The 57,671-nt window shown below is 72.9% G+C and carries 45 protein-coding genes and 1 riboswitch (2 of these 46 only partly in view); of the genes, 35 read left to right on the top strand and 10 right to left on the bottom strand.

Annotated features, from left to right (window positions below; all coding sequences use genetic code 11):
- The 13 genes from IE145_RS14990 to IE145_RS14930 form a co-directional block, all read left to right on the top strand.
- Positions 1–304, top strand: partial view of an ABC transporter ATP-binding protein gene (locus IE145_RS14990; protein WP_189525554.1) — the end only. It extends 485 nt beyond the left edge of the window; only the last 304 of its 789 coding nucleotides appear in the window; its start codon lies beyond the left edge, outside the window; the stop codon is at positions 302–304.
- Positions 301–2,886, top strand: a complete 2,586-nt coding sequence (locus IE145_RS14985; protein ID WP_189525553.1) for an ABC transporter permease — start codon at positions 301–303, stop codon at positions 2,884–2,886. Before IE145_RS14990 ends, IE145_RS14985 begins: the two co-directional genes overlap by 4 nt.
- 270 nt (positions 2,887–3,156) lie before the next feature.
- Positions 3,157–3,405 (top strand): hypothetical protein, encoded by a 249-nt coding sequence (locus tag IE145_RS14980; RefSeq protein WP_189525552.1) that lies wholly within the window; start codon positions 3,157–3,159, stop codon positions 3,403–3,405.
- A 90-nt stretch (positions 3,406–3,495) separates the two neighbouring features.
- Complete coding sequence (locus tag IE145_RS14975) at positions 3,496–5,799, top strand: BTAD domain-containing putative transcriptional regulator (RefSeq protein ID WP_189525551.1); 2,304 nt, start codon at positions 3,496–3,498, stop codon at positions 5,797–5,799.
- 5 nt (positions 5,800–5,804) lie between these two features.
- Positions 5,805–8,063 (top strand): TOMM precursor leader peptide-binding protein, encoded by a 2,259-nt coding sequence (locus IE145_RS14970; protein ID WP_189525550.1) that lies wholly within the window; start codon positions 5,805–5,807, stop codon positions 8,061–8,063.
- Entirely contained in the window at positions 8,053–10,119 is a 2,067-nt protein-coding gene (locus IE145_RS14965; protein WP_229825565.1) for a TOMM precursor leader peptide-binding protein, read from the top strand. Before IE145_RS14970 ends, IE145_RS14965 begins: the two co-directional genes overlap by 11 nt.
- A gap of 74 nt (positions 10,120–10,193) precedes the next feature.
- The gene (locus IE145_RS14960; protein ID WP_189525549.1) at positions 10,194–11,780 is read left to right on the top strand and encodes a SagB family peptide dehydrogenase; all 1,587 of its coding nucleotides are present in this window, start codon (positions 10,194–10,196) and stop codon (positions 11,778–11,780) included.
- A 13-nt stretch (positions 11,781–11,793) separates the two neighbouring features.
- Positions 11,794–14,580: a lantibiotic dehydratase gene (locus IE145_RS14955; protein ID WP_189525548.1), complete on the top strand. Its 2,787-nt coding sequence runs from the start codon at positions 11,794–11,796 to the stop codon at positions 14,578–14,580.
- A complete protein-coding gene (locus IE145_RS14950; RefSeq protein ID WP_189525547.1) occupies positions 14,577–15,629 on the top strand; it encodes a lantibiotic dehydratase C-terminal domain-containing protein in 1,053 nt (350 codons plus the stop codon). The genes IE145_RS14955 and IE145_RS14950 overlap by 4 nt, the downstream gene beginning before the upstream one ends.
- Positions 15,626–16,738 carry a M50 family metallopeptidase gene (locus IE145_RS14945; RefSeq protein ID WP_189525546.1) on the top strand — a complete coding sequence of 371 codons (1,113 nt, stop codon included), beginning with the start codon at positions 15,626–15,628 and terminating at the stop codon, positions 16,736–16,738. The genes IE145_RS14950 and IE145_RS14945 overlap by 4 nt, the downstream gene beginning before the upstream one ends.
- Before the next feature lie 43 nt (positions 16,739–16,781).
- Positions 16,782–17,738 (top strand): ABC transporter ATP-binding protein, encoded by a 957-nt coding sequence (locus tag IE145_RS14940; protein ID WP_189525545.1) that lies wholly within the window; start codon positions 16,782–16,784, stop codon positions 17,736–17,738.
- A 75-nt stretch (positions 17,739–17,813) separates the two neighbouring features.
- Positions 17,814–18,569: an ABC transporter permease gene (locus tag IE145_RS14935; RefSeq protein ID WP_189525544.1), complete on the top strand. Its 756-nt coding sequence runs from the start codon at positions 17,814–17,816 to the stop codon at positions 18,567–18,569.
- Positions 18,566–20,611, top strand: a complete 2,046-nt coding sequence (locus tag IE145_RS14930) for a TOMM precursor leader peptide-binding protein (RefSeq protein WP_189525543.1) — start codon at positions 18,566–18,568, stop codon at positions 20,609–20,611. The genes IE145_RS14935 and IE145_RS14930 overlap by 4 nt, the downstream gene beginning before the upstream one ends.
- A gap of 77 nt (positions 20,612–20,688) precedes the next feature.
- Here the strand turns inward: IE145_RS14930 and IE145_RS14925 are convergent, their stop codons facing one another.
- Complete coding sequence (locus IE145_RS14925; protein WP_150198276.1) at positions 20,689–20,865, bottom strand: thiazolylpeptide-type bacteriocin; 177 nt, start codon at positions 20,863–20,865, stop codon at positions 20,689–20,691.
- Positions 20,866–21,049: 184 nt separating this feature from the next.
- Between IE145_RS14925 and IE145_RS14920 the strand changes: the two genes are divergently transcribed.
- Together IE145_RS14920 and IE145_RS14915 are read left to right on the top strand one after the other, a co-directional pair.
- A complete protein-coding gene (locus IE145_RS14920) occupies positions 21,050–22,426 on the top strand; it encodes an amidohydrolase (RefSeq protein WP_189525542.1) in 1,377 nt (458 codons plus the stop codon).
- Entirely contained in the window at positions 22,423–22,716 is a 294-nt protein-coding gene (locus tag IE145_RS14915) for a hypothetical protein (protein WP_189525541.1), read from the top strand. The genes IE145_RS14920 and IE145_RS14915 overlap by 4 nt, the downstream gene beginning before the upstream one ends.
- Positions 22,717–22,866: 150 nt before the next feature.
- Here IE145_RS14915 and IE145_RS14910 read toward each other — a convergent pair whose 3' ends face one another.
- Entirely contained in the window at positions 22,867–23,874 is a 1,008-nt protein-coding gene (locus IE145_RS14910) for a helix-turn-helix transcriptional regulator (protein WP_189525540.1), read from the bottom strand.
- Positions 23,875–24,358: 484 nt separating this feature from the next.
- Here IE145_RS14910 and mfd point away from each other — a divergent pair, with 484 nt between their 5' ends.
- A complete protein-coding gene (gene mfd, locus IE145_RS14905) occupies positions 24,359–27,892 on the top strand; it encodes a transcription-repair coupling factor (protein ID WP_189525539.1) in 3,534 nt (1,177 codons plus the stop codon).
- Positions 27,893–28,114: 222 nt separating this feature from the next.
- Here mfd and IE145_RS14900 read toward each other — a convergent pair whose 3' ends face one another.
- Positions 28,115–28,879, bottom strand: coding sequence for a hypothetical protein (locus tag IE145_RS14900; RefSeq protein ID WP_189525538.1), 765 nt, complete (start codon positions 28,877–28,879; stop codon positions 28,115–28,117).
- Positions 28,880–29,051: 172 nt separating this feature from the next.
- Positions 29,052–29,633 carry a TetR/AcrR family transcriptional regulator gene (locus IE145_RS14895; protein ID WP_189525537.1) on the bottom strand — a complete coding sequence of 194 codons (582 nt, stop codon included), beginning with the start codon at positions 29,631–29,633 and terminating at the stop codon, positions 29,052–29,054.
- Between the two features lie 125 nt (positions 29,634–29,758).
- Here IE145_RS14895 and IE145_RS14890 point away from each other — a divergent pair, with 125 nt between their 5' ends.
- Both IE145_RS14890 and IE145_RS14885 read left to right on the top strand, forming a co-directional pair.
- Positions 29,759–30,628, top strand: coding sequence for an SCO6745 family protein (locus IE145_RS14890; protein WP_189525536.1), 870 nt, complete (start codon positions 29,759–29,761; stop codon positions 30,626–30,628).
- A gap of 121 nt (positions 30,629–30,749) precedes the next feature.
- Positions 30,750–31,553, top strand: a complete 804-nt coding sequence (locus IE145_RS14885) for an HNH endonuclease family protein (protein ID WP_189525535.1) — start codon at positions 30,750–30,752, stop codon at positions 31,551–31,553.
- A 14-nt stretch (positions 31,554–31,567) separates the two neighbouring features.
- Here IE145_RS14885 and IE145_RS14880 read toward each other — a convergent pair whose 3' ends face one another.
- Positions 31,568–32,581 carry a winged helix-turn-helix domain-containing protein gene (locus tag IE145_RS14880; protein ID WP_189525534.1) on the bottom strand — a complete coding sequence of 338 codons (1,014 nt, stop codon included), beginning with the start codon at positions 32,579–32,581 and terminating at the stop codon, positions 31,568–31,570.
- A 123-nt stretch (positions 32,582–32,704) separates the two neighbouring features.
- Between IE145_RS14880 and IE145_RS14875 the strand changes: the two genes are divergently transcribed.
- Positions 32,705–32,869: a hypothetical protein gene (locus IE145_RS14875; RefSeq protein WP_189525533.1), complete on the top strand. Its 165-nt coding sequence runs from the start codon at positions 32,705–32,707 to the stop codon at positions 32,867–32,869.
- Positions 32,870–33,000: 131 nt separating this feature from the next.
- Here IE145_RS14875 and IE145_RS14870 read toward each other — a convergent pair whose 3' ends face one another.
- Positions 33,001–33,663: a hypothetical protein gene (locus IE145_RS14870; RefSeq protein ID WP_189525532.1), complete on the bottom strand. Its 663-nt coding sequence runs from the start codon at positions 33,661–33,663 to the stop codon at positions 33,001–33,003.
- 104 nt (positions 33,664–33,767) lie between these two features.
- Positions 33,768–34,331 carry a GNAT family N-acetyltransferase gene (locus IE145_RS14865; RefSeq protein WP_189525531.1) on the bottom strand — a complete coding sequence of 188 codons (564 nt, stop codon included), beginning with the start codon at positions 34,329–34,331 and terminating at the stop codon, positions 33,768–33,770.
- Between the two features lie 101 nt (positions 34,332–34,432).
- Here IE145_RS14865 and IE145_RS14860 point away from each other — a divergent pair, with 101 nt between their 5' ends.
- Entirely contained in the window at positions 34,433–35,179 is a 747-nt protein-coding gene (locus tag IE145_RS14860) for a GNAT family N-acetyltransferase (protein ID WP_189525530.1), read from the top strand.
- Between the two features lie 53 nt (positions 35,180–35,232).
- Complete coding sequence (locus tag IE145_RS14855) at positions 35,233–35,784, top strand: cysteine hydrolase family protein (RefSeq protein WP_229825573.1); 552 nt, start codon at positions 35,233–35,235, stop codon at positions 35,782–35,784.
- Positions 35,785–35,787: 3 nt separating this feature from the next.
- On the opposite strand, the gene IE145_RS14850 is transcribed toward IE145_RS14855, so the two are convergent.
- Entirely contained in the window at positions 35,788–36,522 is a 735-nt protein-coding gene (locus IE145_RS14850; protein WP_189525528.1) for a hypothetical protein, read from the bottom strand.
- A gap of 247 nt (positions 36,523–36,769) precedes the next feature.
- Between IE145_RS14850 and IE145_RS14845 the strand changes: the two genes are divergently transcribed.
- The 14 genes from IE145_RS14845 (at position 36,770) to IE145_RS14780 (ending at position 54,447) form a co-directional block, all read left to right on the top strand.
- Positions 36,770–39,055, top strand: a complete 2,286-nt coding sequence (locus tag IE145_RS14845) for an N-6 DNA methylase (protein ID WP_189525527.1) — start codon at positions 36,770–36,772, stop codon at positions 39,053–39,055.
- A gap of 156 nt (positions 39,056–39,211) precedes the next feature.
- On the top strand, positions 39,212–39,817 hold the full coding sequence (locus IE145_RS14840; RefSeq protein WP_189525526.1) for a hypothetical protein: 606 nt from the start codon (positions 39,212–39,214) through the stop codon (positions 39,815–39,817).
- Entirely contained in the window at positions 39,814–41,466 is a 1,653-nt protein-coding gene (locus tag IE145_RS14835) for a serine/threonine-protein kinase (protein ID WP_189525525.1), read from the top strand. The genes IE145_RS14840 and IE145_RS14835 overlap by 4 nt, the downstream gene beginning before the upstream one ends.
- Positions 41,467–41,617: 151 nt before the next feature.
- A complete protein-coding gene (locus IE145_RS14830) occupies positions 41,618–42,271 on the top strand; it encodes a SurA N-terminal domain-containing protein (RefSeq protein ID WP_189525524.1) in 654 nt (217 codons plus the stop codon).
- A 45-nt stretch (positions 42,272–42,316) separates the two neighbouring features.
- Positions 42,317–43,324: a nucleoside triphosphate pyrophosphohydrolase gene (locus tag IE145_RS14825; RefSeq protein WP_189525523.1), complete on the top strand. Its 1,008-nt coding sequence runs from the start codon at positions 42,317–42,319 to the stop codon at positions 43,322–43,324.
- A gap of 157 nt (positions 43,325–43,481) precedes the next feature.
- Entirely contained in the window at positions 43,482–44,786 is a 1,305-nt protein-coding gene (locus IE145_RS14820) for a cytochrome P450 family protein (RefSeq protein WP_189525522.1), read from the top strand.
- A 176-nt stretch (positions 44,787–44,962) separates the two neighbouring features.
- On the top strand, positions 44,963–46,009 hold the full coding sequence (locus IE145_RS14815) for a transglycosylase family protein (protein ID WP_189525521.1): 1,047 nt from the start codon (positions 44,963–44,965) through the stop codon (positions 46,007–46,009).
- A 287-nt stretch (positions 46,010–46,296) separates the two neighbouring features.
- Positions 46,297–46,474: riboswitch (cyclic di-AMP (ydaO/yuaA leader) on the top strand.
- 5 nt (positions 46,475–46,479) lie between these two features.
- Complete coding sequence (locus tag IE145_RS14810) at positions 46,480–47,187, top strand: transglycosylase family protein (protein WP_189525520.1); 708 nt, start codon at positions 46,480–46,482, stop codon at positions 47,185–47,187.
- 323 nt (positions 47,188–47,510) lie between these two features.
- On the top strand, positions 47,511–48,791 hold the full coding sequence (gene eno, locus IE145_RS14805) for a phosphopyruvate hydratase (protein ID WP_006125111.1): 1,281 nt from the start codon (positions 47,511–47,513) through the stop codon (positions 48,789–48,791).
- Between the two features lie 94 nt (positions 48,792–48,885).
- Positions 48,886–49,365 carry an FtsB family cell division protein gene (locus tag IE145_RS14800; protein WP_189525519.1) on the top strand — a complete coding sequence of 160 codons (480 nt, stop codon included), beginning with the start codon at positions 48,886–48,888 and terminating at the stop codon, positions 49,363–49,365.
- 48 nt (positions 49,366–49,413) lie between these two features.
- Positions 49,414–50,028, top strand: a complete 615-nt coding sequence (locus tag IE145_RS14795) for a DUF501 domain-containing protein (protein ID WP_189525518.1) — start codon at positions 49,414–49,416, stop codon at positions 50,026–50,028.
- A complete protein-coding gene (locus IE145_RS14790; RefSeq protein ID WP_189525517.1) occupies positions 50,025–50,969 on the top strand; it encodes a Ppx/GppA phosphatase family protein in 945 nt (314 codons plus the stop codon). Before IE145_RS14795 ends, IE145_RS14790 begins: the two co-directional genes overlap by 4 nt.
- A gap of 428 nt (positions 50,970–51,397) precedes the next feature.
- Entirely contained in the window at positions 51,398–52,783 is a 1,386-nt protein-coding gene (locus IE145_RS14785) for an NAD(P)/FAD-dependent oxidoreductase (protein WP_189525516.1), read from the top strand.
- Between the two features lie 344 nt (positions 52,784–53,127).
- A complete protein-coding gene (locus tag IE145_RS14780; protein ID WP_189525515.1) occupies positions 53,128–54,447 on the top strand; it encodes a class I SAM-dependent methyltransferase in 1,320 nt (439 codons plus the stop codon).
- 99 nt (positions 54,448–54,546) lie between these two features.
- Here the strand turns inward: IE145_RS14780 and IE145_RS14775 are convergent, their stop codons facing one another.
- Both IE145_RS14775 and IE145_RS14770 read right to left on the bottom strand, forming a co-directional pair.
- Positions 54,547–57,078, bottom strand: a complete 2,532-nt coding sequence (locus tag IE145_RS14775; protein ID WP_189525514.1) for an ABC transporter permease — start codon at positions 57,076–57,078, stop codon at positions 54,547–54,549.
- A gap of 119 nt (positions 57,079–57,197) precedes the next feature.
- Positions 57,198–57,671, bottom strand: partial view of an ABC transporter ATP-binding protein gene (locus tag IE145_RS14770; RefSeq protein ID WP_189525513.1) — the 3' portion only. It continues 297 nt past the right edge of the window; only the last 474 of its 771 coding nucleotides appear in the window; its start codon lies off the right edge, out of view — the gene reads right to left on this strand; the stop codon is at positions 57,198–57,200.

The raw sequence follows: 57,671 nt of genomic DNA, 5'->3' as shown, positions 1-57,671 counted from the left end.
TCAGCAGCAGCGCGTCGCCGTCGCCCGGGCGCTCGCCGCCCGGCCGGACATCATCTTCGGTGACGAGCCCACCGGAAACCTGGACTCCCGCGCCGGGGCCGAGGTCCTCTCCTTCCTCCGCAGGTCGGTCGACGAGCTGGGCCAGACCATCGTCATGGTCACCCACGACCCCGTGGCCGCCTCCTACGCGGACCGGGTGCTGTATCTCGCCGACGGCTCCATCGTCGACGAGATGCTGAACCCGACCGCCGAGCAGGTCCTCGACCGGATGAAGCACTTCGACGCGCGCGGGCGGACGTCATGACTGTCTGGAAGACCTCGGTGCGCAACTTCTTCGCGCACAAGGGCCGGATGGCCCTCTCCGCCGTGGCGGTGCTGCTGTCCGTGGCGTTCGTCTGCGGCACGCTCGTCTTCACCGACACGATGAACACCACGTTCGACAAGCTCTTCACCATCTCCTCGCCCGATGTCACCGTCAGCCCGAAGAGCGCGGAGGACGACGGCGAGCAGCCCGACAGCGGCAAGCCCGCCTCGCTGCCCGCCTCCGTGGTCCAGCAGGTCGAGAAGGCCGACGGGGTGGAGAGGGCCGAGGGCTCCGCCTTCTCCATGGCGGTCACCGTCGTCAACAGCGACAACAAGAACATGGGCTCCGACACCGGCGCCCCCACCATCGCGAGCAACTGGACCAAGAACGACCTGCGTTCGATGGAGATCACCTCCGGGCACGCACCCCGCGGTCCCACCGAGGTGATGGTCGACGCCGACACCGCGAAGAAGCACAAGCTCACGATCGGCGACGAGCTGCGCATCATCGCCGCCACGGGCGACCTCACGGCGAAGATCAGCGGCATCGCGTCCTTCACCGCCACCAACCCGGGCGCGACCGTCGTCTATCTCGACACCGCCACCGCGCAGAAGCAACTGCTGGGCGCCCCGGGTGTCTTCACCCAGATCCTGGTGAAGGCCGAGAGCGGTGTCAGCGACACCCAGCTCAAGAAGAACGTGGCCGCCGCCCTCGACGGCGACACCGTCTACAAGCTCCAGACCCAGCAGGAGGCCGCCGACGCCAACAAGGACGACATGGGCGCCTTCCTGGACGTCATGAAGTACGCGATGCTCGGCTTCGCCGGAATCGCCTTCCTCGTCGGCATCTTCCTGATCGTCAACACCTTCTCGATGCTGGTCGCCCAGCGCACCCGCGAGATCGGCCTGATGCGGGCCATCGGCTCCAGCCGCAAGCAGGTCAACCGGTCCGTGCTCCTGGAGGCCGTCCTCCTCGGCATCGTCGGCTCCGTGCTCGGCGTCGCGGCCGGCGTCGGCCTCGCCGTCGGGCTGATGAAGATGATGAGCGCCGTCGGGATGACGCTGTCCACCGAGGACCTCACCGTCGCCTGGACGACCCCGACGATCGGCCTCGTGCTCGGTGTCGTCGTCACCGTCCTCGCCGCGTACATCCCGGCCCGCCGGGCCGGCAAGGTCTCCCCGATGGCCGCCCTGCGCGACGCCGGGACCCCCGCCGACGGCCGCTCCGGCTGGGTCAGGGCCGGTATCGGTCTCTTCCTGACGGCGGCGGGCGGCGCGGCCCTGTGGGCGACCACCCAGGCGGACAAGGCCACCGAGGGCTCGATGTTCCTCGCCCTCGGCGTGCTGCTGACCCTCATCGGCTTCATCGTGATCGGCCCGCTCCTGGCCGGCGTCGTGGTGCGCGGACTGAGCGTCGTCGTCCTGCGGCTCTTCGGCCCGGTCGGCCGGCTGGCCGAGCGCAACGCCCTGCGCAACCCCCGGCGTACGGGAGCGACCGGCGCGGCCCTGATGATCGGGCTCGCCCTGGTGGCCTGCCTCTCCGTCGTCGGGTCCTCGATGGTGGCCTCGGCCACCGAGGAGCTCGACAAGTCGGTCGGCGCGGACTTCATCGTCCAGGACGGCAGCACCGGCCGCCCGATCGTGCCCCAGGCCGCCGACGCCGTGCGCGCCGTCCCCGGCCTGGAGCACATGACCGACTACACCTTCGTCAAGGCGAAGATCACCGCCCCGAACGGCAAGACGGAGGACGAGGGGCTCGTCGCCGCCGACCCGACGTACCAGCAGGACGTCCGCCGCACGGTCATCTCCGGTGACCTCGCGAAGGCGTACGGGAAGAACGCCATGTCCGTCGGCGACGGGTACGCCGAGCGGCACGGGATCAAGGTCGGCGACACGATGACCGTCGCCTTCAAGGCGGGTGAGACCGCCAAGCTCAAGGTCGCGGCCATCACCTCCGACGACACCAACATCGACCGCGGTGCGATGTACACCAACCTCACGACGGCGGCGTCCTACGTCCCGGCCGACCGGATGCCGCAGAACGTGGTCATGTTCGCCAAGGCCGAGGAGGGCAAGGAGAAGGAGGCGTACGCGGCTCTCAAGAGCGCCATCGCCGAGTACCCGGTCTACAAGGTCCAGAACCAGGCCGACTTCAAGGAGCAGCTGAAGGACCAGATCGGCCAGCTGCTGAACATCGTGTACGGCCTGCTCGCCCTGGCGATCATCGTCGCGGTGCTCGGTGTGGTGAACACCCTCGCCCTCTCCGTCGTCGAACGGACCCGTGAGATCGGCCTGATGCGCGCCATCGGGCTCTCCCGCCGCCAGCTGCGCCGCATGATCCGGCTGGAGTCCGTGGTCATCGCCCTCTTCGGGGCGCTGCTCGGACTCGGACTCGGGATGGGCTGGGGCACCGCGGCCCAGAAGCTGCTGGCGCTGGAGGGCCTTGAGGTCCTGGACATTCCGTGGCCGACGATCCTCACGGTCTTCGCCTGCTCCGCCCTGGTCGGACTGTTCGCCGCCCTCGTCCCGGCCTTCCGGGCGGGCCGGATGAACGTCCTGAACGCCATCGCGACGGACGGGTGAGCACGCACCCGCCCGGCGGGGGTGAGCCCGAGGGCGTCACCGTAGGATGACCGGCAGGCCCCGGGACGTTCCTCCAAACGTCCCGGGGCCGAGCCCGTTCCCCGTCCGGGGCTGCCGTCACGGTGGGGCGTGTCAACTTGCTGCACAGGGTTGCGGGCCCCGGTGCAGCAAGCTGACATCGCCGCCTCTCTTGTGGCGCGTTCCGCGCTGGCATCGTCTCTCGTGCCGGGACGACCCCCCGGCTCCGACGCCACTGTCGAAGGGGAACACGTGTCCAGGTCTCCGCTTGCGCAGAAGCAGCGCCGCCCGGCCAGAGCCGCCGCCCTCGTCACCGGTATCGCCCTCGCCGCCCTCACCTTCTCCACCGGCCCCGCGTCGGCCACCGTTCCGGCCGGTCCTCCGCCCGTCGCCGACCACGTCGCCCGGGTCATCTGTACGGAGTTGGCCGGAGTAATCGGCCAACTTCCCCCACAATCGCCACCCGTTCAGATGTGCAAGCTGGTCAACGGCTGGGACTAGGGCATGTCGAGCCCAGCAGCCGCCGCGGGACCGGCACGTCCGGCCGACGAGCCGGGTGCGGCAGAAGACCTCCCGGGGGAGCCTCCCGGGATGCGGTTCCGGCTCCTGGGATCGCTCGCCCTCGCCGACGGTCCCGACACCGTCGTCCTTCAGCCCTCCAAGCCGGCGAACCTGCTGGCCGCGCTGCTCCTGCACGCCAACTCCCCGGTCTCCGCCGAGTACTTGCAGCGCGCGGTATGGGGCGAGGAGCAGCCCGCGACCGCCAGGGCGGCCCTCCAGACGTGCGTGCTGCGGCTCCGCCGGCTGTTCTCCAAGCACGGCGTCACCACCTCCATCGACGCGGTGCCCGGCGGCTACCGGATCACCGCCGCGTCGTCCACCCTGGACCTCCTCGGCTTCCGCGAACGGGTGCGCCGGGCCGCCGGCCTGGACCGGGACCCCGAGGCGGAGCTCTGCGCGCTGCGGGACGCCCTGTCGCTCTGGCAGGGTTCGCTGCTCGCCAACGTGCGGTCCGTCGTCCTGCACCGCGACGAGGTGCCCCGGCTCGCGGAGGAACGGCTGCGCGCGGTCGAGCGGGTCTGCGACCTGCTGCTGGGCCTCGGGCGCTGCGGCGAGGCGCTGGTCGACCTGTGGACAGCTACGCGCGCCCACCCGGGGCATGAACGGTTCCACGAACAGCTCATCGAGGCCCTGTACCGCAGTGGACGCCAGTCGCAGGCCCTGGCCGAGTACCGCAGGGTGAAGGGGTTCCTGCTGGAGGAGCTGGGCGTGGACCCCTCGCCCTCCCTGCGCCGGCTCGAACTGTCGATCCTGCGCGGCGAGGACCTGGGCCCGGCCACCCCGTCGGCCCCGCGCGTCGTCCGGGGCGAGGCCGTCGCCCTCCCGCCCGGCCGGCCGGGCGTGGCCGGGGGCGCCCTGCCCGCCCCGGCACCGGATGCCGTGCCTGCCCCGGGCCAGGGCGCCGCGTTTATCCCTGTCCCGGGGGCCGTGCCCGTGCCTGACCCGGGTGCCGTGCCCGTCCCGGCCGAGGGTGCCGCGTACGTCGCGGCCCAGGGCGCCGAGCCCGCCTCCGCCCAGGGCACCGAGCCCATCTCCGCCCAGGGCGCATCGCTCGCCATGGCCCCGAACGGCACGCCGGTCACGGCCCAGGGCATCACGACCGTCCCCGGCCAGGGCGGCACACCGGCCCCGGCCTCGGCCCCGACCCCGGGCACCGTGAGCGTCCCCGGCCAGGGCGACGCGTCTGTCCCGGGCGAGGGCGCGGCGCCCGCCGTGGTCCAAGGCGCCGCGTCCGTCCCGGCTGCGGGCACCGCGCCCCTCCCCAGCCCGGGCACCACACCGACCACGACCCCCAGCGGCACACCAGCCCCGGCCCGAGGCGCCACACCGGTCCCGGCACCCGCCACGGTCGCCGACTCCTGCATCGAGCCCGTCCCCGCCGTCCCGCACTTCACCGGGCGCGCTGCCGAGGCCGCCGCTCTGACCGCCCGGCTCACCGCGGCCCCGCCCTCCGGGCCCGAGGACCACCGGCCCCTTGCCGTTCTCGTCTCCGGGGCTCCCGGGATCGGCAAGTCGGCGCTTGCTCAGCACGCCGCCCGGCTGGTCCGGGACGCCTTTCCCGGTGGGCAGTTGCTCGTCCGGATGACGCGCGCGGACGGCGAGCCCCGGTCGGCCGATGAGGTGGCCGCCGGTGTGGCCGTCGCGCTCGGGGCGGCGGGCGAAGGGCGTGCGCTGCTGATCCTCGACGACGTGGTCGACGCCGACCAGGTGCGGCCCCTGCTCTCGCCGGGAGGGGAAGCCGGAGCGGGCCTCGCCGTCGTGGTCACCAGCCGGATGGGCCTCGGCGGACTGATCGCGACCCACGGCGGCTGGGTGCAGCGCCTGACGACCTTCACCGAGGCCGAGTCGTACGCCCTGCTGCTGACCGCCCTGGGTGCCGAGCGGGTGGAGGCCGAACCCCGTGCCGCCCACCGGCTCGCCGCCGTGTGCGGGCACTTCCCGGCCGCCCTGCGCATCCTCACCGCCCGGCTGCTCACCCGGCCGGGGCTGCGGCTCGCCGACGCCGCCGACTGGCTGGGCGACGACCCGCTCGCCCGGCTCACCCTGACCGACTCCCCGGACCACTCGGTCACCGGCCTCTTCGACCGGGCGCTGGGCCGGCTCGACCCCCGGCTGTCCGAGGCGTTCACCCGCCTCGCGCAGGGCCCCCCGGCGCTGCTCGACGACCGGGGCCCCGAGGACGAAGGACCCGTTCCCGAAGCCGTACGGGAACAACTCGCCGACGCCGGACTGCTGGAGGACGGCCCGCCGGGCCCGTACCGCATCCACGATCTGCTCCGCGCCCACGTACGAAGAACCGCCCGGATCCGCGACCGCCGCACAGAGAAGGTGTGATCCCCATGGCCGAGAGCGCCGCCCCCGTCACCACCGCCGCACCCGCCACGCCCGCGTCGACGACCGCGCCCGCCGCGACACCGGCCTTCGACGCGATCGCCGGCACCCGGCCGCGTATCCGCCGTGACGTGCTGTTCACCGAGACCCCCGGCGGGGTGCTGTTCCACAACGCCGACGGCGGCTTCCACCTCACCGGCCGCACCGCCTACCGGTTCGCCTCCCTCGTCGTCCCGCACCTCACCGGACAGCACCGCATGGCCGAACTCTGCGCCGGATTCGGGCCCGCGCAGCGGGCGATGGCCGCCGAACTGGTCAAGACGCTGTACGCGCGCGGCTTCGCCCGGGACATCCCCGAGGCCGACACCGCCGGGAACACGGTCGACGGGGAGACCGCCGAACGGTTCGCCGCGCAGATCGCCTACGTCGACCACTACACCGACGACGCCCCCGCCCGCTTCGCCCGCTACCGCGCCACCCGCGTCGCCGTCCTCGGCGACGACGAGACGGCCCGCTGGTGCGCGCTGAGCCTCGTGCGCAACGGCTGCGCGAGCATCGGCACCGTCGCGGCCGGTGACGACGTGACCGCCGAGGCCGCCGCCAACGGGGCGCGCGTCGACACGGTCACCGCCGGGACGGACGCGGGCTGGGCCGACCTGGAGGGCTACGACATCGTCGTCGTCAGCGGAGCCGGAGCCGGGGCGCGCACGCACCGGCTGCTGGCCGCCGGGGTGCCCGAGGGCGTGACGCTCATCCCCGCCTGGCTGTTCGGCCGCCGGCTGGTCGTCGGCCCGCTCACCACCGCCGGCTCCACCGGCTGCTGGTCCTGCGCCCTGCTGCGCCTGGGCGGCAACACCGACCCCGGCACGGCGGCCGCTCTGTGGAGCGAGGCGGCGGGGGCCGTACCGCACGACGGGGCCGCCCTGTCCGGGCCGGTCGCCGCGATGGCCGGCAACCTCGTCGGCTACGAGGTCTTCCGCCTCACCACCGGAGCGCTGCCCGCCGAGACGGCCGGCCAGGTCCTCGTCCAGGACCTGGAATCGCTGGACGTGATGGCCGAACCGCTCCAGCCCCACCCCCGCTGCGCCCGCTGCTCCGGGCTCTTCGCCGACGAACCCGCCCCGCTTCCAGGTGCGTTGGCCCTCCCCGCCACCGCGACCGTGGAGACCGCCCGGGACGCGGAGGAGCTGGTCGAGGAGCTGAACAGGGTCAGCAACGCGCTGGTCCGCCCGTACACCGGGACGTTCCGCCGGTACGACGACGAGGAGCTGACCCAGACCCCGCTGAAGCTCAGCCGGGTCGAGGTGGCGCTCACGGCCGGGGTGCGCCGCCGGATCGCCGCGTTCGACGTGCACCACCTCGCCGGGGCACGGACCCGGGCGCTGCACGCGGCGGCCGAGACCTACGTGGAGCACATGGTTCCGCCGGCGGGTGTCGAGGGAGCCGAGGCCGGAGCCACGGTGGACAGCGGTGCGCGGGAGCTGCGGACGCTGGGGCCCGCCGCCCTGACGACCGGCGGCGGCACCGGGGCCACGCCCGCCGCCTGGGCGGTGGCGACCTCGCTGATCGGCAAGGACCCGGTACGCGTACCGGCCGCCGCCCTGCGCCCGTTCGGACCGTACAACCGTGACCGGGTGCACCTGGCGACCACCGCCGGATCCGGGGCGGGCGGCAGCGCTGCGGAGGCGGCGGGCCGGGGGCTGCTGTCCGCGCTCACCCACGACGCCCTGCTCCGCGCGGTCCGGGGCACCACCCGGGTGCGCCCGCTGGCGGTCGGCGGCGACGACCCGGAGCTGGTGTTCCTGCTGAAGTCCGCCGCCAACCTGGACATCGCCGTGGACCTCCTCGACCTGGGCGAGGCGGACCGCAGCACGGCCCATGCGGTGCTGGCCCGGGAGGCCGACGGGCCCGCCGCAGGGGCGCGTTGGGCGGTCGGGTCCGGGCTGTCCCGGCGTGCGGCCGCCGCCGCCGCGCTGCGGGATCTGCTCGGGCAGGTGCAGCTCGCCGCCGAGGACCCGGACGCGGCGGTCGACCCCGGCGACCCGCTGATGGCCGACCTGGCCCCCGGGGCGATCGCGGTGAGCGGCGAGTCCGTCGTGGCGGACGCGGCGGAGACCTCGTTCGACGCGGTGCTGGAGGCGCTGCGGGCCGCCGGGCGCGACGCCCTGTACGCGCCGACGACCCCGGCGGACCTGTGCTCCGGCTCCATCGCCACGGCCCGGGTGCTCCTCACGGTGGACGGCGAGGGCGGCACCGATGGCCGTTGAGACCCTGCGCGGCGCGCCTGACGTGCCGCCCGCACCGGACGCGCCCGACGCACAGCACGCGCCCGACGCACCGGACGCACCGCCCGCACCGGGCGCGCCCGGCACACCGGACGCGCCCGTGCTGGGGGAGTCCACCCGGCTGCTCGGCGAGCTGCTGCGGGAACGGCTGGCCCGGCACGGAGGGGCAGCGGTCACCACGCCGCCGGACGTCCAACCCCTGGGCGTACGCGACGCGTTCACGGCCGACGCAACGCCGCCCGAGGCCGGCGCCGTGCCCGTGCGCTACTACGGGCGGCACGCCGTCGTCGGCCCCCTGCCGGTGCCGGACGGGACCGGTCGACGCCCCTGCGCCCGCTGCCTGGAGCGCCGGTGGCAGGCCGTGCGGTCCGTCGCCCTGCGCGAGGCGCTGGAGATCGGTTCCGGGACCCGGGCGGCGGGCCCGTCCCCGTACGTCACCCCGTTCGCGGCCGAGGCCGTCGCCGGGGTGATCGCCGCCCGGCTGGCCGGCGGCGGGCCGGACACCGGGGCCTTCCCCGCCGTCCACCTCGTCGACCTCCAGACCCTGGCCGTCCGCCACTACCCGCTCGTCCCCGACCCGGAGTGCCCCGGCTGCGGGCAGCCCGAACCCGACAGCGACGAGGCCGCCGCCATCATCCTGAAGCCCGCGCCCAAACTGCGGCCCGACGGCTTCCGGGTCCGGGACCTCCGGGACTACGAACTGCCCGTCGAGCCGTACGCCAACCCCATCTGCGGGTCGCTCGGCCCCTCCGTCGTCCACGACGTCTCCTCCACGTCCACGTCCGCCACCATCGGCTGCTTCTCGCTGCGCTCGGGCCCGTATCTGCGCGAGACGTTCTGGGGCGGGCACGCCGACACCTTCGCCGACAGCGTGCGCATCGGCGTGCTGGAGGGCCTGGAGCGGTACGCGGGCATGCGGCCCCGGGCCAGATACGCCCAGGTGCACGCCGCCCTGGACACCCTGCGCGCCGAGGGCCGGGCCGCTCTGGACCCGCGCGTCTGCGGCCTCTACTCCGACGCCTTCCACCGGGCCAACCCCCGGGTGCGGCCCTTCACCCCGGACCGGGAGATCTCCTGGGTGCGCGGCTGGTCGCTGCGCGACGGACACACCGTCCTGGTCCCCGAAGTGCTCACGTACTACCACTCGCCGGGCCTGGAGAACCGGTTCGTGCAGGAGAGCTCCAACGGCTGCGCCTCCGGCGGCGCGTTGGAGGAGGCCGTCTACTTCGGGCTGATGGAGGTCGTCGAACGGGACGCGTTCCTGCTCTCCTGGTACGGGCGGGCCGCGCTGCCCGAGATCGACCCGCGCACCAGCCGCCGCCCCGCCACCCGGCAGATGGTGGACCGGCTGGAGATGTACGGCTACGAGGCGCGGTTCTTCGACACCCGGATCACCTTCCCGGTCCCCGTCGTCACCGGTGTCGCCGTCCGCCCCGACGGCGGGCCCGGCCGGATGTGCTTCGGCGCGGGTGCCGGGCTCGACCCGGAGGCGGCCCTCGCCGGGGCGCTCTGCGAGATCGCCACCGACGCCGTCAACCTCCGGGGCCGCACCGAGCGGGACGAGAAGCGGCTGCGCGCCATGGCCACCGACTTCGCCAAGGTCGAGGCGCTGCACGACCACCCGCTGGCGTACGGCATCCCGGAGATGGGCGACCACGCCGACTTCCTGCTCGGCGCGCCGGGCAGCGTGCGCCCGCCGGGCCGCTCCTTCGACGAGCTGTACGGGGACGGGCCCGGCGGCCGGCCGGTCCTGCCGGTCTCCGACGATCTGCGCGAGGACCTTCTCCGGTGCGTGGACGCGGTCGCCGCCGCCGGTTTCGACGTGGTCGTCGTCGACCAGACCATGCCGGAACAGCGGGATCTCGGGCTGACCACGGTGAGCGTGATCGTGCCCGGACTGCTGCCGATCGACTTCGGCTGGACCCGCCAGCGTGCCCTGGGCATGCCCCGGCTCCGTACCGCCCTGCGCGAGGCGGGCCTGCGGTCGGCGGACCTCACCGACGCCGATCTCAACTGGGCCCCGCACCCGTTCCCATGACCGCTCCCGTGACCGTTGCGCCCCTTCCCCCTGCTGCCGTGATTCCCCCTCCTGCCGTGACCAAGGAGCCCGCCATGGGATACGCCCATGAATACGCCGCCGCGATCATGCATCGCGGCCGGGTCCCGATGGACCCCCCCGACTACGTACCGAACTGGCAGGACGGCCCGCGCAAGGCGAAGTACCACCCGGGCGCGGACGGATTCCCGCTGCCCGACGCCGGCTACCCGGCCGGGGCGACCGTCGACCGGGGGCTGTTCGCCGAAGGCGCCCCCGCCCAGGGCGCGTTCGACCTCCGCTCGCTCTCCGGCATGCTCCGTGACTCGTACGGTCTGACCGGCCGCCGCCTCGGCGTCCAGGCCAACACGGACCTGAACGCCCTGCCCTTCTACCCGCTCGCCAACTGGTCGCGCGGCTCCGCGTCCGGCGGCGGGCTCTACCCGGTCAGCATCCACTGGGTGTCCGGGCCGAGTGCCCCCGTACCGCCGGGGGTGCACTACTACTCCACCCGGCACCACACCATGCAGCGGCTGCTCACGGGCGATGTCTCCGGGCAGGTGCGCGAGGCGCTGGGCGACGGCGCGCCGGGGCCGGAGACCGACCAGTACCTGGTGCTCGGCATCAAGTACTGGCAGAACTCCTTCAAGTACAACAACTTCTCCTTCCACGCCGTCTCCATGGACCTCGGGGCCTGCGTCCAGACCTGGCGGATGTGGGCGGCCGCCCGGGGCCTGGCCGTCGAACCGGCTCTCTGGTTCGACGAGGAACGCCTCGCCGCCCTGCTCGGCGTGGACCCGGCGCAGGAGGGGATCTTCGCCGTCGTGCCCCTCAAATGGGACGGTACACAGGGGTGTTCGGACCGCGTCGGCGCCACCGTGCCCGTCGCCGTCGGGCACGCGGACGTCGAGCGCTCCCGTACCGTCCTCACCTTCGACGCGCTGCTTCGCATGCAGGCGGCCACCTCCGCCGACGCCACGGCCCGCCCCGCCCCGGACGCCCTCGGGCCCGCCGCCGCCCACCCCGTCGACCCGGGGCTCGCGGAGGTCGAGCTGCCGCCCGCCCGCCCGCTGGACGCCGACGTACGCACCGCGCTGCGCGCCCGCCGCAGCAGCTTCGGGCGGTTCGACGCCCAGAAGCCCGTCACCGCCGACCAGTTGGCCGCCTGCCTGGCCGCCGCTTCGGCCGGATCGCGGCTCGGCGGCGACACCGGTGACGCCCGGCTGGCGCGGGTGTACGCGTTCGTGAACCACGTCGAGGGCGTCGAGCCCGGTTCGTACGTCCACGACCCCGAGCGGCGGAGCCTGCGACGGGTGAAGGAGGGGCGGCCGGGGGAGTTCCTCCAGCGGAACTACTTCCTCTCCAACTACAACCTGGAGCAGGCCGGCGCCGTGCTCGTGCCGACCGTCCGCACCACCGCCGTCCTCGACGCCGTCGGCGACCGGGGATACCGGCTGGTCAACGCCACCATCGGGGCCGTCGCCCAGTCCGTCTACACCGCCGCCGCGGCCGTGGAGCTCGGCTGCGGGGTCGCCCTCGGCTTCGACAACATCTCGTACATCGAGGAGCTGGGTCTCGAAGGGACGGGCGAAGCGCCCCTGCTGATCATGATGATCGGCAACGAACGCCCCGCCCCCGCCGACTTCCGCTACGAGATCGCCTGAGCGGGGACACGACATGACCGACACCACGAACTCCCCTTCCGCGCCGCCCGCGTTCATGCTGCGCGTCGCCGGCCTCCCGGTCGACGAGGTCCGGGCCCTGCGCTGCCCCGACAGCCGGCGCTGGGCCGACGACGTCCTCGACACCACCGAACAGCTGGCCCTGCTCGCCGGAAAGGCCGCCGACCAGCTGCACGGACTGATCGGCGGCAGCGACGACGAACCGCTGCGCCGCGCCCTGCTGAAGCTGCGCCGCGACGTCTTCAACAACCGGCTGCCGGACCCGGCCGCCGCCGAGGACGCCCTGAACCGGGTCCGCGCCCTCGACCCGGCCGCCGCCGGGGCCCTCGCCGACTGGCTGACCGGCCGGCGCGCCCTCGCCGGCAAGCGGGACGCGGGGGCCGCCCTGCTGCGGGACGAGACCGGCCGCACCCGCACCGAGCTGGCCCGGATCGCGGGCCACGAGCGGCTGCGCAAGGGCCTGTTGCTCGCCTCGCCGACCCTGGACGCCCAGCTCGACGCCTACCGGGAGAAGGCGTCCCGCCCCGGGGCGCGGCCGGACCGCAAGCAGCGCAAGATCGAGCGCTCGCTGCTCTCCTACGTGTACCGGACCGCGTGCAAGACGAGCCCCTTCTCCACCTTCACCGGCGTCGCCCCCGGCGTCTTCGGCGGCTCGGACGGGCTGCGTACGCGGGTCGGGGAGGAGTGGCGGACGCAGGTCCGGCTCAACGTCGTGGCGCTCGGCCGGATCGCCGACGCGGTGATCGCCGACCCGGTCCGCCGGGCCGATCTGCCGCTCGCCCTCGCCTCCGGCTGGGGGCGCGACGACGACCGGGTCCGCTACGTCCGGCGCTGGGTCACCAGCGGTGACGAGGACGCGGCCGTCACCTTCGACGCGGTGAAGGACCGGCTGTTCTTCCTGCGCCGCAGCGGCACCCTGGAACGGCTGCTCGGCCTGTTCGAGGAGCGCGGCACGATCCGTTACGGCGAGCTGGCGGCCTGGCTGGAGCGGGACCGGGGGGCGGCGCGCGAGGAGTGCGAGCAGTACCTCGGGGCGCTTTTGGACGTCGGCATGGTCCAGGTGCCGTGTCTGCGGACCGAGGTCCACGACACCGACCCGCTCCGGGCCTTCCAGGACGCGCTGCGCGGCCTGGACCGCCCGTGGGCCGCCCGGCTCGCGGACCGCCTGGAGGAGCCCGCCGCGCACGCCGCCCGGTTCGCCGACGCGGCCCCGGACGAGCGGCGCGCCCTGCTGGCAGCGGTACGGGCCGGGCTGCGGGCGGTGCAGGAGGAGGAGCTGGGGGTCGAGCGCGCGAAGGTCCCGCAGACGCTGCTGTACGAGGACGCGGCGGCGGGCACGGGGCGCGCGCCGGACCAGGGCGACCGGGCTCCGGGCGGCGGGGCTCCGGCGGCACCGGGCCACAGCTCCCCGGGCGGCCCGGCCCCGGCCGTCGCGCTGGATCCCGATGCCTGGCGCGAGCTGGCCGCCGGGCCGCTGGCGGCCGTGGAGCGGGTGCTGCCCGCCTTCGACCTCACCCTCCCGCAGCGGATCACCTTCCAGGGCTTCTTCCTGGCGCGCTACGGACACGGGGGCCGCTGCGACGACCTGCTGAAGCTGGTCCACGACTTCCACGAGGACTTCTTCGACCAGTACATGTCGTTCACCGCCTCCCACACCCCGTACGACGCCGACGGCACCTACGTTCCGGAGGTCAACTGGCTCGGCCTGCCCCGGCTGCGCGCCCTGGACGACGCGCGCCGCACCTTCACCGCCCGGATGGCCGCGCTCCGGGAGGCGGCGGATCCGGACGCGGGCGAGGTGTGGCTCGACGACGCGTTCCTGGACGCGGTCGCCGGTGAACTGGACGTCCTGCGGGCCGGTTTCGCCCCGATGAGCCACCACGTCCAGATCGCCGACCGGCCGGGCGACCCGCTCGTCGTCCTCAACCGGTCCTACGGCGGGGTGTCGTTCTCGTTCACCCGGTTCACCCAGCTCTTCGACGGCCTCGACGAACAGCTCCTCGCGGACGCCGACGCCCTCGTGCCCGAAGGCGCGGTCCTCGCCGAGGTCACCGGCGGCCCGGTCACCAGCAACCTCAACCTGCACGGCAGGCTCACCCCGTACGAGATCGTCTGCCCCGGCGAACGCGGCACGCTGGACGAGGAGTTCAGGATCGACCTGGACGACCTCTACCTCGTGCACGACCCCGAGGCCGACCGGCTCGCCCTGCGCTCGGTCCGCCTGGGCCGCGAGGTCGTCCCCGTCTACCTCGGCTACCTCGTTCCCCTCGCCCTGCCCGAACTGCCCCGCACCCTGCTCCTCCTCTCCCCGACCTCGATGGCCCCGCTCAACGTGTGGGCGGGCGTCCCCGAGGGCGAGCCGCGCGGCGGGGTCACCGGGCGGCCCCGGGTGCGGCACGGGTCGCTCGTCCTGAGCCGGCGCAGCTGGAGCGCCCCGGCCGCCGTCCTGCCGCTGCACCGGCCGGGCACACCGGAGGATGGCTGGTTCCTGGACTGGCACGCCTTCCGGCGTACCCACGGGCTGCCCGACCGGGTCTTCGCGACCGTGTCGGACACCGGGGCCCGGGGCGCGACCGGCGCCAAACCGCAGTACCTCGACTTCGACAGCCCGCTGTCCCTGTCCGCCTTCGAGGCCCTGATCAAGTCCCCCGGCGCCCGCGTGGTCTTCCGGGAGATGCTGCCGGACGAGGACGCGCTGCCCACCGTCTCGGGCCCCGGCCGCCATGTCGCCGAACTGGCCGTGGAGACGGCCGTACCCGTCCGCAGGAGGACCACCTCATGACACCCCCGCCCCCCGCCGTGCCGACCGCGACCACCACCGGCGCCTGGCAGGCCACCCACGTCTTCTACGCCGCCAACCCCCGCCCCTTCCTCCTGAACTGCGTCCGCCCGCTGGTGGCGGAGCTGGAGGCGGACGGCCTGCTCGCCGGGTACTTCTTCATCAACTACTGGCTGGAGGGCCCCCACGTACGGCTGCGCCTGAAGCCGTCCTCGCCCGCCGCCGAGCCGGAGGTGGCCCGCCGCACCGAGCGGGCCGTGGACGCGTTCCTGGCCGAGCGCCCCGCGCTGTACGAGGTCGACTCCGGGTTCCTCAACGACTTCTACAACACCCTCTTCGAGATCGAGTTCCCCGGCAGCGAGCGCGGCCACTACGCGGACGAGCAGGGCCGGATGAACCTCCGCCCCAACAACTCCCGCCACCGGGAGCCGTACGAGCCGGAGTTCGGGAAGTACGGCGGGCCCGCCGGGATCGAGCTGGCCGAGTGGCACTTCCGGCACTCCAGCGACCTGGTGATCGACGCCCTCGCCACCAAGAACCTCCATCTGCGCACCGTACTGCTCGGTACGGCCGCCCAGTTGATGATGGTGATGTCCTCGACGTTCCTGCCGGACCGGGCCGATCTGACCGCATATCTGGACGACTACTACGAGTTCTGGCACCGGGCGTTCCCCGGCACCGGCTTCATCGGCACCGAGGAGTACGACACCAACTACGCCCGGACGGCGGACGGGCTGCGGGACCGGTTCGCCCGGGTCCGGGCCGCCACGGCGCCGCCCGGAAGCGCCCGCTCGCTGCCCGGATCCCTGGCGGGCTGGGCCGAGCACTGCGCCGAACTGCGGGACCGCGCCCGGAAACTGGCCGTCGACGGGGGCCTGGTGTTCCGGTCCTGGGACGGCGAGCGGGACGAACGGGTCACCGACCCGGCGGCGGCGCTGCCGCTCCTGCTCTCCCCGTACATGCACATGACCAACAACCGGCTGCACGTCACCATCCGCGACGAGGCCTATCTCAGCCATGTCCTGGGCCGGGTCCTCAAGGAGTCCGCGTGAGCGCGGCCCCCGGGGCGCTCGCCGCCTACCGCCCCGCGCTGCGGCCCCGCGTGCTGCTCAGCGATCCGCTGCTGGACGGGGCCGCGACGGTCCACCTGATCAAGGACGCCGGGACCGGGAACTCCTTCAAGGTCGGGGCCAAGGAGCACTTCCTCATCGCCCGCATGGACGGGGAGCGGAGCCTCGCGGAGATCGGCGAGGCGTACGAAGGGGAGTACGGGCGGCGCCTGGCCGACGCGCACTGGCAACAACTCCTGGCCCTGCTGGGCACGAAGGGGCTGCTGGCCGGCGCCCCCGAGCCGAAGCCCGCCCCCGCCCCCGTCTCCGTACCCGAGAAGCGCACCCTCCTGCGCGGCTCCCTCCCGCTGGTGGCCGACGCCGACGCCACCACCGCCCGCCTGCACCGGGTCTTCGGCTTCCTGCTCGCCCCCGCGGCCCTGGTGCCGCTGTTCGCGCTGGTCCTCGCCATGGAGGCGGTGGTCGTCGCCCGCTCCGGTGAACTTCTGCTCGCGGTACGGGGGTTGATGTCCAACCCGGTGCTGCTGACCGCCATGGCGATCCTGCTCTGGGTGAGCACCGCCCTCCACGAACTGGCGCACGGCGTGGTGGCCCGGCACCACGGCGGGCGGGTCGCCGAGATCGGGCTGCGGTGGCGGCTGCCCGCCGTCATCATGTACTGCACGGTCGACGACTACCTCTACCTCGGCACCCGGAGGCACCGCATCGCCACGGCCGCCGCCGGTGCGGTGATGAACCTGGTCTTCCTGCTCCCGTTCTGCGCGCTGTGGCTGTTCGCCCCGCTCGACGACGCGACGCACGAGGCGTTCGCCGCCCTCCTGCTCCTCGGCAGCGTCCAGGCGTTCATGATGCTCGTGCCGCTGCCGCCGCTGGACGGCTACAAGATCGCGTGCCAGCTCGCCGGGGCCGTCGGCCTCGCCGCCTCCGCCGGCGGCTATCTGCGGCTCGCCCTGCGCCGCTCCCCGGAGGCGGCGGCCTACCCGCGCCGGGCCCGTATCGCCTACCCCGTCTACGCGGCGGCCACGGTCCTCGTCCTGGCCGCCGTCGTCGCGGCGCTCGTGGCGGGCGTCCACCACCTGCTGACCACCTGAAGTGCCCGCCCCGGGCCCGCTGTTCCCCATCGAGGAGAGTCCCATGACGTCCACCGCCCCCCGCCCCTCGCAGGACCCCCCGACGGAACCGTCCGCCGGGCCCGCCGTCGCCCTGACCGGGGTCCACAAGACGTACGGCGCCACCCGGGCCGTCGACGGGGTCTCGCTGACCGTCGAACGCGGGGAGTTCTTCGGGCTGCTCGGGCCCAACGGGGCGGGCAAGACGACGCTCGTCGAGATCATGGAGGGCCAGCGGCGGGCCGACTCCGGCACGGTGGCGGTCCTGGGCCTCAGCCCCTGGCCGCGCAACACCGCCCTGCTGCCCCTCCTCGGCGTGCAGACCCAGGCCTCCGCGTTCTTCGTCCGGCTGACCGCCCGCGAGCACCTGGCCACCGTGGCCGCCCTCTACCGGTGCGACGCGGCGGCCGCCGAGCGCACGCTCGCCTCCGTCGGCCTCACCGAGCAGGGCGACACCCGGGTCGACGACCTCTCCGGCGGCCAGCGGCAGCGGCTCGCCATCGCCTCCGCCCTGGTCCACGACCCCGAACTGATCTTCCTGGACGAGCCGACCGCCGCCCTCGACCCGCAGGCCCGCCGCTCGCTCTGGCAGGTCCTGCGCGACCTCAAGGGCCAGGGCCGCACCATCGTCTACACCACCCACCACCTGGACGAGGCCGAGGCGCTCTGCGACCGGGTCGCCATCATGGTCGCGGGCAGGGTCGCCGCGCTCGACAGCCCCGGCCGGCTGATCGCCGCCGCCGCCCCGACCACCCGGCTGCTCGTCCCGGCCGGCCGCCTCACGCCCGAACGGGCCCGCGCCATCGAGGGCGTGGACCGGGCGACCGAGGAGGGCGGCTCGCTCGTGCTGGAGACCCTCACCGCGGGCCGGGTCCTGGCCGCCGTCGACGCGATCACGGGGCTCCAGGGCGTACAGACCAGGACGGCGAGCCTGGAGGACGTGTACCTGGAGCTGACCGGCACCGGCGCCCCGCAGCCGTGACCCCGGCCGATCCGCCCCCTCGACGCACGTACAGCGATGCAGCGATCCAGTGATCCAGCGATACGGAGACACTCCATGAGCGCCTACACCGCGCTGAGCCAGGCCGGGTACCGGGCCTACACCCGCGACCGCACCACCCTCTTCTTCACCTTCGCCTTCCCGCTGATCTTCCTGGTCGTCTTCGGGCTGATCTTCCACGGCCAGACCGTCGAGGAGAGCGGCAAGCCCTACATCAACTACATCGCGCCCGGTGTGCTGTCCTGGGGCGTCGCCAACGCCGCGGTCTTCGGCGTCGGGTTCGTCCTCATGCAGTGGCGGCGCGACGACATCCTCCGGCTGATCCGGATGACGCCCACACCGGTCTCCGCCGTCCTCGCCTCCCGCTACGTGCTGGCGCTCGCCATCGGAGCCGTACAGGCGGTTCTGTTCGTCGCGGTGGCCCTGCTCCCGTCCTTCGGGCTGCAACTGGACGGCCGGTGGCCGCTCGCCCTGCCGGTGCTGGTCCTCGGCGTCACCGCGTTCCTCGCGTTCGGCGTCATCGTCGGCAGCTACGCGAAGACCCCTGAAGCGGTCGCCGCCGTCGCCAACTGCCTGATGATTCCGATGGCGTTCCTGTCCGGGTCGTTCTTCCCGCTGGACGCCATGCCCGGCTGGATGCAGGCCCTCTCCCGGATCCTGCCGCTGCGCTACTTCAACGACGGGGTCTCCGGCGCGGTGACGGGTGACGGCTCCCTGGCCGACATCGGCGTCGCGTGTGCCGTCCTCGCCGGATTCGCCCTCGTCCTCGGCGCGGTGGCGCTGAAGACCTTCCGCTGGAGCGACAAGTCATGACGACGGCCCCCGCCCCGACCCCGCTGGACGCGGCGCGCGCCCGGCTCCAGTCCGCGCTGTCGGCCCGCCACACGGACGCGCCCGGCGCGGATGGCCTGCCCGCGCCGTACGTGGTCCCGCTCGGGGCCGCCGACGTCCTCGGCTTCGGCCACCCGGACCCGTACGCCGGCGCCCGGCCCGCCGCCACCGTGCAGCTGACCTCCCGGGCCGTCCTGATCGGCCCCTGGGGCGGCGGACCCGATGCCCCTGTCTGCGGCCAGTGCCTGGCGATGCGCTGGCAGCGGCTGCGCAGCCGGTCGGAGCGGGAGGCCCTGGAGCTGGGGTGCCGGCCGCGGGGAGCCGTGGACTGGCCGGTGCTCACCAACTACGCGGTCGACGCCGTGTGGGCGACGTACAGCGCGGTCTTCACGGGCCTTCGCGGCACCCCGGGAGAGCCCGGCCCCGGGGGGTCCGCCGCCACACGGGCCGAGCCCGGCCGCTCAGGCTCCGCCGCCGCCCCCGGAGGGCCGGACCCCGAGGACTCCACCGCGACCCCCGCCGACCGGGCGCTTCCCCAGGTCACCCGGGTCGACCTGGTCACGCTCGCCACGGCCACCTTCCCGCTGCTGCCCGAACCCCTCTGCCCCGCCTGCGTCCACGAGGTCCCGGACACGGCCGAGGCCGCCCGGATGGTCCTGGCCCCCGCCCCGAAACCGGACCCCGCCACCTACCGTCTGCGCACCCTGGACTCCTATCCGCTGCCGACCGCCGCCCTCGCCAACCCGGTGTGCGGCGCGCTCGGTTCCGACATCTGGATCAACCCCACCTCCACCACCACCGCCCCGGTCGCCGGAACCCACTTCGTCCGCGGTTACGCCGGTCTCAACGACGTCACCTGGAGCGGCCAGGCCAACCGGTACGCCACCAGCCGCACCCTCGCCCACCTGGAGGGCCTGGAGCGGTACGCGGGCACCCACCGGCGGCGCGGCACGGCCCCGGTCGTCGACAGCTACCGCAACCTCTGTGGCCAGGCACTGAACCCCGCCGACTGCGGCTTCTACACCCCGCGGACGTACGCCACCGACCCCCTGGTCAGCCCCTTCGACCCGGACCGGCCGATCCCCTGGGTCTGGGGCCACTCCCTGCGCGACGACGCCCCGGTCCTCGTCCCGTCCCGGCTCGCCCACTACAGCGCGGGCGTCGACGCCGATAACTTCGTCTTCGAATGCTCCAACGGCTGTGCCACCGGCGGCAGTCTGGAGGAGGCGATCCTCTTCGGCCTCCTCGAACTCGTCGAGCGGGACGCCTTCCTCCTCGCCTGGTACGGACGGACCCGGCTCACCGAGATCGACCTCACCGGCGCGGCCGCGCCCGCCGTCCGTTCGATGCTCGACCGGGCGGCCCTGCACGGCTACGACGTGCACGCCTTCGACACGCGGATGGATCTGGCGGTCCCCGTCGTCACCGCCCTCGCGGTGCGCCGGGACGGCGGCCCCGGCACCCTGTCGTTCAGCGCGGCGGCCGGCTTCGACCCGGCGGACACGGTGGAGTCCGCCCTGTCCGAAGTGCTCACCTACATCCCGCACCTGCCCTACCAGGTGGCCGAACGCCGGGCCGAACTGGAGGCGATGGAACAGGACTTCACCAAAGTCCGGCACCTCAAGGACCACGCCCAGCTCTACGGACTGCCGTCGATGGCCCGGCACGCCGCCGAATACCTGGAGCCGGCCGCCGTGCTCCCGCCGGCGGAGGCGTTCGCCGACTGGCAGCCGCGGCGCCCCCGCACCGGCGACCTGCTGGACGATCTGTGGTTCCTGCGGGACCGGCTGACCGAGGCGGGCCACGACGTCATCGCCGTCGACCAGACGACGCCGGAGCAGCACCGGATGGGCCTGCACACCGTCTCCACCATCGTCCCCGGGCTGCTGCCGCTGGACTTCGGCTGGACCAGACAGCGGGCCCTGCACATGGACCGGCTGCGGACCGCGCCGCGAGCGGCGGGCCGCCGGACCGACGACCTGCCGGAGGCGGAGATCAAGGCCGTCCCGCACCCCTTCCCGTGACCGGTCGGCGCACCACGTACGACAGCCCCCTCCGACCGACGGAGGGGGCAGGCGCACGAGCGGGCCGAGCTGCGGTGTCAGGCGCAGCAGGAGGTGGTGCTGGTGGTGCTGGAGCAGGTCGACGTCGAGGAGCACGACGTGGAACCGGCGAGGACGACCTCGGAGGCGTCGGAGTAGTCCGAGATCTCGAAGGTCTCCGACTCCAGCTCCAGGATCTCGTCGGCGAGGGTGGCGAGTTCGGTCTTCGGGGCCATGGTGATCTCCCTGGTCTCGTGGGGGTCCGGCCGGCTGTTCCGGCGCGGTGCCCGGGTGCTGGACCCATTGCAGGGGTGGCCGCTGTCAGATCGGCCGCGGTTTCGCTGTCACATCGCTGACACCCGGTGGCAGGGCGACGGCGCGGCACGTGACAGCCGTACGGAGCAGGCTCGTTGAGCAGAGATGAGGTGCGCGGTGGTCACAGCGGAGAGAGCCACGAGGAACGCGGACGACGACGGGCACGCGAGAGGAGCGGAGGCGGCGAGAAGGGCGGTGCGGGGGGACGAGGGGGCCCCGGGGGGCCGGCCGCCGGGAGGCGTGCCCCTGCCGCGCCCCCTGCTCCGCTCCGCCGTCGAGCTCTACCTCGACCTCCACGCCCACCCCGAACTCTCCGGCCACGAACACCGCACCGCCGGCCGCCTCGCCGCCCGGCTCGCGGAACACGGCTGTACGGTCACCCGTTCCGTGGGCGGCGGCCACGGGCTCGTCGGGGTCCTGCGCAACGGCCCCGGGCCCACCGTGCTGCTGCGCACCGAGCTGGACGCGCTGCCCGTCACCGAGGCCACCGGACTCCCGTACGCCAGCACCGTGCCCGGAGCCATGCACGCCTGCGGCCACGACCTGCACATCGCGGCGGTCACCGGCGCGGTGGAGCTCCTCGCCGCCACCCGGGACGCCTGGCGCGGCACGGTCCTCGTCGTCGGCCAGCCCGAGGAGGAAACGCTGCGCGGGGCCCGGTCCCTGCTGGAGGGCGGCAGGCTGTACGAGCGGTTCGGCGTCCCCGACGCGGTCCTGGCCCAGCACGCCGCCCCGCTCCCCGCCGGGACCCTCGCCCACGCGCCGGGCGGCGGGGAGCCCCTGATGGCGGGGAGCGTCGCCGCCGAGGCGGTCCTGCACGGCCGGGGCGGCCACGCGGCCACCCCGCACCTGAACATCGACCCGGTCCTGATCGCCGCCGCCACCGTGCTGCGCCTGCGCACCGTGGTGGCCGAGGAGACCGTGCCCGCCGAACAGGCCGTGCTCACCGTCGGCTCGGTGCGGGCGGGCGAGCGCGGCAACATCACCCCGGACCGCGCCGAACTCTCCCTGACCATCAGGGCGTTCACCAACCCGGCGCTCGACCGGCTGGCGGCCGCCGCCGAACGGGCCGTCCGGGCCGAGGCCGCCGCCTTCGACGCCCCGCGCGCCCCCGCGTTCACCGTCATCGCCCGCTCGCCCGCCCTGCGCCCCGACCCGGCGCTCACGGCCCGGGTCCGCCGGGCCCACGAGGCGCTCCTCGGCCCCGGCCGGGTGCTGGACCTCGCCGGGTCGACGGCCACCGAGGACTTCCCGCACTTCGCGGCGGGCGGGGTCCCGGTCGCGTACTGGATGCTCGGGACCACCGGAGCCGGGCCCTGGCGGGCGGCCCGCGCCGGAGGCGAGCCCGTACCGCCCAACCACGCACCCGGCTTCGCCCCCGACGTCCGGGCCGCCCTGCCCGTCGGCATCACGGCCCTGGCGGCGGCGGCCCGGCAGGTCCTCGGCCCGGGGCCCGCCGGGAACCGGGAGACGGCGTCATGACGGCTCGCCGGACCTCCCGGACCAGGGCCGTGGTCGATGTCGTCGTCGTACGCCGCGACCGCGCGGCCCCGACCGGCTGGACCACCGTCGTACGGCTGCTCGGACTGCTCCCGGGACACTGGACCTGCCACCCCGAGGTGGAGCAGGACCGGGTGGTGCTGCGGGTCGAGCTGGCCGGGACGACGGACGCGTCGGCGGTGCGGCGGGCGGTGTCCCGCGTCCTGGCCGACACGGCCCTGCGCGGCTGGGCGGAGGAGCCGCAGCCGAAGGGCGTGTCCGGCGGATCCTGACCGGGGCCTGCGGGCCTGCGGGCCTGCGGGGCCACGGAAGCCGCGGGGTCACGGGAGCCGCGGGGTCACGGGAGCCGCAGGGCTGCGGGGCCACGGGTCTGCGGGGCCGCAGGGCTGCGGGGCAGCGGCCTCCCCGGAGCCCGCCGGCGGTCAGATCCAGCCGCGTTCGCGGGCCAGCAGCGCGGCCTGCGCCCGGCTCGCCGCGCCGAGCTTCTGCATCAGATCGGCGACGTGCCGCCGGTAGGTCCGCACCGACACCCCCAGCTCCCGCGCCCCCGCCTCGTCCTTGCCCACCGTGCACATCGACACGAGCACCCGGCGCTCGATGCCGGAGGGGCGGGCGGCGGCCGCGTCCTCGCCGCTCTCCGCTCCGCCGACGGCCAGGGACAGATCGTCGGCCTGGTCCCAGATCCGTTCGAACAGGGAGATGATGTTGGAGACCAGTCCGCTGCGATGGGCCAGGAGCGCGCCCCGCGAGGTGTCGCGCGGATCCAGCGGGACGAGCGCCGCCCGGCGGTCGTAGACGAGCAGCCGCTCCGTGGTGTCCGGCGTCACCCGGATCGCCGCCCCGTGCTTGGCCAGTTCGCGCAGATAGGCGGCGGTCGGCGGGTCCTGGAGCGCCGCGCTGGAGACGACGTTGCGGATCCGCACCCCCCGCCGCAGACAGCGCAGGTCCAGCGGGCGGGACCGGGCGATGTTCTCCGGCGACAGCCGCGTGTACGGTTCCACGGACAGGATCTCGTCCCGGGCGAAGAACGCGAGGTCGTCGATCCGGTTACGGATCTGGGCCAGCCCCTCCAGCTGCTCGATGCCCTGCGGATGGGGTGTACGAGCCCCCTGCTCCGCGCGTAGACCCTCAATGACGTGCCGCGACCGGGTGACGCGACGCAGCTCCTGATGGAGCGCCGCGAGCCGCACGTCGACCAGCCGGGCGAGCGCCGCCTCGGGGTCCGCGGGGAAGATCCGCCGCTCCGCGTCCTCGGCGTGCAGCAGCCCCATCTCCTGGAGCCGGGCGATCCGGGCCCGGGTCTGGCCGTACCGGGAGCGCAGCAGGGGGTGGAGATCGTCGGCGCGGGTCCCGGGGTTGCGCAGGAAGTGCCGGTAGATCTCCTCCTCGGCCTCCGGGACCCCGAAGACAGACATCTCGTTCTCGCCCACGTACGCCCCCCGATGCCGATGCCGTGGGGCTGTCGCACCGAGGGGGATCGCCCCGCGTCGCCCGCCCCGGCCGCTGCTCGCTCTCGCCCGTGCCCGGTACTTGCCTCTGTGAGGACCGCGTGCATGACGCTCTCGCGCCACTCCGCACGTCCCGTTGTGCAAGGGTCGGGCAAAGACTAGACGCTGGGATCACTCCTGTGAGGATCCCCGGCACAACTGTGTGCGATACGGAGATGAACGGTGTACGACCGTCGACGAGCGGCGGCCCCGGCACGGCGGGCGGCGAAGCGGCCGGCACGGCGGGCGGGGGAGCGTCCCGGGGCGTCCCGGCCCGCCGGTCGGCCGGTTGCGGGAGCGGCTGTCACCCCCGGGTCGTAACCTGGAACCCCCGGCGCGTCACACGTGTCGGGCCCTTCGCGTTGCCCGGCAGCCGGCCGCCGGCAACGTCCGAGCCACCGCTGATCTGATCCCGGACGGAAACTTCATGAGCCTGCACGGTCTGCTGGATGTCGTCGTTACGGACCCGGCGCTCGCCGAGGCGGTGAAGGCCGCCGAAGACGGGCACCGGGCCCATGTCGACCTGGTGGGCCCGCCCGGCGCGCGCCCGTTCGCCGTGGCCGCGCTGGCCCGGCAGACCGGCCGGACCGTCCTGGCCGTCACCGCCACGGGCCGCGAGGCCGAGGACCTGGCCGGGGCCCTGCGCACGCTGCTGCCGCCGGACACGGTCGCGGAGTACCCGTCCTGGGAGACCCTGCCGCACGAGCGGCTCTCGCCCCGCTCCGACACCGTGGGCCGCCGCCTCGCCGTGCTGCGCCGCCTGGCGCACCCCCGCGAGGACGACCCGGAGACCGGCCCGGTCTCCGTCGTCGTCGCCCCGATCCGCTCCGTCCTCCAGCCGCAGGTCAAGGGGCTCGGCGATCTGGAGCCGGTGAGCCTTGCGGGCGGGCAGAGCGCGGACCTGGGGGAGGTGGTGGACGCACTGGCGGCCGCCGCGTACTCCCGGGTGGAGCTGGTCGAGAAGCGCGGTGAGTTCGCCGTACGCGGCGGGATCCTGGACGTCTTCCCGCCGACCGAGGAGCACCCCCTCCGGGTGGAGTTCTGGGGCGACGAGGTCGAGGAGATCCGCTACTTCAAGATCGCCGACCAGCGGTCGCTGGAGGTCGCGGCGCACGGGCTGTGGGCCCCGCCCTGCCGCGAGCTGCTGCTGACCGACCAGGTCCGCGAGCGGGCGGCGGCGCTCGCCGAGCTCCACCCGGAGCTGGGCGAACTGCTCGGCAAGATCGCCCAGGGCATCGCGGTCGAGGGCATGGAGTCCCTGGCCCCGGTCCTCGTCGACGACATGGAGCTGCTGCTCGACGTGCTGCCGAAGGACGCGATGGCGATCGTCTGCGATCCGGAGCGGGTGCGGACGCGGGCCGCCGACCTGGTCGCCACCAGCCAGGAGTTCCTCCAGGCGTCGTGGGCGGCGAGCGCGGGCGGCGGCGAGGCCCCGATCGACGTGGGCGCGGCCTCGCTGTGGGGCATCGCGGACGTCCGGGACCGGGCCCGCGAGCTGGGCATGATGTGGTGGTCGGTCTCCCCGTTCGCCGCCGATGCCGCCGACCACGACGACGACACCCTCCAGCTCTCCATGCACGCCCCCGAGGCGTACCGGGGCGACACCGCCCGGGCGCTCGCCGACACCAAGGGCTGGCTGGCCGACGGCTGGCGCACGGTGTACGTCACGGAGGGGCAGGGGCTCGCCACCCGTACGGTCGAGGTGCTGAGCGGCGAGGGCATCGCGGCCCGCCTCGACGCGGACCTGTCGGAGATCTCCCCGTCCCTCGTCCACGTCTCCTGCGGGGCGATCGAACAGGGCTTCGTCGACCCGGCGCTGAAGCTGGCGGTGCTCACCGAGACCGACCTGACCGGCCAGCGCACGGCCACCAAGGATCTCGGCCGGATGCCGGCCCGCCGCAGGAAGACGATCGACCCGCTGACGCTGGAGGTCGGCGACTACATCGTCCACGAACAGCACGGCGTCGGCCGGTACGTGGAGATGGTGCAGCGCACGGTCCAGGGCGCGACCCGCGAGTATCTGCTCGTCGAGTACGCCCCCGCCAAGCGCGGCCAGCCCGGCGACCGCCTCTACATCCCGACCGACCAGCTGGAACAGGTCACCAAGTACGTCGGCGGCGAGGCCCCGACGCTGCACCGGCTCGGCGGCGCGGACTGGACGAAGACGAAGCAGCGGGCGAAGAAGGCGGTCAAGGAGATCGCCGCCGACCTGATCAAGCTCTATTCCGCCCGCATGGCGGCCCCCGGCCACGCCTTCGGCGCGGACACCCCCTGGCAGCGGGAGCTGGAGGACGCCTTCCCGTACGCGGAGACGCCCGATCAGCTCTCCACGATCGCCGAGGTCAAGGAGGACATGGAGAAGACGGTCCCGATGGACCGGCTGATCTGCGGCGACGTCGGCTACGGCAAGACGGAGATCGCCGTCCGGGCGGCGTTCAAGGCGGTGCAGGACGGCAAGCAGGTGGCGGTCCTGGTCCCGACCACACTCCTGGTCCAGCAGCACTACGGCACGTTCACCGAGCGCTACTCCCAATTCCCGGTCAACGTGAGGGCGCTGAGCCGCTTCCAGTCGGAATCGGAATCCAAGGCAACGCTCGAAGGCCTGAAGGACGGCTTGGTCGACCTGGTGATCGGCACGCACCGCCTGTTCTCCTCCGAGACGAAGTTCAAGGACCTCGGCCTGGTCATCGTGGACGAGGAGCAGCGGTTCGGCGTCGAGCACAAGGAGCAGCTGAAGAAGCTCCGCGCCAACGTCGACGTGCTCACGATGTCCGCGACCCCCATCCCCCGTACGCTCGAAATGGCGGTCACCGGCATCCGCGAGATGTCCACGATCACCACCCCGCCGGAGGAGCGCCACCCGGTCCTCACCTTCGTCGGCCCGTACGAGGAGAAGCAGATCGGCGCGGCGATCCGCCGCGAACTGCTGCGCGAGGGCCAGGTCTTCTACATCCACAACCGGGTCGAGTCCATCGACCGGGCGGCAGCCCGCCTCCGCGAGATCGTCCCCGAGGCGCGCATCGCCACGGCGCACGGCCAGATGTCCGAACAGGCCCTGGAACAGGTGGTCGTGGACTTCTGGGAGAAGAAGTTCGACGTCCTGGTCTCCACGACGATCGTCGAGTCGGGCATCGACATCTCCAACGCCAACACCCTGATCGTGGAACGCGGCGACAACTTCGGCCTCTCCCAGCTCCACCAGCTGCGCGGCCGGGTGGGCCGGGGCCGCGACCGGGGCTACGCCTACTTCCTCTACCCCCCGGAGAAGCCTCTCACCGAGACGGCCCACGAACGTCTGGCGACCATCGCCCAGCACACCGAGATGGGCGCGGGCATGTACGTGGCGATGAAGGACCTGGAGATCCGGGGCGCGGGCAATCTGCTCGGCGGCGAGCAGTCCGGCCACATCGCGGGCGTCGGCTTCGACCTCTACGTCCGCATGGTCGGCGAGGCCGTCGCCGACTACCGGGCCCAGATGGAGGGCGGCGTCGAGGAGGAGCCCCCGCTGGAGGTCAAGATCGAGCTCCCGGTCGACGCGCACGTCCCGCACGACTACGCCCCCGGCGAGCGCCTGCGCCTCCAGGCCTACCGCGCGATCGCGTCGGCCTCCTCGGAGGACGACATCCGGGCGGTCCGCGAGGAACTGACCGACCGCTACGGCCCGTTGCCCGAACCGGTGGAGAACCTCCTCCTGGTGGCGGGCCTGCGCATGCTGGCCCGCGCCTGCGGAGTCGGCGAGATCGTCCTCCAGGGCTCCAACATCCGCTTCGCCCCGGTGGAGCTGCGCGAATCCCAGGAGCTGCGCCTGAAGCGCCTGCACCCCAAGACGGTCATCAAGCCGGCCGCCCACCAGATCCTGGTCCCGCGCCCGACGACGGGCAGGATCGGCGGCAAGCCGGTCATCGGCCGCGAACTGCTGGCGTGGACGGGCGAGTTCCTGACGACGATCCTGGGGTCGTAGGCCCCTGAAGCTCTGCGAACGACCGGGCCCCGGGGGCGCCTAGCTCCCCGGGGTGTGCGAACGATCGGGCCCTGCCGCGTTGCTCGCCCGGCGGGGCCCGTGCATCGATCGGACCGCATCGACGCCCGGGCGGGGCAAGGCCGTTGTCATCCCCCGGCGGCAGCCGCCCGGCCCGGCGGGCCGGACTCCCCAGCCGTCGCCGGCCCGTGGGCGCGGCGGGCGTCACTTCACCACGACGTTGTCCCCGGACGACTTCGAGGCCCCGGTGGTGGTGTTGCCGTAGTACGCCCAGCGCCACGTACCGGTTCTGGAGGCCTTCACGGTCGTTTTGAGGTTGCCCGAGCCGTCCGCGTAGATCTTCTTCACCGTGGTGTAGGAGGTGGAGCCGGAGGGCTTGAACTGCAGGCTGACGTGGCGGCCGCCGTAGGAGGCGTACTTCCTGGTCTCCCAGTTGGCCCGGGTGACCTTGCCCGTCACGGTGATGGTCCTGCCCTTGGCCACCGGTTCGGGCGAGGCGTTGACGGTCAGACGGGAGTTGCGCTGGACGCGGACCGTCAGTCCCGTGGCGTCGATGTCTTCGCTGCCGTCCTTGAAGCGCACCTCGCCCGCGACCTTCCAGGCTCCGGCCTCGCTGTTGCGCATGTCCCACACGCTCGGGTCGAAGTACATCGTCTCGTCGATGTCGCAGACACCGATCCGGTTGGGGCAGTCGTTCGTCCCGATGTTGTGCCACAGCGTGTCATCCGCACCGTTGCGGTAGAGCAACACCAGGGGCGCCCACTTCCACGCGCGCGTGGTCAGCACCCGAAAGGAGGCCGGTACCGCGACCTCGTTCGTCGTCCCGATCACGATCGGCTTGCCACCGTTCACCTGGACACGGCTGAACGAGGCCCCGCCCTCGGCCGCCCCGGCCGGCGCCGCGGCCACGGCCGTGAACACCGCAGCCGCACCACCGGCCACGACGGCTTTCCAGACCCGCTTCCCCACCTGATCCCCGATCTCCGTACCGAAAGGCGCCGGAGGCTCATCCCTCCAGCGTTTTAGAGACACCCGACATCCGTCCGGGGTTGTATCCCGCATCAGGTCGTCGAGGACCACGGCGAACGGGACCTCGTCCGTCGCTCAGGAAGGCTCACGAGGGCAGCGTGAGCCGTGCCGGTCAGTCGGCGCGACCGCCCTCCGGCGCGAAGACCGACGCGGCCAGTGACCGGAACGCCTCCTCCGGGTCCCGGCCCGCCATCGCGTCCGCGAGGTTGCCGCTGAGCAGCAGCGTCGCGAAGCCGTGGGCCAGCGACCACGCGGCCACCCCCGCCAGCCGGTCGTCCTCGCCCCGGCCGGCCGGGGGAAGGCCCGCCACGCCGGAGCGCAACGCCTCGGTCGCCCGGGCGCGGGCGGCCAGCAGGTCCGGGTCGTCGGCGCGGTGCAGGTCCGGCTGGAACATCACCTGGAAGTGCGCGGGGTGCGTCGCCGCGAACCGTACGTACGCCACGCCCCGCTCCCGTAGGTCAGGGGCCCCGGCCAGCGCGTCGGCGAACAGGGCGTACCCGTCGGCGGCCACGGCGGTCAGCAGGCCCGAGCGGTCCTTGAAATGGTGCGCGGGCGCGGCGTGCGAGACGCCGGCCCGGCGGGCCAGATCGCGCAGGCTCACGGCGGCGGGTCCTTCGGCGGCGATGACGTCGAGGGCGGCGGTCAGGAGGGCGCGCCGCAGATCGCCGTGGTGGTAGGTGCGCTCGCTGGTCATGGGCAGCACCCTACCCGGCATCTAGTCATTGACAAGTTCAGAGGGGGTGAGCATGCTGGAGGCTCGATCTAGTCAATGGCAAGATATGGGATTGCCGTCCGGCAAGTCCGGGAGAGGTGGAGATCATGACCGGAGAGCCAGCCCGCGTGCGGCAGATGTGGCACCTCATGGAGCCCCTGCACGCCGTCCTCTACTACGCCCCCGCCGCCTTCGAGGAGGCCGCCGCGCTGGGGTACGACACCGAGGAGCGCTGGCCGAGCTACTTCGCCTGGCGGGCGGCTCCGCTGGGGGCGGTGGGCGCGGACGAGGTGGTGCGGACGTTCCACAGCTTCGCCCCGGGGATGGTGGAGGGATGCGTTCCGGCCGGCTGGGCGGTCGCCGGCCCGGGCGCCGTGCTCGCGGCCCGGCTGCGGGCGGTCGACCGGACCTACCGGGCGCTGTTCGGGGACCGGGTGGCGGGGCCGGAGTTCGCGGAGGCCGCCGCCCTGGCCCGCCGCGCGGCGGAGGCGGCGACCCCGGGAGCCCTCGGTGGCCTCGGAGCCGCCAACTCCGCCCTGCCCTGGCCCGACGCCCCGCACCTGGCGCTCTGGCAGGCGGCGACGGTCCTGCGTGAACACCGGGGCGACGGGCACATCGTCGCCCTGAGGGCGGCCGGCCTCGATGCGGTCGAGTCGCTGGTCTCCTTCGCGGCGGTCGGCGCGGCGGCCCCCGAAGTGTTCGCGAGCCGGGGGTGGAGCGCCGAGGAATGGGGCGCGGCCCGGCGGCGGCTCCAGGAACGCGGACTGCTGGCGGCGGACGGCACGGCCACGGACACGGGACGCGAGCTGCGGGCGGAGGTGGAGCGGCGCACCGACGAGGAGGCCGCGGCGCCGTGGCGGGCGCTGGGGTCGCCGGGGCGGGAGAGGCTGGCGGAACTGCTGGGGGAGCCGTGGCTTGAGGTCATCGGCTCGGGGCTGCTGCCGTCCGAGAACACCCTCGGTATCGGGAAGGTGTGACCCGCGCGGAAAGGGTGTGCCTCCCGAGCGTGCCCCCACACTCCGGCGCACGGACGTGTCGTGGCCGGCCGCCCCTAGGATTCTCGGCGTCCGGTCTCCTCACCATCAGGACGGCTCCCCCGTGATAGCTCTCCGTACGCCCCGCCGCCCCACGCACCGAGCGGCCACCCTGCCCGCCCTCGGCGCCCTTGTCGTGATCACCCTGGCGAGCGGCTGCGGCCCCGACGACCTCGCGGCCGACGGCGACAGCACGAGTGGCGGCACCAACGGCGGCGCGCAGTCCGCCGAGGGCTTCGGCGTCAGCCCGCTGGACAACCCGGACGGTACGAAGCCGGGCCTGGCCCCCCTCACCAGCGACGCGGACCGGGCCGCCGCCCGGCAGCTCATCGAGAAGGTGGCCACGAAGGGGCGCGGCCCGAAGACCGGCTACGAGCGGGACAAGTTCGGCTACGCCTGGAAGGACGGCGTCGACGGCATCCCGCTCGCCCGCAACGGCTGCGACACCCGCAACGACCTGCTCGCCCGTGATGGCAAGGACATCGAGCACAAGGCGGGATCCGACTGCATCGTCATGGCGATGACGCTCCAGGACCCCTACACCGGCGAGACCATCGACTGGCGCAAGCAGCGGGCGACGAAGGTGCAGATCGACCATGTGATGCCGCTGTCCTACGACTGGCAGATGGGAGCCGCCCGCTGGAACGAGTCCAAGCGCGAGCAGATCGCCAACGACCCGCTCAACCTCCTCCCGGTGGACGGCCCTGCCAACAACGCCAAGCGCGACTCCGGCCCCGCCTCCTGGCTCCCGCCGTACAAGCCGATCCGCTGCTCGTACGCGGTGCGGTTCGCCCAGGTCTCGCTGAAGTACGACCTCCCGGTCACCACGGCCGACAAGCGGGCCATGCTCGCCCAGTGCGGCGGCTGACCGGGCGTCCCGCGTCAGGGTCTCCGCGCCGGGCTGTTCAGGAGGCTCCTCCCGAGCTCGGTGGAAGTGTGCAGCACTCGGTTACCGTGCCGCGCGGTCTGGATGAGGCCGGCCTCCCGCAGGACTGTCGCGTGTTCGCTGGCGCTCGCCGGTGAGATCCGCAGAAGCCGTGCGATCTCCGTCGTGGTGGAACCGGAGTGTGTGGTCACGGTCTCCAGAACAGCGGTCCGGGTTCGGCCGAGCAGAGCAGCGACAGGAGATGCGAGGCCACCTGCTGACGGGGCGGGCGTCAGTAGGGCGAGCGAGGCGAGACAGTCGTGCCGGCCGCAAGGGTAGGTGACGATGGGCGGTGAGCTGCCGTCGTCGAGCACCGAGGCAGAGGTCGTCTGGAACACGCTGGGAACGAGAAGCAGTCCGCGTCCCTGCGGGTGCAGGTCGTAGACCGTGGAGGCGAGGACCGTTCTTATTTCCAGCACCGGCGGCTTCCACTGAACCCAGTGCGGGTTCGCCTGGGCGAGCAGTGTTTCCACGCCGCCGGTCAAGAACTGCCGCAGGCGCAGCGTCCGGTCCGATGACTGCAGATTCGTGATGGGCGTCCAGTAGGGCTGCAGCAGCACCTCGTAGAGGTGTGCCCATCCGTCGTGGAAGGCCTCACGCACTTTCGCGTCATCCGCAAGCCTCTGTGTCCAGGCGGGGAGTTGCTCCGTTTCGGAAACAGCCGCCAGATCCGCCGCTATTCGGCGGCTGGGAATCGCACGTACGCGCTCCAGTTCCTGGTCCGGGCTGCTGCTCCCCTGCGGACAGAGGAAGTCGGGGAGATTGCCGTACAGCGGAACCATCGACAGGGCCATCCGAGCCTGGGCGGACAGCAGCGGGAGGGCGCGTCTCCGCCAGGCGTCCAAGCGGGCGGGCTGGGTGCGGCGTTTGAGCAGACGAGCTGCTGCCGTGAGATCGACCATGGGCATGGGGGCTTCCGCGACCCGGACCCTGGCCAGATCGTCGGCGGTCAAGTGAATGCGGTAGACCATGCCATCTGCTCCTCGCCGTGTGAAAGCAGCTTGATGGAACGCCCATGTTCGGACCAGACCGAATGAGGTCGAGAAGACGTCTCCCTTGGCCAGATCCTTGCGGCAACAGAACGGAGAGACGAAGTGGTGTGGTCAAACGCGTTTCTGCTGCTGGAACAGGGCGTGAAGGAGAGTCACGGATCGATCGCGCTGGTCGGCGCGGCTCTCGTCATACTGAGTACCAAGGTGAGATCGGTCAATCCGCTGTGGCTGGGATTGGCTCTCCTCTCCCTGGCCGTGCTGCGATGACGCGCGCTTCACCAGCGGCAATGCCGGGGGGAGGCCACAGCCGCTCTCACGGCAGCGGGGCCGGCCCCAAAAGGAGCGGCCCCGACAGAGGTGCTTGCGCATCGGTCCGGGGGCGGTCGCCACCGGTCCGGTCAGACCTTGCCGCCGCAGATCACGTCGTACGGGCGGCCCATCGCCATCATCAGCTGCATCGGCTCCGTGGTCGCCGCCGGGCACTCCGTCTTCTCCTTGACGAGGCCGAGGACCTTGAAGTCGTTGGCCCCGGCCGAGGCGCAGGCGATCTCCTTGGCCGTCGCCGAGACGCAGTCGCCCTCGACGAGCTGGCCGTCGCCGGCGCCCGCGTCGCCCGGGTGGTCGCCCGTCAGGTTGCGGCCGCAGACCGTGTTGGTCGGGATGCCGCCGCCCTTCTTGCCGTCGCCGGAGCCGAAGACCCGGGAGACCTGGATGATCAGGTCCGTTCCGGCCGGGCACTGGATCGCGTTGGGCAGGAAGCTCGCGTCCTCGATCTTCAGGGCCTTGAAGGTCGCGCCCTGGTCGTCGCAGTCGAAGGCGCGGTAGCCGTCCGGCTTGTTCTCCGGGTCCGGGCCTCCGCAGTCACCGATCTCCCACGATCCGCCCTTGCCGTCCGAGGCCGACGACGAGGAGGACGAGGACCCCTTCGACTGCGACGACTCGTCACCGAAGATCTTGGACGCCCCGTAGCCCAGGCCGAGGATCACCGCGAGCACCACCAGGCTCTGCAGGCATCCGGCGCCTCTCCGGGGGCGGTTCGGTGTATTGCCGGGCTGGGCCATGGTTCTGCTCCTCGACGGTGACGCACGGGTGACGCACGGGTGGCGCACGGGGTGGAAAGTCACGGGTGGGGACGCGGCATGCACACCTCACGGTTCCGGGCGGATCACATCGGCCCCGGAGTGCCCCCGTCCAGCTCCTTGACCAGGAAGCGGGCCGGATCCGCGACCTCGTGCCGGACGCCGTCGTCGTCGATGTACGCGTACCGGTCCAGGTAGCGGCAGCCCGTCTCCCGGTAGCCGATCCGCAGGTAGAGCGCGGCCGCCCGGGCGTTGTCGTCGTCCACGCCCAGGCCGACGAGGGGGTGGCCGGCGGCCCGGACCCGCTCCTCCGCCGCCCGGATCAACGCCGTACCGATGCCCCGGGAACGCAGCTCCGGTGGCCAGATGCCGAGCCCGTTCAACTCGGGGCAGCCGGGGAAGCGGGCCTGTACCTCCGGGGCCGCGCAGCCCCGCCACAGGATCTGCGCCGTCCCGACGGGTACGTCGCCCTCGGCCCAGGCGGTGAGGAAGGTGGCGAGCCCCTGCTCCTGCCGGTCGAACCGGGCCGCGTGCCGCCGGGTCCGGCCGGGCGAGGGCATGTGCCGTTCCAGCACGTCGAGGTCCGCCGCCCGGCAGGGCCGGATGCGTACGGGGACGGGGGAGCCCGGTGATGGTGGTGTCGTCGTCATGCGGCGAGAGGGTAGCCGGGCGGCCCGCCCTCAGGAGCGCGGTGGCCCCGCGCCGATATTTCGCTGGTCAGAGCGGTGCGGGCTGCCTAGGGTCCTGGCGTATGGAGCTGAACATCACCACCCTCGCCGAGCGTCCCGAGCTCGCCGGCGCCCTGGACGGCATGCCGGACACCTGGCCGGAGTTCGTGCTGGAGGACATCGTCGGATGGGCCAACTTCGCCCGGATCGCCGTCGAGTTCCCCCAGTACGTGCTGGTCGCCACCGACCCCGAGGGTGTGGTGGTCGCCCGCGCCTACAGCGTGCCCTTCGTGCTGGACGCTCCCGGGCGCGGTGAACTGCCCGTCGGCGGCTGGGACCGGATGCTGCTGTGGGCCTTCGCCGACCTGCGGCGCGGGCGGACGCCCGACACGCTCGGCGCGATCGAGATCACGGTGGCCACCGGCCATCAGGGCAAGGGGATATCGGGCCGGATGCTCGCCGCGATGCGGGACAACGCGCGGCGGCAGGGCTTCCGGGAGGTCGTCGCCCCGGTGCGGCCGAGCGGCAAGCACCTCAGGGCCGGTGTGCCGATGGAGGAGTACGCCCGGCTGACCCGCCCCGAGGACGGGCTGCCCGAGGACCCCTGGCTGCGGGTCCACGCCCGGGCGGGCGGGACGGTGGACTCGGTCGCCACCGTGTCGATGACGGTGAGCGGTTCGCTGGCGCAGTGGCGGGAATGGACCGGGCTGCCGTTCGACACGGACGGTCCGGTGGAGGTGCCGGGGGCGCTCGTCCCCGTGCACTGCGCGCTCGATCACGGGTACGCGGTGTACGTCGAGCCCAACGTGTGGGTACGGCACCGGCTGTGACGGCGAGAGGCGCTTCCGCGGCGTCGCCCACCTCCGCGCTCCTCGTCATCGACATGCAGAACACCCTCGTCGCGATCGCGCACCGCCCGTCCGCCACCGTCGCGGCCATCGCCGGTCTCCAGGCGCGGGCCAGGGCGGCCGGGGCCCCGGTGGTGTTCGCGCAGCAGCAGGACGAGGAGCTGGAGCCGGGTACGGACGGGTGGCGGATCGTGCCCGAACTGGCCCCTGCCGCCGGGGACACCGTCGTACCCAAGTCCGCCCCGGACAGCTTCCTCGGCACGCGGCTGGACGCCGCCCTGCGCGCCCGGGGAGTGACCGAGGTCGTCGTCACCGGGTTCGCCACCGAGATCTGCGTCGAATCCACGGCCCGGCAGGCGCTGAGCCGGGGGTACGATGTGGTGCTCGTCGCGGACGGGCACACCACGTCTCTCCGGCCCGCCACCTCCGGCCGGTACGCCGCACCGGAGGCGTCCGTCGCGCACCACAACGAGATCTACCGGAACCTCCGCTTCCCGGGGCGCCGGGTGCGCGTGCTGCCCGCCGCCGAGGTCGACTTCGGGCGCGGAACCGGCTCGTGCCCCCCGGGCGCCTCCACCCCGGACTGACTCCTACTGCTCCAGGTCGAGGTCGACGATGTCCTTCGCGGCGGGCTTCTCCGCCACGACCGGCACGTCGAAGTCGGACAGGTTCATCGTCATCGGCTCCTCGCCGCCCCGGGACGTGATGCGCAGGATGTACGGGGCGCCCTCGGCCGCGACGTCGACGGTGTAGGTCTCCTTGCCCTCCTTCTCCGTGAGCCGGAGGGCCGGAGTGCCCGCGACCGTCGTGGTGCCCTTCTTCCGGGCGGCGTTGTCGTTCCCCTCGAAATCCTTCAGGAGCCCCTTCAGGTCGCAGAACTCGATGGATTCCCTGGTGTCCGGGTCGGACGCCTTCGACTCCGTCCAGCGGCCCGCGAGCAGCTCGACCACCGCGTCGACGTCCGCCTTCGGCTCGCCCTTCGACTGCTCGCGCAGCAGGGCCTCGTCGAACTTCGTGTAGACCGTTTCGCCCGTCTTGACGACATCCATCCTGCCCTCGCCGCCCATGGTCATCTTCCCCGTGCAGTCACCGCCCAGGCTCGATGCGAACACGGCCTTGATCCGGCCGTCGGCGGTGGTCATGTCGAGGTCCATGCGCAAGGACTTCACCCCGGTCGTCTTCTTCAGGGCCTGGTCGACGACCTCCGGCCCCGACTGGCCGGCGAACGGCCCGGTCTCCTTCGGGGAGTCCGTGCCGCAGGCGACGAGACCGGCCAGGGCCAGCGCGCAGAGGGTGTTGACGGAGATACGGGTGACGAGACGCATGGGTCAGGCTCCGGGAGGAGGGGCGCTGGGCGCGCCGGACAGCGGATGACGAACGCCCCCTGGAGGAACACCCCTTCCGAGATGCCCCCGTGGCGGCGAGTCAATAAGAGCAAAGCTTGTGAACCGAGTCAACACGGTTCACGCGAGATGTGTCGGGCAACGGGCTCTGCGGGTGTGGCGCGGGAGAGTCGCTATGCTCGCGGGCAGGCAAGACAAGCAGGGCGTACGGACCGAGGAGAGATGGCCAGTGCCGGAGAACGCGACCGAGGTCACCGCCGCCGGGATCGCCCGACTCGCGGGCGTGGGACGCGCCGCCGTCAGCAACTGGCGCCGTCGGTACGCCGATTTCCCGCAGCCGGTCGGCGGGACCGGCACCAGCCCGTCCTTCGCGCTGTCCGAGGTCGAGGCGTGGCTGCGCGACCAGGGGAAACTCGCCGAGGTGCCACTCCGCGAGCGCGTCTGGCAAGCGGTCGCCGGACATCCTGCGGGCGCGGGCCGTGCCCTGATCCACGTCGGCTGCGCCCTGCTGCTCGTCCGTGACCGGCCCACCGCCTGGCTGGAGCTCGCGGCGACCCCGGACGAGCGGATGGCCGCCCTGCTGCCGCAGGCCATGGAGCACGTCCTCACCGCGAGGTTCGGCCCCGGGGCCGCCGGTGTTCACGGGGCGCGTGCGCCGGAGCCGGCAGATGTTCACACGGCCGGTGCGCCGGACCCGCGAGGTGTTCACGGGGCTGGTTCACCGGAGCCGGGAGGTGTTCACGCGCCCTCCGAGCGTGACCTGCTCCCGTCCGTGCCGCTGCTGCGCGCGGCCGCTGAGCTGGCCGCCGGGATCGGGGCCGGTCAGGCCTTCGAGTTCCTGCTCGGCCGGCAGCTGGACGCCAACCCCCGCCAGTACACGCTGACCCCGCCCCAGCTCGCCGAGCTGATGGTGGACCTCGCCGAACCGCCGAAGGACGCGATCCGGGCGGCGCGGGAGCGGCCCGTCCGCAGCGTCCTCGACCCGGCCGCCGGCACCGGCGCCCTGCTCCGGGCGGTCGGCGGGCCCGCCGACCTGTACGCCCAGGAAGCCGACCCGGCGCTCGCCGCGCTCACGGCCCTGCGCCTCGCCCTGGCCGCCGGAGGAACCCCTCGCACCGCCCCCGGGGCGACCGCGCGGACGGCCGCCCCCGGGGCGACCGCGCGGACGGGCGACACGCTGCGGGCCGACGCCTTCCCGGAGCTGGCCGCCGACACCGTGCTCTGCCACCCGCCGTTCAACGAACGCAACTGGGGACACGACGAACTGGCCTACGACCCTCGCTGGGAGTACGGCCTCCCCGCCCGTACCGAGTCCGAACTGGCCTGGGTCCAGCACGCCCTGGCCCGGCTGCGCGACGGCGGCACCGCCGTCCTGCTGATGCCGCCCGCCGCCGCCTCCCGCCGCTCCGGCCGCCGGATCCGCGCCGGGCTCCTGCGCCGGGGAGCCCTCCGCGCCGTCATCGCCCTGCCGGCCGGTTCCGCCCCTCCGTACGGCATTCCGCTCCACCTCTGGATCCTGCGCAAGCCGGATCCCGGCGTGCGGCCCGCCGCCGATCTCCTCCTCGCCGACACCGCCGGCCTCCCGGGACCGGTCCCGGACACATCCACGGGCCCCGGTCGCCCGCCCGGCGGCAAAGCGGCCGGCGGCAAGGCCCCGGGCGGCGGACGCGAACGGTTCGACTGGCCCGCCGTACGCTCCGCCGTCCTCGACGCCTGGCGCGACCAGGCCGACGTCGAGGGGGTCAGCCGCGTCGTGCCCGTGATCGAACTCCTCGACGACGACGTGGACCTGGCCCCGGCCCGCCATCTGCCGCGCCCGGCGTCCGGCGGCGGAGCGGCCGGGCTCGGCGAGGTCCGGGAACGCCTCACCGAGACGCTCCGCCTGACCTCGGGCCTCGTCCCGCCCACCGCCGCGCCCGCCGCGCCCGCGCACCGCCCGCTCACCACCGTCGGCGAACTCGCCCGCGCCGGAGCGCTGTTCCTGCACAGCGGTACGGCGGTCCCCGGCGGTACGGCCGCCGCCGTCCTCACCGAGCACGACGTCCTCACCGGCGCGGCCCCGACCGCCCTCCCGCCCACCGAGCGGGAGGCCCCGGGCGGGGCGCCCGCCGACGACCCGGTCCTGCTCGAACCCGGCGACGTCGTCGTGCCCGTGCTCGGCGGCTCCACGGCGGCCCGGGTCGTGGACGCGTCGACGGCCGGGGCCGCGCTCGGCCGCAACCTCCAGCTCCTGCGGCCGGACCCGGCCGCCGTAGACCCCTGGTTTCTCGCCGGTTTCCTGCGCGGCACCGCCAACCACCGGCAGGCCAGCAGCTACGCGTCCACCGCCGCCCGGCTGGACGCGCGCCGCCTCCAACTGCCCCGGATGCCGCTCGCCGAGCAGCAGCGGTACGGGGAGCGCTTCCGCGAACTCGCCGCCTTCGAGGACGCGCTGCGTACGGCGGGGCGGCTCGGCGGCCAACTGGTCCAGGGGATGTACGACGGCCTGACGGACGGCACGGTCACGCCCGGATGAGCCGGCCGCGCCGGACGGCCCCGCCGCGGCGACCGGCCGGGGAGGACCGCCGCACACAACGTTGAGGACAACCTTGGGGGCAACCGGGGTCAGCCGGTCGGCGGAGGTGTATACGCTCACCCCACACGTCCGACATACGCCTCCCAGGAGCAGCACATGCACGGCTACGGCCCCATGCCGCAGCAGCCGACGACACCGCGGCCGTCCCCGGCGACGCTCACGACGGTGCGCGTGGTCCTCGTGGCGCTGACCGTGCTGAGCTGCGGCCTGTTGGGCTGGGCGGCGATGCTGCGGCTCGCGATCGTCACCCGCAAGCCGCGCGACTGGTTCCTGCTGGTGGTCGTGATCGCCCTGAACATCGGACTGTTCGCCTTCATCATGGCCACGCCGGACGACCCCGACGAGATGTCGGACGCGGCGGCGCTGATCATGATGCTCTGGATCCTCGGCCTGCTGGCCGGGGTGATCACCTACTACCTGTACGCGGAGATACGGCACTACAACGCCCTCGGCGCCCCGGCCCCGTACGGCGCCCCCGCGCACCCGGCCCCCCCGCTCCCGTACCAGCAACAGCACCTCGCCCCGCACCAGCAGCACCAGCCCCAGCAGTACCCGCAGCCCAACCCGTACACCGCGCCGACCCCGCCGCCCACCCCCAAGCCCGCGCCCCAGCGCCTCGACCAGGTCCGGGCCGAGCTCGATGAGCTGAGCGACTACCTCCGCAAGGAGAACAGGGACAGCAGGGACGGCGAGGGCCGGTGAGCGGGCGGACCATCGCCGACCGCTACGAACTGGCCACCATCCTCGGCCAGGGCGGCATGGGCCAGGTGTGGACGGCGTACGACCGGCGCCTCGACCGCCGCGTCGCCGTCAAACTGCTGCGCCCCGACCGCGTCGCCGGGCCCACCGGCAGCGACGCGGCCGACGAACTGCGCCGCCGGTTCGTCCGCGAGTGCCGGGTCACCGCACAGGTCGACCACCCCGGTCTGGTCACCGTCCACGACGCGGGCAGTGACGGTGACGACCTCTACCTCGTCATGCAGTACGTCGAGGGCGCCGACCTCGCCGACCATCTGGCCGAGCAGGACCCGTACCCCTGGCCGTGGGCCGTCGCGGTCGCCGCCCAGCTCTGCGCGGTCCTCTGCGCGGTGCACGCCGTGCCGATCGTCCACCGCGACCTCAAGCCCGGGAACGTGATGGTCCGACCCGACGGCACGGTCACCGTGCTCGACCTCGGCGTCGCCTCCGTCCTCGACACCGACACCACCCGCCTCACCCACACCGGTTCGCCCATCGGCTCCCCGGCCTACATGGCCCCCGAGCAGGCGATGGGCGGCGCGGTCGGCCCGTACACCGACCTGTACGCCCTCGGGGTCCTCCTGCACGAACTCGTCAGCGGCGACGTGCCGTTCGCCGGGTCCACCGCGCTGGGCGTCCTGCACCGCCACCTCTACGAGGCCCCGGTCCCGGTCCGGCAGAAGCGCCCCGAGGCGCCCGTCGCGCTGGAGGCCCTCGTCCTGCGGCTGCTGGCCAAGGACCCGCAGGACCGGCCCGCCTCCGCGCAGGAGGTGTACGAGGAGCTGGCCCCGCTGCTGCCGAAGCACGGCACCCCCGCCGGGCCGCTCGACCCGACCCGCCCGTTCCTGCGGCCGCACGCCCCCTGGCCGGACCGGGCCGCCACCCCGGCACCCGTACCCGCCCCCGCCGCCTTCGCCGCGCCGCAGCCCGCCTTCACCACGCCGCCGCCCGCGCTCGGCGCCCCGCCGTCCTTCACCCCGCCCCCGGCCGTCGTCCCGTCCCCGGCCGCCCCTGCCCGCCCCACCACCCCGCCGCCCGGCCGGCTGGACGTCGCGCGGGCCGTGGACGAGGTGAAGAAGCTGCTCGGCGAGGGCCGGATCACCCAGGCCGTGGACATCCTCGGCGCCACCCTCCCGGCCGCCGCCGCGGAGCACGGCGAGCGCTCACCGGTCGTCCGCATCCTGCGCAAGCAGTACGCCGCGACGCTCATGGACGACGGCCAGTACCGCCGCGCCCTGCCCGAACTGCGCCGCCTCGCGGAGGACCGCACCGCCGAGGCGGGCCCGGCCGACACCCAGGCCCTCCAGTTCCGCTACGACGCGGCCCAGTGCCTGGAACAGCTCGGCGAGGCCGGGGCCGCGCTGGTCGAGTACCGCGCGGTCCTCCCGTACTACGAGAACGCCTACGGGCCGATCACCTCCGACCCCGGCCGCGCCCTCGACATCCGGCACCGCATCGGACAACTCCTCCTGGCGGTCGGCGACCACACCGCGGGCCGGGCCCAGCTCCAGGCGCTGCTGTACGACGCCGAGCGCACCTACGGACCGCACCACCCGCTGCCCATGGACCTGCGCCGCCTGCTCAGCCACCAGCGGGACGTCCGCGGCGGCTGACAGCGCCCCGGAGCACCGCCCTTCGCGGACCACATCCCCAACTCCTCCCGAATCGTTGGTCGAATCAGTGGCACAGGCCACATCCACTGCCTAACATCGATCACCGCAAGGCTTTGTGCACCGATGCACAAACTCTCCCCGGGAGGCTCCTTTGCACCGCCGTCGTCGCACCGCGCTCACTGTCCTCGCCGCAACACTCGTTGCCGCGCCCCTCCTGTCGGCCTGCGGCAACCAGGCCCACCCCGGTGCCGCGGCCGTCGTCGGCGGCGAGCGGATCGCGGTGTCGGCGGTCCAGGAGCGGGCCGCGGAGGTCCGCGCCGCCCAGGAGAGCTCCCCCCAGGCGGCCCAGCTGGTGAACAAGTCGGGCCAGCTGAACCGGGCCAAGCTGCACGGGCTGATCTTCGGCCGGATCCTCGACCGCGCCGCCGAGGACGCGGGGGTCACGGTCTCCCGCAAGGAGGTCCAGGAGATGCGGCAGGCCGGCCTCGCCCAGCAGGGCGGCGAGGAGCAGTTCGAGGCGATGATGCTCCAGCAGCGCTGGGTGGCCCCGGACCAGATCGACGCCGACATGCGCCAGGAGGTCCAGCTCCCGAAGCTGGCCCGGGCCCTCGGCGCGGACCTGGGCACGCCCGCCGGCCAGCAGGTCGTCGGTGAGGCCCTCACGAAGGCGTCCAAGGCCCTCGACATCGACGTCAACCCGCGTTTCGGCACCTGGGACGACGAGAAGATGCAGCTCGGCAACTACAGCGCGCCCTGGATCACCCAGCGCACGAAGTTCACCCCCGAGCAGCCGACGGAGGCCTGACCGGCGGGCGGGAGGCCGGATCCCTTCCGGAGGTAGGTTCGCAGGGTGAACGCCGAAGCCCCCGACGCCTCCGTCGAGACCCCCGCCGACCCCGGCCGCATCGTCCTGCTCACCGCCAGCCACCGGGTCGCGCCCGGCCTGCTGTCCTGGCCGGCCTGGCAGACCCTGCACGCCGCCGACCGCGTCCTGTGCGCGGACCGGGACCAGCCGCAGCTGCCCTACCTCCGCGAGGCGGGCGTACACGTCGAACACGCCACGCCCTCCGCGGACGAGCTGGTCGCGGACTGCGCCGGCGGCCGGACGGTGGTCGTCCTGACCGGCGGGGAGGGCAACGCCCCCCTCACCGACGGCCTGGCCCGCCTCGGCGGATCCGGCCGGGTGGCCATGCCGGACCTGGAACTGCTCCCCGGCTCCTACGACCTGCCCGGCGCCCGCCTCCTCGACCTGGTCCAGGTCATGGACCGGATCCGCCGGGTGTGCCCCTGGACCTCGCGGAAGACGCACCGGGGCCTCGCCAAGTACGCCATCGAGGAGGCGTACGAACTGGTCGAGGCCATCGAGGACGGCGACCGCGACGAACTCCGCGAGGAGCTGGGCGACGTCCTGCTCCAGGTCGTCTTCCACGCGCGCATCGCCGAGGAGGACCCCGAGGAACCCTTCGCCATCGACGACGTGGCGGGCGGCCTCGTCGAGAAGCTGATCCACCGCCACCCGCACGTCTTCGGCGACGAGACGGCAGAGACCCCCGAGGACGTCCACGCGCACTGGCTGCGCACCAAGGCGATCGAGAAGCAGCGCACCTCGGTCACCGAAGGCGTCCCCCTCGGCCAGCCGGGCCTGGCCCTCGCCGCGAAGCTGGCGAGCCGAGTCCGCACGGCCGGACTCGACGTCCCCCTCCCGACCGGCGATCCCTCCGGTGGCTCCATCGGCTACGACCTTCTCGCCCTGGCCGTGGCGGCCGAGGCGAACGGCACCGACCCGGAGGCCGCCCTGCGCGCGGCGGCCCGCGCGTACCGGGACGCGATCCTGGCGGCGGAGGGGCACGCGGGTTAGTCCGGTGACGGCAGGGGATCGAACCGGGCGCGCGTCGCCCGCCGTGCCGCGGGCCCGTGGCGACGCGGAGGGCGTGCGCGCCGGACGCTCTCAAGGCCGCCCGGACCGCCGACAGGCCCGGCAGTCCCGCCCCCGGCGCACCCGATAACGTCACAGCGTGAACGACACCCCCGCCTGCCCCCACAGCACCACCACCCCCGAAGGCGCCCCCGAACTCTTCACCTGGGAGTTCGCCTCCGACCCCTACCCCGCCTACGCCTGGCTCCGTGAGCACCGCCCCGTGCACCGCACCGCGCTGCCCAGCGGGGTCGAGGCCTGGCTCGTGACGCGGTACGGGGACGCCAGGCAGGCGCTCGCCGACGCGCGGCTCTCGAAGAACCCGGCCAACCACGCCGAATCGCCGCACGCCAAGGGGAAGACGGGGATCCCGGGGGAGCGCAAGGCGGAGCTGATGACGCATCTGCTCAATATCGATCCGCCGGACCACACCCGGCTGCGCCGGCTCGTGTCCAAGGCGTTCACCCCGCGCCGGGTCGCGGAGTTCGCACCCCGCGTGCAGGAGTTGACGGACCGGCTCATCGACGGGTTCATCGAGGAGGGGGAGGCCGATCTGATCCATGACTTCGCCTTCCCGCTCCCCATCTACGCCATCTGCGACCTGCTCGGCGTCCCGCGCGAGGACCAGGACGACTTCCGGGACTGGGCGGGCATGATGATCCGGCACGGCGGCGGGCCGCGCGGCGGGGTCGCCCGGTCGGTGAAGAAGATGCGCGGCTATCTCGCCGAACTCATCCACCGGAAGAGGGAGAATCCCGGCGACGATCTGATCTCCGGGCTGATCCGGGCCAGCGACCACGGCGAGCACCTCACCGAGAACGAGGCGGCCGCGATGGCGTTCATCCTTCTCTTCGCCGGGTTCGAGACGACCGTCAACCTGATCGGGAACGGAACGTACGCCCTGCTGCGCCACCCCGAGCAGCGGGCCGAGCTCCAGGCTTCCCTCGATGCCGGGGAGAGTGCCCTGCCGGCGACCGGGCTGGAGGAACTGCTCCGGTTCGACGGTCCGGTCGAGATGGCGACCTGGCGGTACGCCACCGAGCCGCTGACCCTGGGCGGCGAGGAGATCGCCGCCGGGGATCCCGTACTCGTGGTGCTCGCGGCGGCCGACCGCGACCCGGAACGGTTCACGGATCCGGACACGCTGGACCTTGCACGGCGTGACAATCAGCACCTCGGCTACGGGCACGGCATTCACTACTGCCTGGGTGCGCCGCTGGCCCGGCTCGAAGGGCAGACCGCGCTGGCGACCCTCCTGAGACGCCTTCCTGACCTGCGACTTGCGGCAGAACCTGCTGATTTGCGCTGGCGTGGCGGGCTCATCATGCGCGGACTGCGCACCCTTCCGGTCGAGTTCGAGCCGGGAATCCGTTCCGAAAAAAGTGACACGCTGTCAACTCTGTGACTTTCACGTGATCTGCGCTGCATCGACTTGTGACACACGTTCGAGTCCCGCTAGGTTCACGGTTCGACGCGTCGGTCGCACGTTGCCCACGCGTCACTTGTGCGCCGACGCAGGCACGGAATCCCGCTGCACGGCGCTCAGGTCACTCGCTTGTCAGTCGCACGGAAGGCATACCCATGGGCTCCGCGAACGGCAGACACCGCCGCCCTCGCCAGGCACCCGCCATCGTCGTCGCCGCAGGGGTGACGGGATCGGCCATCGCCATCCCGCTGCTCGGCGCGAGCGGCGCGTCCGCCGCCGAGGCCTCCACCTGGGACCGGGTCGCGGAGTGCGAGAGCGGCGGAATGTGGAGCGCCGACCTCGGCAACGGCTACTACGGGGGGCTCCAGTTCTCGCAGGAGACCTGGTCGGCGTACGGCGGTACGGAGTTCGCGCCCCGTGCCGACCTCGCCAGCCGCTCCCAGCAGATCTCGGTCGCCGAGAAGGTCCTGGACGACCAGGGGCCCAAGGCGTGGCCGAGCTGTGCGGTGATCTCGGGTCTCGCGGTGGACGGCAGCCTCCCGGGTGTCGACCCGGGCACCTCGCCGGCCCCCGACCCGACGACCGACCCGACCGGCGAAGCGGACGCGCCTGACGAAGCGGATGAATCCGGCAAAACCGGTGAAGCCGATGAGTCCGGCGAGGGCGACAAGAGCGGCAAGGGTGAGAAGGGCGACTCGGCGGACAAGGGTGACAGCGGTGACGGGGAGAAGGGTGGCGAAGCCCCCGACTCCTCCGTGACGCCCACCGCCCCGCCGTCCTCCGGCACCCCCGACGCCACGGACCCCTCCACCGGCCCCGGCGCCTCGAAGGGTGAGGGCGGCAAGCACCGCGGTGCCCCCGCGCCCGAGGAGGCCGAGCCGGGCCAGGAGGACGGCCCGCGCGGATCCGGCCGGCACGCCTCGCGCGGCGACGGCGACGCCCGGGACGGCGGCGCGGCGACCGCCGGCGCGTACACCGTGCGGCCCGGCGACAACCTCTGGGCGATCGCCAACGCCCAGGAGCTCCCCGGTGGCTGGACCGGCCTGTACGAGACCAACAAGGATGTCCTGGGCTCCGACCCGGACCTGATCCTGCCCGGCCAGAACCTGGATCTGGGCCTGGATCAGGCGGCCGGCCAGGCCGCGCCGGAAGGTGCGGACGAGCCTGGCGGCAAGTCCGCCGAGGCGCCTGCCGCCAACTGATTCAATTCGGGAAAAAGCCCCGAAAACAGAGGCAGTTAAGAGGCCTATGTCCACTTTGCGTAAGTGAGACATGGGTCTCTTTGCTTCAACTCGCGCGCCCCTTCCGGTGCATTCGCACACATCCCGCCCGACCTGCGGAAACGGCCAGTCGGCCGCTGCGAGTTCGGGGTGATTGCCCCCTATGTCCATCTTTGAATGTCGGGGTTGCCTGTGTTTACGGTCTAACCGCTCGCACCGCGGGCCCCGTCGACCGTCACGCCGAATCCTGCCGTCGGTCGAAGGGAACAGACGCGTAAGCGCCGTAGGCAGGAGCGGGGGACCCAGGTAAGCCGCCGGGTCCGCACGGCCCCTCCGAGGGGTCGTACGGGACCGGCTAGGGGTGAAGCCGAGCGCAAGGACGCACGGCCGGGCAACTCATCAGCCCGAACCCGACAGCTCACCTCGTAGGCGTCGGTGAGGAGATTCGTTCCATGCTGCTGAACAGCAAGGGCAAGCACCGCCGCCCGTCCAAGGTCACCCGTATCGCCACCCTCGCGGGTGTCACCGGTGCCGCCGTCGCCGTCCCGCTGATGGGCGCGACCAGCGCTTCCGCCGCCTCCGTCGAGACCTGGGACGCCGTCGCCCAGTGCGAGTCCGGCGGCAACTGGTCCATCAACACCGGCAACGGCTACTACGGCGGACTGCAGTTCTCGCAGTCCAGCTGGGCCGCCGCCGGCGGCACGCAGTACGCCGCGCGCGCCGACCTGGCCTCCAAGGACCAGCAGATCGCCACCGCCGAGAAGCTGCTCGACATGCAGGGCCCGGGTGCCTGGGCCTGCGCCGGTGCGGGCGGCCTGACCAACGACGGTGTGGACCCGGGCGTGAACCCCGGCGGCTCCGGCCAGTCCGAGAGCAAGCCGGAGCAGGCGCAGCCCCAGCGCCAGGCCGAGCAGCCCACCACGCGCAGCGAGCAGCGCGAGGCCCCCAAGGCCGAGAGCAAGAAGACCGTCACCACCCCGACCGGCGAGAAGGTCAAGAAGGGTGACGGGGAGTACAAGGTCAAGGCCGGCGACACCCTGAGCAAGATCGCTCAGAAGGAAGGCGTCAAGGGCGGCTGGAGCAAGCTCTTCAAGCTCAACGACGACATCGTCGAGGACGCGGACCTGATCTTCCCGGGTCAGCAGCTCCACCTGAAGTAATCGCCGTCTCTCCTCCCCGGAGGAGGGGTGTCCGGCGGCACTTCTCCTCGCACGGCTTCCCGGTCCGGCGCGCTCTTCCCCCCAGCGCGCCGGGCCGGGTTCTTCGTGGACGGTGGGCGTCCGGGGGCCCGCATGCGTTCACCTCTTGTTGTTACCGCCCAGTAGATATCTAGAGTTCTGTCCCGTTATGCAGGTCCTTGGGTCCTTTTTCGTCCCAGGAGGCGGGCGGTCGGCCGACGGACGCGGCCGGGCCGGATAGGCTCGGGTCGCAAGGCCACAGAGACCCTGCACAACCAGTGTCAGATCCCAGAAGGAGATGCCTCGTGCCGTCCATCGACGTCGTCGTAGCCAGGGAAATCCTCGACTCCCGGGGGAACCCCACGGTCGAGGTCGAGGTCGGCCTCGACGACGGCAGCACGGGCCGTGCTGCCGTTCCGTCCGGCGCCTCCACCGGTGCGTTCGAGGCCATCGAGCTTCGCGACGGTGACCCCAACCGCTACCAGGGCAAGGGCGTCGAGAAGGCCGTCCTCGCCGTCATCGAGCAGATCGGCCCGGAGCTCGTCGGGTACGACGCCACCGAGCAGCGCCTCATCGACCAGGCGATGTTCGACCTCGACGCCACCGAGAACAAGGCGTCGCTCGGCGCCAACGCCATCCTCGGCGTCTCGCTGGCCGTCGCGCACGCCGCCTCCGAGGCGTCCGACCTGCCGCTCTTCCGCTACCTCGGCGGCCCGAACGCGCACCTGCTGCCCGTTCCGATGATGAACATCCTGAACGGCGGCTCGCACGCCGACTCCAACGTGGACATCCAGGAGTTCATGATCGCGCCGATCGGCGCGGAGTCCTTCTCCGAGGCCCTGCGCTGGGGCGCGGAGATCTACCACACGCTGAAGAAGGTCCTCAAGACCAAGGGCCTGTCCACCGGACTCGGCGACGAGGGCGGCTTCGCCCCGAACCTGGAGTCCAACCGCGCCGCCCTGGACCTCATCGTCGAGGCCATCAAGGAGGCCGGTTACGTCCCGGGCCGTGACATCGCGCTCGCGCTCGACGTCGCCGCGTCCGAGTTCTACAAGGACGGCGTCTACGAGTTCGAGGGCAAGTCCCGCTCGGCCGCCGAGATGACCGAGTACTACGAGGAGCTCGTCTCCGCGTACCCGCTGGTCTCCATCGAGGACCCGCTGTACGAGGACGACTGGGCCGGCTGGAAGGTCATCACCGACCGCATCGGCTCCAAGGTGCAGATCGTCGGCGACGACCTCTTCGTCACCAACCCCGAGCGCCTGGCCCGCGGCATCGAGGAGGGCTCCGCCAACGCCCTGCTCGTCAAGGTCAACCAGATCGGTTCGCTGACCGAGACCCTGGACGCCGTCGAGCTGGCCCAGCGCAACGGCTTCAAGTGCATGATGTCGCACCGCTCCGGCGAGACCGAGGACGTCACCATCGCCGACCTCGCCGTCGCCGTGAACTGCGGTCAGATCAAGACCGGCGCCCCGGCCCGCTCGGACCGCGTCGCCAAGTACAACCAGCTGCTGCGCATCGAGGAGATCCTCGACGACGCCGCGGTGTACGCGGGCCGCTCCGCGTTCCCGCGCTTCAAGGGCTGACCCGCAGCGTCAAGCCGGTGGCCTCCGCCCGTCCCCGCACCCGGTCCCGTACCGTGTGCGGGGACGGACGTATGTAATGGGGAGGCGGGGAGACATGGCCGGCAAGGACCGCGACCGGTTCTCCACCGCGACCAGGCTGCGGCTGCTCGGCGAGCAGACCGCGGCCCGTGTGTACCGGTCCCAGAACCGCCGCCAGGACCGCCGCTCCCGGCTCACCGGCCGGGCCGCGTTCCTGGCGCTGGTGGTCTGCTCCCTGGTGGTGGCGCTCGCCTACCCGATGCGGCAGTACGTCTCCCAGCGCGACGAGATCGCCGAGCAGGAGCGGCTCTCGCGGGAGGTGCAGCAGCGCACCGAGGAGCTGCGGGACGAGAAGGCGCGGCTCCAGGACGACGCGTACATCATGCGTCTGGCCCGTCAGCACCTGCATTACGTACGTCCCGGGGAGATCGGCTACACCGTGGCCGACCCCGACGCGGCGAAGGACCGTCGGTCGGAGCCCGGGGCGAGCGACCGCCCCTGGCAATCCAACCTCTGGGACGGCGTGGACAGCGCCGACCGTGACGACCGCGACTGACCGACCCGCGACCCCCCTCCACGAGCTTCGAGCAGAACCAAGGCAGGCATGGAAACGCCCCCTCCGCAGACCGAGTCCACCAAGCCCACCGACGCGGACATCGCCGCGTTCGAGCAGCAGCTCGGCCGCCCGCCGCGCGGTCTGCGCGCCATCGCGCACCGCTGCCCGTGCGGCAACCCGGACGTGGTGGAGACCCAGCCCCGTCTGGAGGACGGCACGCCGTTCCCGACGACCTACTACCTGACCTGCCCCCGGGCGGCCTCGGCGATCGGCACGCTGGAGGCCAACGGGGTCATGAAGGAGATGACGGCCCGTCTGGAGACCGACCCGGAGCTGGCGAAGGCCTACCGGGCCGCGCACGAGGACTACATCACCCGCCGCGACGCCATCGAGGTCCTGGAGGGCTTCCCGAGCGCGGGCGGCATGCCGGACCGGGTGAAGTGCCTCCACGTCCTGGTCGGCCACTCGCTGGCCGCGGGGCCCGGGGTGAACCCGCTCGGCGACGAGGCCATCGCGATGCTGCCCGAGTGGTGGGCCAAGGGCCCCTGCGTCACGCCGTGCGCGCCGGCGGGCGAGGACGACGGCCGGACGGTCGACGAGGGCGACGAGGGCCGCTTCGCCTTCCGCCCGCTCGACGGCCCCGCCGACGGGAAGGGCGCGTGACCCGGGTCGCCGCGATCGACTGCGGCACCAACTCCATCCGGCTCCTCGTCGCCGACGTGGACCCCGCCACCGGTTCCTTCACCGAGCTGGACCGGCGGATGACGATCGTCCGCCTCGGCCAGGGCGTCGACGAGACCGGCCGGCTCGCCCCCGAGGCGCTGGAGCGGACGTTCGCGGCCTGCCGCACGTACGCCGCCGCGATCGAGGAGCTGGGCGCGGAGCGGATCCGCTTCGTCGCCACCTCCGCCTCGCGCGACGCGGAGAACAGCGCCGAGTTCGTGGCCGGGGTGCGGGACATCCTGGGCGTCGAGCCCGAGGTGATCACCGGCGACCAGGAGGCCCAGCTCTCCTTCGACGGGGCCACCAGGGAACTGGCCGGAAGCGACCATCTGGCGAAGCCGTATCTCGTCGTCGACATCGGCGGCGGCTCCACCGAGTTCGTCCTCGGCTCGGACGAGGTGGCGGCGGCCCGGTCCGTCGACATCGGCTGCGTGCGGATGACGGAGCGTCACCTCGTGGTGGACGGGGCCGTCATGGACCCGCCGAGCCACGAGCGGGCCGCCGCGATCCGCGCGGACATCGACGCCGCTCTCGACGTCGCCGAGCGCACCGTCCCGCTCACCGGGGCGGGCACGCTCGTCGGCCTCGCGGGCACCGTCACCACGGTCGCCGGGATCGCGCTGGAGCTGGAGGAGTACGACTCCGGGGCCATCCACCACGCCCGGGTCTCGCGCGGGCAGGTCCGCGCGATCACCGAACACCTGCTGCGCTCGACGCACGAGGAGCGCGCCGCGATCCCCGTGATGCACCCGGGCCGGGTCGACGTGATCGGGGCCGGGGCGCTCGTGCTGCTCGCGGTGATGGAGCGGACGGGGGCCCACGAGGTCGTCGTGAGTGAACACGACATCCTGGACGGCATCGCGTGGAGTGCGGCGGGCTGACCGGCAGCGCCGCTCAATCGCTTCGTACCCTGCACCTTTGAGCCGCCCACCGGCTTCGGTGGGCGGCTCCGCGGCCCCCTTCCGGGGTGTGCCGCGAGAAAGTTCGTGAACTTCTTCACAAGGATTTCGGCCCTGTCGGCCGCGGTTCCCGCCCCGTACGCCCTTCCGGGGCGCCCGCGGGGCCGTGGCGGAGTGCGGCGGACGCGTTTCGGGGGTGGTGCGCCCGAGGGGAGAGGGGCGGTGGTTCGCCCCGGCCGAAGGGCCAAGGGCCAGCTCACAAGCGGTGAACAACGTTTCCCGCGGTGTAGTGGTTCCCTTTCGTGCCCATGACCTGGGTCACGTGGGCGGCGAAGTGTAGCAGAGGGTCGGTCAATCCTTGTGAAGGGGCTCACGAGCACCCCCCTGGGGCGGGGTGGATACTCGATGGCATGAGCACCACGGAGCGTCCCAGGATCCTCGTTGTAGGCGGTGGGTACGTAGGCCTGTACGCAGCTCGTCGCATTCTGAAGAAGATGCGATACGGAGAGGCGACCGTCACGGTCGTCGACCCGCGGTCGTACATGACGTACCAGCCCTTCCTCCCCGAAGCTGCCGCCGGCAGCATCTCGCCTCGGCATGTCGTCGTCCCGCTGCGACGCGTGCTGCCCAAGGCTGAGGTTCTCACCGGTCGTGTCACGACCATCGATCAGGACCGCAAGGTCGCCACGGTCGCGCCGCTCGTCGGCGAGGCCTACGAGCTGCCCTTCGACTACCTGGTCATCGCGATGGGCGCGGTCTCCCGCACCTTCCCGATCCCCGGCCTCGCCGAGCAGGGCATCGGCATGAAGGGCATCGAGGAGTCCATCGGCCTGCGCAACCACGTCCTGGAGCAGCTGGACAAGGCAGACTCCACGACCGACGAGGACGTCCGCCGCAAGGCGCTGACGTTCGTCTTCGTGGGCGGCGGGTTCGCCGGTGCGGAGACCATCGGCGAGGTCGAGGACATGGCCCGCGACGCGGCGAAGTACTACACCAACGTGAAGCGCGAGGACATGCGCTTCATCCTCGTCGACGCCGCCGACAAGATCCTTCCCGAGGTCGGCCCGAAGCTGGGCGCCTACGGCAAGGAGCACCTGGAGAGCCGCGGCGTGGAGATCTACCTCTCCACCTCGATGGACTCCTGCGTCGACGGCCACGTGGTCCTGAAGAACGGCCTGGAGGTCGACTCCAGCACCATCGTGTGGACCGCCGGTGTGAAGCCGAACCCGGCGCTGGCCCGCTTCGGCCTGCCGCTCGGCCCCCGCGGCCACGTGGACACCTCCGAGAAGCTCCAGGTGCAGGGCACCGACTACATCTGGGCCGCGGGCGACAACGCCCAGGTGCCGGACATGGTCGGCCGCCGCGCCGGCAACCCGAACGCCTGGTGCCCGCCCAACGCCCAGCACGCGCTGCGTCAGGCGAAGGTCCTCGGCGACAACGTGATCTCCGGCATGCGGGGCTTCCCGCAGAAGGAGTACAGCCACGCCAACAAGGGTGCGGTCGCCGGTCTCGGCCTGCACAAGGGCGTCGCGATGATCGTCATGGGCAAGGTCAAGATCAAGCTCAAGGGCCGTCTCGCCTGGTACATGCACCGTGGCTACCACGGTATGGCCATGCCGACCTGGAACCGCAAGATCCGGGTCTTCGCCGACTGGACGCTGGCGGTGTTCCTCAAGCGCGAGGTCGTCTCGCTCGGCGCCATGGAGACGCCGCGCGAGGAGTTCTACGAGGCCGCCAAGCCGACCCCGGCTCCGGCCGCCGCCAAGCCCGAGGGCGAGAAGGCCAAGGCCTCCTGACCCTCCGGTGACCCGCTCCGCGAGGAGCGCCCCGTACGACGCCCGAAGGGGCCGTCCGCCATCCGTGGTGCGGACGGCCCCTTCGGCGTACCCGGGCGCGGATCCGGGCCGGGGCCCGGCGGGCGCCGGTGGCCCGGCCCCGCCGATGCGGGTGGGGCGTACACGTTCTTTGCCCATGTGTTGCCCGGTAGCGGGATGACGGAGTGTGCGGGAAGAGTTGACACAGGTGTACCTCGCGACGGCGCCCGGGGTGTCGTGGCGGGGCTACGGGCATGTCTGTTGCTCGTGCTTGTCGAGCTTGTGCTTGCTGTGCTTGTCGGGGAAACACCACGGAGGTGTGCGCCATGGCAGACGCCGCGTCGCGGCTGACCGCTCTCGCCGAAGAGCTGCTCTCGGAACCCCTGCCGGTCCGGATCCGGGCCTGGGACGGCAGCGAGTCGGGGCCGCCCGACGCCCCGGCCCTCGTGATCCGCCACCGCCGCGCCCTGCGCCGGATCCTGTGGAAGCCCGGCGAACTGGGCCTGGCCCGTGCCTGGGTGGCCGGGGAGATCGACGTCGACGGCGACCTGTACGAGGTGCTCGGCCGGATCGCCGGGCTGCTCTGGGACCGCGGCGCCGACGCCAAGGACGCCGTCCACCCGGTCCGCGACCCCAAGGTCCGCGCCTTCGCCCGCGGCCTCCTCGACCTCGCCAGGCCCTGGCCGCCGCCCGCCCCGCCCGCGGAGGAGGTACGCCGCCGCACCGGCCCGCTGCACACCAGACGCCGCGACAAGGAGGCCATCAGCCACCACTACGACGTCGGCAACGACTTCTACGCCCTGGTCCTCGGCCCCTCCATGGTCTACTCCTGCGCCTACTGGCAGGACGGCTCCACCTTGGAGGACGCCCAGCGCGACAAGCTCGACCTGGTCTGCCGCAAGCTCGGCCTGAAGGAGGGCGACCGGCTCCTGGACGTCGGCTGCGGCTGGGGCTCGATGGCCGTCCACGCCGCCCGCCACTACGGGGCGCAGGTCACCGGCATCACCCTCTCCCGGGAACAGGCCACCCACGCCCGCAAGCGCATCGCGGAGGAGGGCCTGACCGACCGGATCGAGATCCGCGTCCAGGACTACCGGGACGTCCACGACGGCCCGTACGACGCGATCTCCTCGATCGGCATGGCCGAGCACGTCGGATCGGTCGGCTACCGCGAGTACGCCGATGACCTCTACGCCCTCCTCAAGCCCGGCGGCCGCCTCCTGAACCACCAGATCGCCCGCCGCCCCGAGAAGGACGAGGACGCCTACCGCATCGACGCGTTCATCGACGCCTACGTCTTCCCCGACGGCGAACTGGCCCCGGTCGGCCGCACCCTGGCCACCCTGGAGGAGGCCGGTTTCGAGGCCCGGGACGTCGAGGCGCTGCGCGAGCACTACGCGCTGACCCTGCGCCAGTGGGTGGCCAACCTGGAGCGGCACTGGGAGCAGGCGGTACGCGCCACCTCCCCGGGCCGGGCCAGGGTCTGGCGGCTGTACATGGCCGCCTCGGCCCTCTCCTTCGAGCACAACAAGATCGGCGTCAACCAGATCCTCGCGGTGCGCCCGCTGGACGGCGGCGGCTCCCGGCTGCCGCTGCGCACCCGTGCGTGGACGGAGACCGCCGAGGACGCGCAGGGGGCCGCCTGACCCGTACGCGTACGAGCACGGGCGAGGGGCCGGTGCTCCGCTCCCCAGCGGTGCACCGGCCCCTCTCCGTCCCCTGCGTCCCCGGCCCGGGGCCCCGGGCTACTCCGTCTTGATCGCCGTCAGCATGTTGAGCTTCGCGGCGCTGCGGGCGGGCCACAGCGAGGCGAGGACGCCCACGAGGCCGGCCAGGAGCAGGAAGATGCCGAGCCGGTCCCACGGGATGACCAGGGCGTAGCCGGGGATGTCGGCGGACAGGGTCCGGCCGATCGCCCAGCCGAGGAAGACCCCGAGGCCGACCCCGATCACCGCGCCGAAGACCGAGATGACGACGGCCTCCAGACGGATCATCCGCTTGACGCGGCCCCGGTCGAGACCGATCGCGCGGAGCATGCCGATCTCCTGCTGCCGCTCGAACACCGACATCGCGAGGGTGTTGACGACCCCGAGGACCGCGATCAGCAGGGCCATGGCGAGCAGCCCGTACATGATGTTCAGGGCGGTGTTGACGAAGCCGCCGAACATGTCACGGATGTCCTGCCGGTCCATGATGCTCATCGCCGGGTTGTCGCCGAGCGCGTTCACGATGGACTGCTCGTTGGCCTTGCTCGCGCCGCCGTCCGTCTTGATCCAGATCTCGCGGATCTCGGGGCGGGTGGAGGCGCTGTGCTGGTCGGCCAGTGCCTTCGGGATCAGGAAGGGCGAGAGGAACTCGTTCTCCTCGTAGGTCGCCCCGACCGTCAGCTCGCCCTTCTTGTCGTCGTCGAACTTCACCGGGAGGGTGTCGCCGGTCTTCCAGCCGTTCGACTTCGCGGTCTTGGAGCCGACCGCGACCTGGCCGTCCTTGAGCGAGGCCAGCGAACCGGACTCGGTGGTCAGCGAGAAGACCTTCTCCACGTCGCCCGGGGTGACTCCGGAGGCCGACTGGTACTCACCGTCGACCTCGAACCAGGCCGCCTGCTGCGGGGAGAGCGCGGTGACGCCGTCGGCCTTCGACAGGGCCGTGAGCGCGGACTCGTCCAGCGAGCCGCCGCTGGCCATCGTGACCATGTAGTCGGCCTTGATGTTGTCCGTGGTCATCTTGTCGATGGCCTGGCCGAGCGTGACGCCGAGCACCGAGATGCCGGTGACCAGGGTCAGTCCGATGGCCAGCGCGGAGGCGGTGGCTCCGGTGCGCCGCGGGTTGCGGACCGCGTTCTGCGAGGCCAGCTTCCCGGAGACGCCGAAGACCTTCTTCAGCAGCGGCCGGACCAGCGCGATCACCGGGCGGGAGAGCAGCGGGATCAGGATGATGACGCCGATCAGGGCGAAGAACGCGCCCGCGGCGACCAGCTGCCGGCCGGAGGTGCCGCCGGTCGCGGCACCGCCGACGATGCCGGCGGAGCCGAGCAGGGTGATCACGCCGCCGATCGAGTTCCGTACGACCAGGGACTTGACGGAGGCGGTGGCGTGGACGCTGCTCATCGCGGCGACCGGGGCGATCTTCGCGGCCCGGCGGGCGGGCAGCCAGGCGGCCAGCACGGTGATCAGGATGCCGACCGCGAAGGCGGAGACGACGGCGGTGGGCGAGACGATCAGCGGACCGGCCGGGATCTTGCCGCCCAGCAGGCCCATCGCGGAGCGCAGACCGGTGGCGAGGCCGAGACCGAGGAGGAAGCCGATGACCGAGGCGAGGGTGCCGACGAAGGCGGCCTCCAGCAGCACCGAGCGCTTCACCTGGCGGCGGGTGGCGCCGATGGCGCGCATCAGGGCCAGCTCACGGGTCCGCTGGGCGATCAGCATCGTGAAGGTGTTGGCGATGAGGAAGATGCCGACGAACAGCGCGATGCCCGCGAAGGCCAGCAGCATGGTGTTGAGGCTGGTCAGGCCGGACTCGATGTCCTTGGCCTGCTGGTCGGCGAGCGCCTTGCCGGTCTGCGCGGTGGCGTCCTTCGGCAGCAGCGGCTCGACCTCGTCCAGCAGCTTCTGGTCGGAGACCCCGGCCGCGGCGCTGACCGTGGCGTTCTGGAAGACACCGGGCTTCAGGTAGAGCTTCTGGGCGGTCGGGGTGTCGAACAGCACGAGGCTGCCGCCCGCGTTGACCGCGCCGTCCTCGGTGGTGAAGATCCCCGAGAGGGTGTACTCCTTCACCGGGCCGTTGGTCGCGACCCGCACCGGGTCGCCGACCTTGTACTCGCCCTTGCTCGCGGTGTCCTTGTCGAGCGCGACCGAGCCGTTCTTCACCGGGCCCGAGCCCTCGGTGAAGTCGTACTGGATGTCCTTGCCGTCCTTGCCGGGGGAGAAGTTCGCACCCGTGTTGGACCAGCCGTTGCCGATCAGCTTGCCGTCGGGGTCGGCGACCCCGGCGAAGCCGCTGACGCGGCCGGTGGCGGAGGCGACGCCGTCCAGGCCCCGGATCTTCTCCAGGGTGGCGTCGTCGATGCCGGGGGTCTTCTCGTCGTCGCCGGCGAACGTCTCGATGGAGACGGCGACGTTGTCGTAGCTCTTGGCGGACTGGTTGCGGAAGGCGTTGCCGAGGGTGTCGGTGAAGACCAGCGTGCCGGAGACGAACGCTACGCCGAGCATGACGGCGAGCACGGTCATCAGCAGCCTGGCCTTGTGCGCGAGCACATTGCGCAGGGCGGTACGGAACATGTCTGTGTCCTGGGATGGGTTCCGGAAGGGGAGGGCGGGGGCGCGCGGGCACGGGGCCGGGTGGGGCGGCCGTACGCGTCAGCCGTGCGGCGGCCGGTCGCGGTGACCGGCCGCGGGCGTCAGCTGGTGCGGCCCTTCGCGTCGAACGCCTTCATCCGGTCGAGGACGCCGTCGGCGGTCGGGTGCATCATCTGGTCGACGACCGCGCCGTCCGCGAGGAAGATGACCCGGTCCGCGTAGGAGGCGGCCACCGGGTCGTGCGTCACCATCACCACGGTCTGGCCCAGCTCGCGCACCGAGTTGCGCAGGAAGCCCAGCACCTCGGCGCCGGAGCGGGAGTCCAGGTTTCCGGTCGGCTCGTCACCGAAGATGATCTCTGGCTTGGCGGCCAGGGCGCGGGCCACGGCGACGCGCTGCTGCTGACCGCCGGAGAGCTCGGTGGGGCGGTGCTTCAGCCGCTCCGAGAGACCGACCATGTCGATGACCTTCTGGAGCCACTCGGCGTCCGGCTTACGGCCGGCGATGTCCATCGGCAGGGTGATGTTCTCCAGCGCGGTGAGCGTCGGGAGCAGGTTGAACGCCTGGAAGATGAA

The sequence above is a fragment of the Streptomyces sindenensis genome, from assembly GCF_014649035.1.
Taxonomy (GTDB): domain Bacteria; phylum Actinomycetota; class Actinomycetes; order Streptomycetales; family Streptomycetaceae; genus Streptomyces; species Streptomyces sindenensis.
The sequence above is the reverse complement of the archived record's forward strand: the minus strand, read 5'-3'. Positions and strand labels throughout refer to the sequence as shown.

What these genes read in the sequence shown, in the direction of transcription:
- IE145_RS14935 (WP_189525544.1), top strand. Translation starts at nt 17,814, where the DNA reads ATGAGCGCCTACACCGCGCTGAGCCAGGCCGGGTACCGGGCCTACACC.
- IE145_RS14815 (WP_189525521.1), top strand. Translation starts at nt 44,963, where the DNA reads ATGGGCTCCGCGAACGGCAGACACCGCCGCCCTCGCCAGGCACCCGCC.
- IE145_RS14975 (WP_189525551.1), top strand. Translation starts at nt 3,496, where the DNA reads ATGCGGTTCCGGCTCCTGGGATCGCTCGCCCTCGCCGACGGTCCCGAC.
- IE145_RS14850 (WP_189525528.1), bottom strand. Translation starts at nt 36,522, where the DNA reads ATGCGTCTCGTCACCCGTATCTCCGTCAACACCCTCTGCGCGCTGGCC.
- IE145_RS14795 (WP_189525518.1), top strand. Translation starts at nt 49,414, where the DNA reads ATGGAAACGCCCCCTCCGCAGACCGAGTCCACCAAGCCCACCGACGCG.
- IE145_RS14810 (WP_189525520.1), top strand. Translation starts at nt 46,480, where the DNA reads ATGCTGCTGAACAGCAAGGGCAAGCACCGCCGCCCGTCCAAGGTCACC.
- IE145_RS14880 (WP_189525534.1), bottom strand. Translation starts at nt 32,581, where the DNA reads ATGGTCTACCGCATTCACTTGACCGCCGACGATCTGGCCAGGGTCCGG.
- IE145_RS14940 (WP_189525545.1), top strand. Translation starts at nt 16,782, where the DNA reads ATGACGTCCACCGCCCCCCGCCCCTCGCAGGACCCCCCGACGGAACCG.
- IE145_RS14970 (WP_189525550.1), top strand. Translation starts at nt 5,805, where the DNA reads ATGGCCGAGAGCGCCGCCCCCGTCACCACCGCCGCACCCGCCACGCCC.
- IE145_RS14785 (WP_189525516.1), top strand. Translation starts at nt 51,398, where the DNA reads ATGAGCACCACGGAGCGTCCCAGGATCCTCGTTGTAGGCGGTGGGTAC.
- IE145_RS14965 (WP_229825565.1), top strand. Translation starts at nt 8,053, where the DNA reads ATGGCCGTTGAGACCCTGCGCGGCGCGCCTGACGTGCCGCCCGCACCG.
- IE145_RS14925 (WP_150198276.1), bottom strand. Translation starts at nt 20,865, where the DNA reads ATGGCCCCGAAGACCGAACTCGCCACCCTCGCCGACGAGATCCTGGAG.
- IE145_RS14955 (WP_189525548.1), top strand. Translation starts at nt 11,794, where the DNA reads ATGACCGACACCACGAACTCCCCTTCCGCGCCGCCCGCGTTCATGCTG.
- IE145_RS14985 (WP_189525553.1), top strand. Translation starts at nt 301, where the DNA reads ATGACTGTCTGGAAGACCTCGGTGCGCAACTTCTTCGCGCACAAGGGC.
- IE145_RS14915 (WP_189525541.1), top strand. Translation starts at nt 22,423, where the DNA reads ATGACGGCTCGCCGGACCTCCCGGACCAGGGCCGTGGTCGATGTCGTC.
- IE145_RS14860 (WP_189525530.1), top strand. Translation starts at nt 34,433, where the DNA reads ATGGAGCTGAACATCACCACCCTCGCCGAGCGTCCCGAGCTCGCCGGC.
- IE145_RS14775 (WP_189525514.1), bottom strand. Translation starts at nt 57,078, where the DNA reads ATGTTCCGTACCGCCCTGCGCAATGTGCTCGCGCACAAGGCCAGGCTG.
- IE145_RS14870 (WP_189525532.1), bottom strand. Translation starts at nt 33,663, where the DNA reads ATGGCCCAGCCCGGCAATACACCGAACCGCCCCCGGAGAGGCGCCGGA.
- IE145_RS14800 (WP_189525519.1), top strand. Translation starts at nt 48,886, where the DNA reads ATGGCCGGCAAGGACCGCGACCGGTTCTCCACCGCGACCAGGCTGCGG.
- IE145_RS14890 (WP_189525536.1), top strand. Translation starts at nt 29,759, where the DNA reads ATGACCGGAGAGCCAGCCCGCGTGCGGCAGATGTGGCACCTCATGGAG.
- mfd (WP_189525539.1), top strand. Translation starts at nt 24,359, where the DNA reads ATGAGCCTGCACGGTCTGCTGGATGTCGTCGTTACGGACCCGGCGCTC.
- IE145_RS14960 (WP_189525549.1), top strand. Translation starts at nt 10,194, where the DNA reads ATGGGATACGCCCATGAATACGCCGCCGCGATCATGCATCGCGGCCGG.
- IE145_RS14780 (WP_189525515.1), top strand. Translation starts at nt 53,128, where the DNA reads ATGGCAGACGCCGCGTCGCGGCTGACCGCTCTCGCCGAAGAGCTGCTC.
- IE145_RS14865 (WP_189525531.1), bottom strand. Translation starts at nt 34,331, where the DNA reads ATGACGACGACACCACCATCACCGGGCTCCCCCGTCCCCGTACGCATC.
- IE145_RS14895 (WP_189525537.1), bottom strand. Translation starts at nt 29,633, where the DNA reads ATGACCAGCGAGCGCACCTACCACCACGGCGATCTGCGGCGCGCCCTC.
- IE145_RS14930 (WP_189525543.1), top strand. Translation starts at nt 18,566, where the DNA reads ATGACGACGGCCCCCGCCCCGACCCCGCTGGACGCGGCGCGCGCCCGG.
- IE145_RS14920 (WP_189525542.1), top strand. Translation starts at nt 21,050, where the DNA reads ATGAGGTGCGCGGTGGTCACAGCGGAGAGAGCCACGAGGAACGCGGAC.
- IE145_RS14840 (WP_189525526.1), top strand. Translation starts at nt 39,212, where the DNA reads ATGCACGGCTACGGCCCCATGCCGCAGCAGCCGACGACACCGCGGCCG.
- IE145_RS14950 (WP_189525547.1), top strand. Translation starts at nt 14,577, where the DNA reads ATGACACCCCCGCCCCCCGCCGTGCCGACCGCGACCACCACCGGCGCC.
- IE145_RS14855 (WP_229825573.1), top strand. Translation starts at nt 35,233, where the DNA reads ATGCAGAACACCCTCGTCGCGATCGCGCACCGCCCGTCCGCCACCGTC.